General features: G+C 69.8%; 36 protein-coding genes and 1 pseudogene (1 of these 37 running past the window's edge). 16 read left to right on the top strand and 21 right to left on the bottom strand.

Translation table 11 applies throughout. From position 1 onward, the window contains the following. The 3 genes from ACFV9D_RS29645 to ACFV9D_RS29655 all read left to right on the top strand — a co-directional run. Positions 1 to 80, top strand: the 3' portion of a protein-coding gene (locus ACFV9D_RS29645) for a DUF4349 domain-containing protein (protein WP_385152820.1). Its footprint begins 901 nt before the window's first position; only the last 80 of its 981 coding nucleotides appear in the window; the start codon falls outside the window, past its left edge; its stop codon occupies positions 78 to 80. Between the two features lie 27 nt (positions 81 to 107). Beyond that, positions 108 to 1,481: an FAD-dependent oxidoreductase gene (locus ACFV9D_RS29650; protein WP_385152822.1), complete on the top strand. Its 1,374-nt coding sequence runs from the start codon at positions 108 to 110 to the stop codon at positions 1,479 to 1,481. 65 nt (positions 1,482 to 1,546) lie between these two features. Further along, positions 1,547 to 1,924 carry a hypothetical protein gene (locus ACFV9D_RS29655; RefSeq protein WP_385152825.1) on the top strand — a complete coding sequence of 126 codons (378 nt, stop codon included), beginning with the start codon at positions 1,547 to 1,549 and terminating at the stop codon, positions 1,922 to 1,924. Positions 1,925 to 1,997: 73 nt separating this feature from the next. On the opposite strand, the gene hemE is transcribed toward ACFV9D_RS29655, so the two are convergent. Further along, positions 1,998 to 3,074 carry a uroporphyrinogen decarboxylase gene (gene hemE, locus ACFV9D_RS29660; RefSeq protein WP_385152828.1) on the bottom strand — a complete coding sequence of 359 codons (1,077 nt, stop codon included), beginning with the start codon at positions 3,072 to 3,074 and terminating at the stop codon, positions 1,998 to 2,000. 91 nt (positions 3,075 to 3,165) lie between these two features. Here hemE and ACFV9D_RS29665 point away from each other — a divergent pair, with 91 nt between their 5' ends. The 3 genes from ACFV9D_RS29665 to ACFV9D_RS29675 all read left to right on the top strand — a co-directional run bounded on the left by ACFV9D_RS29665 (position 3,166) and on the right by ACFV9D_RS29675 (position 6,216). Then, on the top strand, positions 3,166 to 3,861 hold the full coding sequence (locus ACFV9D_RS29665) for a DUF3000 domain-containing protein (protein ID WP_385152830.1): 696 nt from the start codon (positions 3,166 to 3,168) through the stop codon (positions 3,859 to 3,861). A 210-nt stretch (positions 3,862 to 4,071) separates the two neighbouring features. Then, complete coding sequence (locus tag ACFV9D_RS29670) at positions 4,072 to 4,737, top strand: response regulator transcription factor (protein WP_015037008.1); 666 nt, start codon at positions 4,072 to 4,074, stop codon at positions 4,735 to 4,737. 192 nt (positions 4,738 to 4,929) lie between these two features. Next, the gene (locus ACFV9D_RS29675) at positions 4,930 to 6,216 is read left to right on the top strand and encodes an HRDC domain-containing protein (RefSeq protein WP_385152833.1); all 1,287 of its coding nucleotides are present in this window, start codon (positions 4,930 to 4,932) and stop codon (positions 6,214 to 6,216) included. Between the two features lie 56 nt (positions 6,217 to 6,272). On the opposite strand, the gene ACFV9D_RS29680 is transcribed toward ACFV9D_RS29675, so the two are convergent. Further along, the gene (locus tag ACFV9D_RS29680; protein WP_385152836.1) at positions 6,273 to 7,400 is read right to left on the bottom strand and encodes an alpha/beta fold hydrolase; all 1,128 of its coding nucleotides are present in this window, start codon (positions 7,398 to 7,400) and stop codon (positions 6,273 to 6,275) included. A 305-nt stretch (positions 7,401 to 7,705) separates the two neighbouring features. Between ACFV9D_RS29680 and ACFV9D_RS29685 the strand changes: the two genes are divergently transcribed. Beyond that, a complete protein-coding gene (locus ACFV9D_RS29685) occupies positions 7,706 to 8,920 on the top strand; it encodes a thiolase family protein (protein ID WP_385152838.1) in 1,215 nt (404 codons plus the stop codon). After that, positions 8,917 to 11,046, top strand: a complete 2,130-nt coding sequence (locus tag ACFV9D_RS29690; protein ID WP_385152841.1) for a 3-hydroxyacyl-CoA dehydrogenase NAD-binding domain-containing protein — start codon at positions 8,917 to 8,919, stop codon at positions 11,044 to 11,046. The genes ACFV9D_RS29685 and ACFV9D_RS29690 overlap by 4 nt, the downstream gene beginning before the upstream one ends. A gap of 71 nt (positions 11,047 to 11,117) precedes the next feature. On the opposite strand, the gene ACFV9D_RS29695 is transcribed toward ACFV9D_RS29690, so the two are convergent. The 6 genes from ACFV9D_RS29695 to ACFV9D_RS29720 all read right to left on the bottom strand — a co-directional run bounded on the left by ACFV9D_RS29695 (position 11,118) and on the right by ACFV9D_RS29720 (position 21,402). Further along, positions 11,118 to 12,392, bottom strand: coding sequence for a phosphodiester glycosidase family protein (locus ACFV9D_RS29695; RefSeq protein WP_385152844.1), 1,275 nt, complete (start codon positions 12,390 to 12,392; stop codon positions 11,118 to 11,120). Next, a complete protein-coding gene (locus ACFV9D_RS29700; protein ID WP_385152847.1) occupies positions 12,385 to 13,113 on the bottom strand; it encodes a hypothetical protein in 729 nt (242 codons plus the stop codon). Before ACFV9D_RS29700 ends, ACFV9D_RS29695 begins: the two co-directional genes overlap by 8 nt. Continuing rightward, positions 13,110 to 13,877 carry a rhamnogalacturonan acetylesterase gene (locus ACFV9D_RS29705; RefSeq protein ID WP_385152850.1) on the bottom strand — a complete coding sequence of 256 codons (768 nt, stop codon included), beginning with the start codon at positions 13,875 to 13,877 and terminating at the stop codon, positions 13,110 to 13,112. The genes ACFV9D_RS29700 and ACFV9D_RS29705 overlap by 4 nt, the downstream gene beginning before the upstream one ends. A 31-nt stretch (positions 13,878 to 13,908) precedes the next feature. Next, positions 13,909 to 18,345 carry a glycosyltransferase gene (locus ACFV9D_RS29710; protein WP_385152853.1) on the bottom strand — a complete coding sequence of 1,479 codons (4,437 nt, stop codon included), beginning with the start codon at positions 18,343 to 18,345 and terminating at the stop codon, positions 13,909 to 13,911. Continuing rightward, the gene (locus ACFV9D_RS29715) at positions 18,342 to 19,487 is read right to left on the bottom strand and encodes a CDP-alcohol phosphatidyltransferase family protein (protein WP_385152856.1); all 1,146 of its coding nucleotides are present in this window, start codon (positions 19,485 to 19,487) and stop codon (positions 18,342 to 18,344) included. The genes ACFV9D_RS29710 and ACFV9D_RS29715 overlap by 4 nt, the downstream gene beginning before the upstream one ends. Positions 19,488 to 19,794: 307 nt before the next feature. Then, the gene (locus ACFV9D_RS29720) at positions 19,795 to 21,402 is read right to left on the bottom strand and encodes a hypothetical protein (protein WP_385152859.1); all 1,608 of its coding nucleotides are present in this window, start codon (positions 21,400 to 21,402) and stop codon (positions 19,795 to 19,797) included. 313 nt (positions 21,403 to 21,715) lie between these two features. On the opposite strand from ACFV9D_RS29720, the gene ACFV9D_RS29725 reads away from it, so the two are divergent. After that, positions 21,716 to 22,801 carry an LCP family protein gene (locus ACFV9D_RS29725; RefSeq protein WP_385152862.1) on the top strand — a complete coding sequence of 362 codons (1,086 nt, stop codon included), beginning with the start codon at positions 21,716 to 21,718 and terminating at the stop codon, positions 22,799 to 22,801. A gap of 12 nt (positions 22,802 to 22,813) precedes the next feature. After that, the gene (locus tag ACFV9D_RS29730; protein ID WP_385152865.1) at positions 22,814 to 23,182 is read left to right on the top strand and encodes an NTP pyrophosphohydrolase; all 369 of its coding nucleotides are present in this window, start codon (positions 22,814 to 22,816) and stop codon (positions 23,180 to 23,182) included. Here ACFV9D_RS29730 and ACFV9D_RS29735 read toward each other — a convergent pair. From ACFV9D_RS29735 to ACFV9D_RS29760, 6 genes are all read right to left on the bottom strand, one after another. Then, positions 23,179 to 24,657, bottom strand: a complete 1,479-nt coding sequence (locus ACFV9D_RS29735; RefSeq protein ID WP_385152912.1) for an amino acid permease — start codon at positions 24,655 to 24,657, stop codon at positions 23,179 to 23,181. The two genes, ACFV9D_RS29730 and ACFV9D_RS29735, sit on opposite strands and share 4 nt — an antisense overlap. 196 nt (positions 24,658 to 24,853) lie before the next feature. Further along, the gene (gene dxs / locus ACFV9D_RS29740; protein ID WP_385152868.1) at positions 24,854 to 26,794 is read right to left on the bottom strand and encodes a 1-deoxy-D-xylulose-5-phosphate synthase; all 1,941 of its coding nucleotides are present in this window, start codon (positions 26,792 to 26,794) and stop codon (positions 24,854 to 24,856) included. Between the two features lie 206 nt (positions 26,795 to 27,000). Then, positions 27,001 to 28,368, bottom strand: a complete 1,368-nt coding sequence (locus tag ACFV9D_RS29745; RefSeq protein ID WP_385152870.1) for a sugar ABC transporter permease — start codon at positions 28,366 to 28,368, stop codon at positions 27,001 to 27,003. Continuing rightward, positions 28,365 to 29,171 carry an ATP-binding cassette domain-containing protein gene (locus ACFV9D_RS29750; RefSeq protein ID WP_362359365.1) on the bottom strand — a complete coding sequence of 269 codons (807 nt, stop codon included), beginning with the start codon at positions 29,169 to 29,171 and terminating at the stop codon, positions 28,365 to 28,367. The genes ACFV9D_RS29745 and ACFV9D_RS29750 overlap by 4 nt, the downstream gene beginning before the upstream one ends. A gap of 194 nt (positions 29,172 to 29,365) precedes the next feature. Beyond that, positions 29,366 to 30,466: a sugar ABC transporter substrate-binding protein gene (locus tag ACFV9D_RS29755; RefSeq protein ID WP_385152873.1), complete on the bottom strand. Its 1,101-nt coding sequence runs from the start codon at positions 30,464 to 30,466 to the stop codon at positions 29,366 to 29,368. A gap of 122 nt (positions 30,467 to 30,588) precedes the next feature. Continuing rightward, a complete protein-coding gene (locus tag ACFV9D_RS29760; RefSeq protein ID WP_385152876.1) occupies positions 30,589 to 31,812 on the bottom strand; it encodes an ROK family protein in 1,224 nt (407 codons plus the stop codon). 716 nt (positions 31,813 to 32,528) lie between these two features. Here ACFV9D_RS29760 and ACFV9D_RS29765 point away from each other — a divergent pair. Continuing rightward, positions 32,529 to 32,843 (top strand): cation-transporting P-type ATPase, encoded by a 315-nt coding sequence (locus ACFV9D_RS29765; protein WP_385152879.1) that lies wholly within the window; start codon positions 32,529 to 32,531, stop codon positions 32,841 to 32,843. On the opposite strand, the pseudogene ACFV9D_RS29770 reads toward ACFV9D_RS29765, so the two are convergent. Further along, positions 32,840 to 34,414, bottom strand: a pseudogene (locus tag ACFV9D_RS29770) (IS200/IS605 family accessory protein TnpB-related protein). The gene ACFV9D_RS29765 and the pseudogene ACFV9D_RS29770 sit on opposite strands and share 4 nt — an antisense overlap. A 159-nt stretch (positions 34,415 to 34,573) precedes the next feature. Between ACFV9D_RS29770 and ACFV9D_RS29775 the strand changes: the two are divergent. Beyond that, positions 34,574 to 34,840, top strand: coding sequence for a hypothetical protein (locus ACFV9D_RS29775; protein ID WP_385152882.1), 267 nt, complete (start codon positions 34,574 to 34,576; stop codon positions 34,838 to 34,840). A gap of 73 nt (positions 34,841 to 34,913) precedes the next feature. On the opposite strand, the gene ACFV9D_RS29780 is transcribed toward ACFV9D_RS29775, so the two are convergent. From ACFV9D_RS29780 to ngcE, 3 genes are all read right to left on the bottom strand, one after another. Continuing rightward, entirely contained in the window at positions 34,914 to 35,783 is an 870-nt protein-coding gene (locus tag ACFV9D_RS29780; protein ID WP_385152915.1) for a carbohydrate ABC transporter permease, read from the bottom strand. A 124-nt stretch (positions 35,784 to 35,907) separates the two neighbouring features. Beyond that, positions 35,908 to 36,837 (bottom strand): carbohydrate ABC transporter permease, encoded by a 930-nt coding sequence (locus ACFV9D_RS29785; RefSeq protein WP_385152885.1) that lies wholly within the window; start codon positions 36,835 to 36,837, stop codon positions 35,908 to 35,910. Positions 36,838 to 36,952: 115 nt separating this feature from the next. Further along, a complete protein-coding gene (ngcE, locus tag ACFV9D_RS29790; RefSeq protein WP_385152888.1) occupies positions 36,953 to 38,401 on the bottom strand; it encodes an N-acetylglucosamine/diacetylchitobiose ABC transporter substrate-binding protein in 1,449 nt (482 codons plus the stop codon). 381 nt (positions 38,402 to 38,782) lie between these two features. Between ngcE and ACFV9D_RS29795 the strand changes: the two genes are divergently transcribed. Then, a complete protein-coding gene (locus ACFV9D_RS29795) occupies positions 38,783 to 42,607 on the top strand; it encodes a GH92 family glycosyl hydrolase (RefSeq protein ID WP_385152891.1) in 3,825 nt (1,274 codons plus the stop codon). Positions 42,608 to 42,688: 81 nt separating this feature from the next. Here ACFV9D_RS29795 and acnA read toward each other — a convergent pair whose 3' ends face one another. Both acnA and ACFV9D_RS29805 read right to left on the bottom strand, forming a co-directional pair. After that, complete coding sequence (gene acnA, locus ACFV9D_RS29800; RefSeq protein WP_385152894.1) at positions 42,689 to 45,406, bottom strand: aconitate hydratase AcnA; 2,718 nt, start codon at positions 45,404 to 45,406, stop codon at positions 42,689 to 42,691. A gap of 243 nt (positions 45,407 to 45,649) precedes the next feature. Beyond that, entirely contained in the window at positions 45,650 to 46,525 is an 876-nt protein-coding gene (locus ACFV9D_RS29805; protein WP_385152897.1) for an NAD(P)H-binding protein, read from the bottom strand. 82 nt (positions 46,526 to 46,607) lie between these two features. Here ACFV9D_RS29805 and ACFV9D_RS29810 point away from each other — a divergent pair, with 82 nt between their 5' ends. From ACFV9D_RS29810 to ACFV9D_RS29820, 3 genes are all read left to right on the top strand, one after another. After that, positions 46,608 to 47,588, top strand: a complete 981-nt coding sequence (locus tag ACFV9D_RS29810; RefSeq protein WP_385152900.1) for a cupin domain-containing protein — start codon at positions 46,608 to 46,610, stop codon at positions 47,586 to 47,588. An 89-nt stretch (positions 47,589 to 47,677) separates the two neighbouring features. Continuing rightward, positions 47,678 to 48,034 carry a VOC family protein gene (locus ACFV9D_RS29815; RefSeq protein WP_385152903.1) on the top strand — a complete coding sequence of 119 codons (357 nt, stop codon included), beginning with the start codon at positions 47,678 to 47,680 and terminating at the stop codon, positions 48,032 to 48,034. Positions 48,035 to 48,084: 50 nt separating this feature from the next. Beyond that, positions 48,085 to 49,614, top strand: coding sequence for a helix-turn-helix domain-containing protein (locus ACFV9D_RS29820; RefSeq protein ID WP_385152906.1), 1,530 nt, complete (start codon positions 48,085 to 48,087; stop codon positions 49,612 to 49,614). 108 nt (positions 49,615 to 49,722) lie between these two features. Here the strand turns inward: ACFV9D_RS29820 and ACFV9D_RS29825 are convergent, their stop codons facing one another. Then, a complete protein-coding gene (locus tag ACFV9D_RS29825; protein WP_385152909.1) occupies positions 49,723 to 50,874 on the bottom strand; it encodes a S1 family peptidase in 1,152 nt (383 codons plus the stop codon). Positions 50,875 to 51,067 lie beyond the last annotated feature (193 nt).

Raw genomic sequence — 51,067 nt, forward strand, 5'->3', positions numbered from 1 at the left:
CGGCAGAGGCATCCGCGCCGGGATCCGCGCAGGGGTCCACGCCGGCGTCCGCGGAGGAACCTGACACATCCACGGACTGAACCACCGCGCCGACGTAGCGTGTTCGTATGAGCGAACGACTGGTGGTCATCGGCGGCGATGCGGCGGGCATGTCCGCCGCATCGCAGGCACGCAGGCTCAAGGACTCCAGGCAGCTGGAGATCGTCGCCTTCGAGCGGAGTCACTTCACCTCGTACTCGGCCTGCGGGATCCCGTACTGGGTCGGCGGCGACGTCTCCGCGCGCGACGAGCTGATCGCGCGCACCCCGCAGGAGCACCGGGCGCGGGACATCGATCTGCGGATGCGGACCGAGGTGACCGAACTGGACGTGCCGGGGCAGCGGGTGCGCACGCGGGACCTGGAGTCGGGTACGGAGGCGTGGACGGGCTTCGACAAGCTGGTGATCGCGACCGGCGCCCGGCCGCTGCGGCCGTCGCTGCCGGGGATCGACGCCCCCGGTGTGCACGGGGTGCAGACCCTGGACGACGGGCAGGCGCTGCTCGACTCGCTGGAGCGCTCGGAGGGCCGGCGGGCGGTTGTCGTGGGCGCCGGGTACATCGGTGTGGAGATGGCCGAGGCGCTGCTGAACCGGGGCTACGAGGTGACGGTGCTCAACCGGGGCGAGCAGCCGATGGCGACGCTCGACCCGGACATGGGCCGGCTGGTGCACCGGGTGATGGACGGTCTCGGCATCAGGACGGTCGGCTCCTCGCCGGTCACGAAGATCCTCACGGGTGAGGACGGTCGGGTCCGGGCGGTGGCCACGGACGACGCCGAGTACCCGGCGGACGTGGTGGTCCTCGGGATGGGTGTCGTCCCGGAGACGACCCTGGCGCGGGCGGCCGGGCTGCCGCTGGGGGTGTACGGCGGCCTGCTCACCGATCTCGCGATGCGGGTGCGGGGGCACGAGAACATCTGGGCGGGCGGCGACTGCGTCGAGGTCCTCGACCTGGTCTCGGGCCGCGAGCGGCACATCGCGCTGGGCACGCACGCCAACAAGCACGGGCAGGTCATCGGCTCGAACGTGGGCGGCGGCTACGCCACGTTCCCGGGCGTGGTCGGCACGGCGGTGTCGAAGGTGTGCGACCTCGAGATCGCGCGGACGGGCCTGCGCGAGAAGGAGGCCCGCGAGGTCGGGCTGCGGTACGTGACGGTGACGATCGAGTCGACCAGCCGGGCGGGCTACTACCCGGGCGCGGCCCCGATGACGGTGAAGATGCTGGCGGAGCGCCGTACGGGCCGGCTGCTCGGGGTGCAGATCGTGGGCCGTGAGGGCGCGGCGAAGCGGGTGGACATCGCGGCGGTGGCGCTGACGGCCGGGATGACGGTGGAGCAGATGACGGCCCTGGATCTCGGGTACGCGCCGCCGTTCTCGCCGGTGTGGGATCCGGTGCTGGTGGCAGCGCGCAAGGCGACGGCCGCCGTTCGGGCGGAAGACTGACTCGACCGGACCACGACGCGTGGTGACGCTTTGCGGCGACCCGTGCACCATGTGTCACTGGTCACATGATCAGACACGCCGCGCGAGCGCTCTGCGCCGCCTCACTCCTGATAGCCCCGCTCGCCCTGAGCACCCCCGCCCACGCCGTCGTGACCTGCACGGTCAACGGCTTCCCCCGAACCGCCACCAACGTGACCGGCACACCCGGCAGCGACTTCATCCGCTGCCCGTCCATCCCCACCGGCCACTCGGTGGACGGTGGCGGCGGCAGCGACTACATCGTCGTCGACGGCGACGTAGCCTCCGGCGCCGAGGTTCGCGGCAACATCGGCAACGACTACCTGCGGATCAGCGGCAACAACGCCGGCATCGTCAACGGCGGCCTCGGCCTCGACTACTGCCGGGTCGCCTCGGGCACCGCGCCGATCAACTGCGAGGGCTGACCCTTCACGGCCCCGGCCCGCCACCCCGAACGGGGGTGGTGGGCCGGGGCCGCGGCGTGTCGTGCGGGCGTCGTCAGACGGCCGTCCGCGTGTGGACGTACTCCACCAGGCGGGTCAGCGCGTCCGGGTCGGTCGTCGGCAGCACGCCGTGGCCCAGGTTGAAGACGTGCCCCTCCAGGTCCTTCGCGGCGGCCAGGACCTCGTCCGTCTTGGCCTCCACGGCCTCGCGGGTGGAGAACAGCACGGCCGGGTCCAGGTTGCCCTGGAGCGCCTTGCCGGGGCCGACGCGCCGGGCGGCCTCGTCCATCGGGACGCGCCAGTCGACGCCGACCACGTCGGCGCCGGCCTCGCCCATGAGGCCGAGCAGCTCGCCCGTACCGACACCGAAGTGGATGCGCGGGACGCCGTACGAGGCGACCGCGTCGAAGACCTTGGTGGAGGCGGGCATCACGGAGCGCCGGTAGTCGGCCGGCGCCAGGGCGCCCACCCAGGAGTCGAAGAGCTGCACGGCGGACGCGCCGGCCTCGATCTGGACCTTGAGGAAGGCCGAGGTGATCTCGGCGAGGCGGTCGAGCAGATCGGCCCACAGCTGCGGGTCGCCGTACATCAGCGCCTTGGTGTGCTCGTGGTTGCGGGACGGGCCGCCCTCCACGAGGTAGCTCGCGAGAGTGAATGGCGCGCCGGCGAATCCGATGAGCGGGGTGGATCCCAGCTCGCCGGTGAGCATCCCGATGGCCTCGGTGACGTAGTGGACGTCCTCGGGGGTCAGGTCGCGCAGCCGGTCCAGGTCGGCGCGGGTCCGGATCGGGTCGGCGACGACCGGGCCGACGCCCGGCTTGATGTCGAGGTCGATGCCGATGGCCTTGAGCGGGACGACGATGTCGCTGAAGTAGATCGCCGCGTCGACCTTGTGGCGGCGCACGGGCTGCAGCGTGATCTCGGTGACCAGCTCGGGCCGCATGCAGGACTCGAGCATCGGGATGCCCTCGCGGACCTTCAGGTACTCGGGCAGGGAGCGCCCGGCCTGCCGCATGAACCAGACGGGGGTGTGCGGTACGGGCTCGCGCCGGCACGCCTTGAGGAACGCGGAGTCGTGCGTCCGCGACTGCTGCTTCGTCTGCTGGCCCACGGGGCTGTCATTGGCACTCACGACCAGAATCTTCGCATGTGGCGGGAAGCCGCTCGCCCGGGCCGGGTGTCCCTCCCTGCGCGAGGCCCCCATTCCGCCTACTCTTCCCCGCATGGCTGCGGCTCAGGGACATTTTTCCGATCATTCCGACGGCGACGAAGGAGCGGGCGACACGGCGGGCACCACGGAGACGAACCCGGTGCCGCCCGCTTTCCGGCGGGCGGTCGAGGCACTGCGTTCGGCCCGGCTGCGGCCGGAGGTCGAGATCGACCCGACCCGGGCACCGCAGCGGCTCGCCCCGTACGCGTACGCGCTGGAGGCGGCCGTCGTGGACGGCGAGGAGGACCTGGCCGACGGGCGGCTCGTCCTGCTGCACGACCCGGACGGGCACGACACCTGGAAGGGCACGTTCCGGCTGGTGACGCTGGTACGGGCGGAGCTGGAGCCCGAGATGGCGGCGGACCCGCTGCTGCCGGAGGTCTGCTGGTCCTGGCTGACCGGTGCGCTGGAGGCGCGCGGCCTGGCGTACGGAGAGGCGAGCGGCACCGTCACGATGGCGGGCTCCCACTACTTCGGCGGGCTCGCGGAGCGCCGCCCCGCGACCCAGATCGAGATCCGGGCGTCCTGGACGCCGACCGAGGGTCTCGCGGGGGTGCCGGACACGGGGACGCACCTGGCGGCCTGGTGCGATCTGCTGTGCCAGATCGCGGGTCTGCCGCCGTCCTCCACGCCTGATCCCGGGGCGGGGACGACGTCGGGCGCGGGGGTCGTCTCGCTGCCCCAGCGCAGGGGTCCGCAGCAGCCCTAGCGGCGCCTCCGGGGTCGCCCGGACGGAGGCTCACTCATAGGATGATCGATCACGCGTCCGAATTGCCCGAATTGTTACTCACCAAATCGTGATCTTTCCCTAAAGGCGGGCGCCCGAGCTGCCGAAGGAGTCATTGACCCTTTCACCGCACGGGTCGCCCCCGGCTTCTTCCCCGAGCCGGCTCCGTCCCGCATCTCCCCAGGAGGCCGTGTGTCCGTTCTCCTCGAGCAGCCCGCAAGCCTGGTCGCCTACCGCCCGAACAAGCCGACCGCCATGGTCGTCGTGGCCGACCCGCGCGTCCGCTCCACCGTCACCCGCCACCTGTGGGCCCTTGGAGTACGAGACGTCATCGAGGCGTCGTCCATCGCAGAGGCCCGGCCCCGTGTCGGCAACCCCCGCGACATCTGCGTGGCCGACGTCCACCTCCCCGACGGCAGCGGCCTCACGCTGCTGTCCGAGACCCGCGCCGCGGGCTGGCCCAACGGCCTCGCCCTCTCCGCGGCCGACGACATCGGCGCCGTGCGCAACGCACTGGCCGGTGGCGTCAAGGGCTACGTCGTCACCGGTACGCGTACGAACATCGGGCACCCCACCCGCCCCGGCGCCGCCCCCATCGGCGCCGCGGCCGCCCGCCTCGGCCACCGCCGCCCCCCGGGTGCTCCGAGCCACCCTGGCGGCTACCGCGAGCTCTCCGGCCGCGAGGTCGAAGTGCTCCGGCTGGTCGCCGAGGGTCAGTCGAACAAGGCCATCGGCGTCTCGATGGGCCTGTCCGCGCTGACCGTGAAGAGCCACCTCGCCCGGATCGCGCGCAAGCTCGGCACCGGGGACCGGGCCGGCATGGTCGCGGTGGCCCTGCGCACCGGGATCATCCACTGACCAGGACGATCGAACCCGGGCCGGAATCGGACCGGAATCGGGCACCGGACGAGCCTCCCCCACAGCCTTCGGCGTGGGAGGTGCCCCCAGCGCCGGGCCCGGAGCGATCCCTGAACGGTTGACGAAAGATCGGCGCCTGTCGACGGAACGTTCCGTCGACAGGCGCTTGCCGTTCACAGATACCCTTGACACGTGACCGACGCCCAAGAGACCGCAGCAGACACAGCACTGCGAACCACCGGGGGCGCTCCCCCGGACGACGACGTCCCTGCGAACGGGCTGCCGATCCCCTTGCTGGAGCCCCGCGAGGGCATTCCGCCCGTCGTCGAGACGGACGAGGCCCTCGCCGAAGTGATCGCCGCGTTCGCCGCCGGCCGCGGCCCCGTCGCCGTCGACGCCGAGCGCGCCTCCGGCTACCGCTACGGCCAGCGCGCCTACCTCGTCCAGCTCCGCCGCGAGGGCGCGGGCACCGCGCTCATCGACCCCGTGGGCTGCCCCGACCTGTCCGGACTCGGCGAGGCGCTCGCCGGGACCGAGTGGATCCTGCACGCGGCGACCCAGGACCTGCCGTGCCTGCGCGACATAGGCATGGTGCCGACCCGGCTGTTCGACACCGAGCTGGCCGGCCGGCTCGCGGGCTTCCCGCGGGTCGGGCTCGGGGCGATGGTCGAGTCCGTCCTCGGCTACGCCCTGGAGAAGGGTCACTCCGCGGTGGACTGGTCCACCCGCCCGCTGCCCGAGCCCTGGCTCCGGTACGCCGCGCTGGACGTCGAGCTTCTCGTCGACCTGCGTGACGCACTGGAGAAGGAGCTCGACCGGCAGGGCAAGCTGGAGTGGGCCCACCAGGAGTTCGACGCGATCGCCTCGGCCCCGCCCGCGCCGCCTCGCAAGGACCCGTGGCGCCGGACCTCCGGGATGCACAAGGTGCGGCGCCGTCGCCAGATGGCGGTCGTACGGGAGATGTGGACCGCCCGTGACCGGATCGCCCAGCGGCGGGACGTCTCGCCGGGCAAGGTGCTGAGCGACACGGCGATCGTGGAGGCGGCGCTCGCCGTGCCCGCGAACGTCACCGCGCTGACCGCGCTGCCCGGCTTCGGGCACCGCATGGGCCGGCGCCAGCTCGAGCAGTGGCAGGCGGCCGTGGACCGCGCGAAGGCCCTCCCGGACAACGAGCTCCCCCAGCCCGGCCAGCCGGTCGCGGGCCCCCCGCCGCCGCGCGCCTGGGCGGACAAGGACCCGGCCGCGGCCGCCCGCCTGTCGGCGGCCCGCGCGGCGGTCTCGGCCCTCGCGGAGGAGCTGAACCTCCCGCAGGAGAACCTGATCACCCCGGACACGGTCCGCCGCGTCTGCTGGGAGCCACCGTCCGTCGTGACCGAGGCATCGGTCGCCGAGGCCCTCACGGGCTACGGCGCCCGGCCGTGGCAGGTCGACCTGGTGACCCCGCTGCTGGTGACGGCACTGATGAGCGCCGAGGGCTGACCTGACGACCCTGACCCTGGAGCCCCCGGCCGCGCACGGCCGGGGGCTCCGCCGCCCTAGACCGGGCTGAGGTCGCCGTTCGTGCTCATGTCGAACACGCCCTGGGTCTTGCCGTCGACCTTGAGGTGCTTGAGCCAGTGCTTCGAGAGGTTGTGCACGTTCTTGTGCTGCGTCTCCCACACCACCGTATGCCCCGCGCAGGCCAGCTTGACCATGAGCTTGTGGGTGCCCGTGATGGCGTCGTAGAGCGCGGGGACGGAGAAGTTGAGTTCCGGGTTGGAGCTGGGCGGTGACGTGTTCACCGTGGCGTCGTGCTCCCCGTACACGATCAGCACGGGCACGCTCCCGCCGAGGACACCGCCCTGCTTCGCCGTCGCCTTGTTCCAGCCCCACCGGACGAAGTTCCGGATTCGGTTGAGGCCCTCCGGCGGTCCCCATGTCGCGCCTACCGGGTCATTCTCCATCACCGCGGCCCAGGCCTTTTCGACGATGCCGAGTTCGCGCTGGCCCTCGCAGCCCAGTTCGTTGTTCCACCCCGACTCGAGACCCCATCTCGTGCCCAGGAACATCGGGAAGCCCGGCTGCGGAAGCGTGCTCGGCGGGGTCGACGTGCCGTCGGGCGGGAAGACCGGTGCCAGCAGGAACAGACTCTCCACCTTGGTGGGGTTGTTCACCGCGTACGGCCCCATGGTGATCGCTCCGGCGGAGTAGCCGACGAAGGCGATCTTGTCCACACCGCGCTCTTTGCGGATGTACTCCACGACGGTGTGCAGCTCGTCCCGGTCGCTGTTCGAGTTGTTCAGCTGGAACGCGTACTTCGGCGGGCCGGGGACGAATCCCGGCGGTCTCGGCTTCAGAAGGCTCTGGTTGGCGGGGTTGGCATTGCGTGGGTCGCCCATCTTGGGACGCGGCGACCGTCCGGAGCCCTGGAGGTCCATCACGAAGACGTCGTAGCCGGCCTTGGCCAGCTGCTCCGCCCAGCTGTAGGAGGTGTGCTGGAGATCGAAGGCCGCGAGCGCCGGAATGCTCCGGCCGTGCAGCATGAGAACGGCCTTGCGCTCCGGGAGATGCCCCAGGGGCGTGCCGTCCCGCTCCCGTACGAAGAGCTTGACCAATTCGTCCTTGTTCGCGGGAACGGTGGACTTGTGGGGCACCTCGTGGTCCTTGGTGATGATCGTCGCCATGGGAATCCGTTCTGTGCGTTCGGTCCGGGGCCTCGTGCCCGGCCGGGCCAGCCTCGGCTCGATGGCCACCCGGCGCCACGGCATGACCGCCGCCCTGAGCCCATCGGGTTGCGAGAGCCTCCGATCGGCCGGGCGCACTCAGGGGGCGCGCACAGGCCCCGATCGGCCGTCGCGGAGTGTGACCTTCGCCGCTCCCGCCCCAGGGGCTGGGCAGCATGGTTACCCGCAAGTAGCATGGGGGGAGCAAGCGCGCGCTTAGCCGCGTGCCGCAGCAGTGCCATCCCGCACCCTGGAGGAGAGCCATCGTGCCTCGTACCGTCAGGGACGTCGTCTTCGTCGACGGCGTCCGCACCCCGTTCGGCAAGGCGGGCCCGAAGGGCATCTACCACGAGACCCGCGCCGACGATCTCGTCGTGAAGGCCATCCGGGAGCTGCTGCGCCGCAACCCCGGCCTCGACCCCGCGAAGATCGACGAGGTCGCCATCGCCGCCACCACGCAGATCGGTGACCAGGGTCTGACCCTCGGCCGTACCGCCGGCATCCTCGCCGGTCTGCCGCAGTCCGTCCCGGGCTACTCCATCGACCGTATGTGCGCCGGCGCGCTGACCGCCGTCACCTCGGTCGCCGGCTCCATCGCGTTCGGCGCCTACGACGCCGTCATCGCCGGTGGCGTCGAGCACATGGGCCGCCACCCCATGGGCGAGGGCGTCGACCCGAACCCGCGGTTCGTGAGCGAGAAGCTGGTCGACGAGTCCGCCCTGTTCATGGGCATGACCGCCGAGAACCTGCACGACCGCTACCCGAGCATCACCAAGCAGCGCGCCGACGAGTACGCCGTGCGCTCGCAGGAGAAGGCCGCCAAGGCGTACGCCGACGGCAAGATCCAGCAGGACCTGGTGCCGATCTCGGTGCGCCGCACCAACGCCGAGGCCGGCGAGACCGGCTGGGGTCTGGTCACCGCCGACGAGCCGATGCGTCCGGGCACCACCCTGGAGTCGCTGGCGAACCTGAAGACGCCGTTCCGCGTCCACGGCAACGTCACCGCCGGTAACGCGGCCGGTCTCAACGACGGCGCCACCGCCTCGATCATCGCCTCCGAGGACTTCGCCCGGGAGAACAACCTCCCGGTGAAGATGCGCCTCGTCTCGTACGCCTTCGCCGGCGTCGAGCCCGAGGTCATGGGCTACGGCCCGATCCCGGCGACCGAGAAGGCGCTGGCCAAGGCCGGTCTCTCGATCGAGGACATCGACCTCTTCGAGATCAACGAGGCCTTCGCGGTCCAGGTCCTGGCGTTCCTCGAGCACTACGGGATCGCCGACGACGACGCCCGCGTCAACCAGTACGGCGGCGCGATCGCCTACGGTCACCCGCTCGCCTCCTCCGGCGTCCGTCTGATGACGCAGCTGGCCCGCCAGTTCGAGGAGAACCCGCAGGTCCGCTACGGCCTCAACACCATGTGCGTCGGCTTCGGCATGGGCGCCACGGTCATCTGGGAAAACCCCCACTGGGAGGGCAAGTGAGCACCACCGCCGAGCTTCTGAAGGGCGCCGCCGAGCTCTTCCCGGACGAGGTCGTCACCAGCGCCCACGTACGGCACTTCGACCTGCCCGCGGGTGCGGGCCGGTTCGCGCTGATCACGCTGGACAACGGCTTCGACCACACCAAGCCGACCACCTTCGGCCCGCAGTCGCTGGCGAACCTCAACGTCGCCCTCGACCAGGTCGAGAAGGAGGCCGCCGAGGGCTCCATCGTCGGCGTCGGCATCACCGGCAAGCCGTTCATCTTCGCGGTGGGCGCCGACCTCAAGGGCGTCGAGCTGCTCAAGCAGCACTCCGACGCGCTGGCCATCGGCAAGGGCGGCCACGACGTCTTCAAGCGTCTGTCCGCGCTGGCCGTGCCGACCTTCGCGTACTACAACGGCGCGGCGATGGGCGGCGGTGTCGAGGTCGGTCTGCACTGCACCTACCGCACCGTGTCGAAGGCCCTGCCGGCCTTCTCGCTGCCCGAGGTCTTCCTCGGTCTGGTCCCCGGCTGGGGCGGCTGCACGATCCTGCCGAACCTGATCGGTGCCGACAAGGCCGTCTCGGTCATCATCGAGAACTCGCTGAACCAGAACCGTCAGCTCAAGGGCAAGCAGGTCTTCGAGCTCGGCATCGCCGACGCGATCTTCGAGGGCGCGGACTTCCTGGAGCAGTCGCTGATCTGGACGGCCTCCGTCCTCAACGGCACGGTCACGGTGGAGCGTCCGGAGATCGACCGCGGTGAGGGCTGGGATCAGGCCGTCGCCAAGGGCCGGTTCATCGCCGACTCCAAGGTGCACGGTGCGGCCCCGGCCGCGTACCGCGCCCTGGACATCATCGAGGCGTCCAAGGACGGCGACCTGCAGAAGGGCTTCGACGCCGAGGACCAGGCCCTCGCGGACCTGATCATGGGCGGCGAGCTGCGCTCCGGCATCTACGCCTTCAACCTGGTGCAGAAGCGCGCCAAGCGGCCGGCGGGTGCCCCGGACAAGTCGCTGGCCCGCCCGGTCACCAAGGTCGGTGTCGTCGGCGCCGGTCTGATGGCCTCTCAGCTGGCCCTGCTCTTCCTGCGCCGCCTCGAGGTGCCGGTCGTCCTGACCGACATCGACCAGGAGCGCGTCGACAAGGGTGTGGGCTACGTCCACGCCGAGATCGAGAAGCTGCTCGGCAAGGGCCGCATCAACCAGGACAAGGCCAACCGTCTCAAGGGCCTGGTCTCCGGTGTCCTGGACAAGGCCGCGGGCTTCGCGGACGCGGACTTCATCATCGAGGCCGTGTTCGAGGAGATGTCGGTCAAGCAGAAGGTGTTCGCGGAGGTCGAGGCGGTCGCCCCGGCGCACGCGATCCTCGCCACCAACACCTCCTCGCTGTCGGTGTCGGAGATGGCCTCCAAGCTCCAGCACCCGGAGCGCGTGGTCGGCTTCCACTTCTTCAACCCGGTCGCGATCCTCCCGCTCCTGGAGATCGTGCGCGGCGAGCAGACGGACGACGCTTCCCTCGCCACCGCGTTCGGTGTCGCGAAGAAGCTGAAGAAGACCGCGGTCCTCACCAAGGACGCCCCGGCGTTCGTCGTGAACCGCATCCTGACCCGCTTCATGGGCGAGATCCAGAACGTCATCGACGAGGGCACCTCGGTCGAGACGGCGGAGAAGGCCATCGAGCCGCTCGGTCTGCCGATGTCCCCGCTGGTCCTCCTGGAGCTCGTCGGCCCGGCCATCGGTCTGCACGTCTCCGAGACCCTGAACCGCGCCTTCCCGGAGCGCTTCACCGTCTCCCCGAACCTGGCGGCCGTCGTCAAGGCCGGCAAGCGCGGCTTCTACGTCTACGACTCCGGCAAGCCGGAGCTGGACCCCGAGGTCGCCGCGCTCCTGAAGCAGGGCGACGTCGTCCTGACGGAGGAGCAGGTCCGCGACCGCGTCCTGGACGCGGTGGCGCAGGAGATCGGCCTGATGCTGGAGGAGGGTGTCGTCGCCGAGGCGCAGGACATCGACCTCTGCCTGATCACGGGCGCGGGCTGGCCCTTCCACCTGGGCGGCATCACGCCGTACCTGGACCGTGAGGGCGTCTCCCAGCGGGTGAACGGCAAGCCGTTCCTCGCACAGGGCGTGGCGAGCGTCCCGGCGTAACACCAGGGCTCGCGAGAACGCGAACGGCCCCGGCACCGCTTCCTGGTGCCGGGGCCGTTCGCGTATGCGGGTCAGTGCGGCAGAACGGCGATCGCCGTCGAGATCCGGCGCTCCTCGACGGGGTCGCCCCTGGACTCCCTCGGTCGGTTGCGAAGCCGGTCGTCCACGACCATCGTGGTCGAGCCCCCGCCGTCGAGGTTGACCCCGTCGGTGGCCCCCAGGGAGCGCAGCAGGTCGGCGGCCTCCGGGAGGGTCGCGCCCTCGCTCACTCCGGGCTCACGCCCGTCGAGCGTGACGAGCAGGACCGAGCCGTCCTTCGTGACGCCGGCGAGGGTACGCGGAGCGCGATCCGCGGTGACGGTCGCACGGCCCGGGATCGAGGTCCGGCCGTCCGTCAACAGCCGGGTACCGCCGCCGATGACCGAATCGACCGGTCCGGAGAGCCCCTGGCCGTCGGGGCCGTTCATCGGCATCGCGGCGGCCGGCCGCGTGCCGGCGCGCGCATGCTCCCGGAGCCAGTCGGCACCCTCACCGATGCCGTACAGCACGCGTGCCCGCCGAGGCACCGGGCCTCCGGCCGGGGAGCGGAGTCGCCGCACAGTGCCGTCCTCCGAGAGCACGGCCTCGACGCTGCCGCGCGCTCCGGACGGGGTGTCGACGCCCCATTGCGGGGTGAACGCCACGATCTCGTCGGGGACCGCGCACAGCCCGGTGCGGGGGTCGTTCATGACGTGGCGCCCGGCGGAGAAGAGGCGGTGGCCGTCGACTCCTCCGCAGGGGCGGAGCCGGCCGGCGAGCCGGTTCACCCCGTCGAGAGTGCGGGTCGCTCCGTCGTCGGCGGTGATCCGGCCGGGGGTGGACACCTCGGTGATCCGCGCGTCGAGACGGCCGTCGCGGTAGCCGAGCACCAGGGCGGCGCTGTCGTTGCGGGCCTCGCTGAGCACCTGGTCGCCCTCGGCGTACAGGCCCGTCGGGTCTCCCTCGTAGCCGCTGAAGCCCTTCCCGCCGCGGATGTCGAAGTACGAGCCGTTGACCGCGGCGAGGGCTCCGGTCTGCCGTGCGAGGTCCCGTACGGTCTGGGTGGTCGCCAGCTGCCGGCCGTGCACGCCGGCCAGGCGCACCTTCGCGTCGGGCGCGATGCGCAGCGCGGCGACCCGCACGGGGCCCGCCGGGCCGTCACTGGTGAACTCCTCGTAGACGACACCGGGGGCAAGGTGCCGCCCGCTCGGTGTGGCGGGCGCCCGGAGGGCCGGATGGTCCCCGCCCGAGCGCGTGCACGCCCCGGCGGTCAGCAGCAGCACCAGGGCGAGTGCCGTGGCGGAGCGTCGCCTCGGCGCGCTACGCATCCGTGCGCAGCGCGCCGGGAGAATGGCTCATGTCCCCGATGTGGAGGGTGATCTCCTGCCGGACGCGGTGCCCGCTCTCGTCCTCGAAGCAGCACGAGAAGCTGTCGTAGCCCAGGTGCTCGGGGTCGGCCTGGTAACTGAGGCCGCCGTCCGGGGTGTGGAACAGGGTCCCGTGGGAGGCGAACGTGGTGCCGGTGAACCGGAGTCCGTCGACGGGGGTGTAGCCGGCGGGGATGGTGAACCGGCCGCCGGGGTTCAGGACGATGGAGCGTCCGGGCAGCCAGTGCCGGCGGACCCGGAAGCCGACGTTGGACACCGACATCGAGGAGACGAGCCGCTCGTCCTCGGTGCGCTTGACGCCGACCACGATCCGCGGGAGCAGGTACGAGCCCTCGGGCGCGTCGTCCGCGATCTTGACGCGCATGGTCGCGGTACGCGGCTCGGCGCCCGAGGCGTACGTGGCGTAGCGCCCGTTGCCCAGCTTGCCGAGGCCCTTGTGGTTCACGACGCTCGTGACGCCCTCGAAGATGTCGCCGAGGAGGTAGCCGTACGTCCGGTACGGCGCGTCGCTCGGGGTGATCGACAGCGTCAGGGAGAACGTCTGCCCGGGTACGAGCGGCCGCTGCGGATCGACATCGGAGAAGAGCTCCAGATGACCGCCGTGCTGCGGGGTCTCCGGGTGGCTCACCCAGGACTGCACCAGCGAGTACCAGTCACTCATCGCACTACCTCACTGACACGGGCCTTGGTGAGCTGCTCGAAGACGTCGTCGGGAAGCCAGGTGATGTCGTGCTCCGACACGTGCGGGGAATCCAGGTTCCGGAAGTAGTCCGGGAGGAGCAGCCCCTGGGTGTACATCTCGCGCGCGATGAACCGGGCGCATTCCAGCGCTCCGTGCGGCCGTAGATGGGTGTTGTCCTCGACGCCGTCCGGGTAGTTGGGGCTCTCTCCCGGCTGGAGATAGACGAATACCTTCTTGCTGCCCTCGGCACCGAGCTGCTGCCACCAGGAACAGGAGAACTCGTGGAGATCGATGAGCGGCACGGAGGCCGCCAGCGCCAGCTCACGAATGGCCTGGGGGTAGACGCCGAGACTGCGCCGCATATTGCCGAAGGCGTCGAAGACACGGCGCTCCTGGCCGGGAACGAGAACCGGGTGCGCTCCCCGGGACCGAGCCCCGTCGACGTACTTCTTGAGGTAGAACTGGAATTCGGAGAAGGGCGCGCTGAAGCGGCCGTCCTCGGAGCGCATGTCGTTGTGCCCGAAGGAGATGAGCAGCAGGTCGCCGGGGGCGATGTTCTCCAGGATCCAGGCCAGGCGCCCACGCTCGTAGAAGCTGCGCGAACTCGCCCCGGCCCGGGCGGCGTTCACGACCTCGGCGCCCTGTACGAAGAGTGGGAGCGCCTGCCCCCAACCGGTCATCGGGGCCATGCTGATCTGCCGGGTGCAGACCGAGGACCCTCCCGCGAGGAAGATTCGTTTCATCTGACCGTTCATACCTGCCTGCCCTGCCACTTCATGGAATCTGCACCCCGCGATGGAGATCGTCGAAGGCGGGATCCGCCACGACGGAGGCGTCCAGCGTCTCGATGACCCGGTAGGCCCGCTCGCAGTTCGAGGTGTCGCGGAGAACGAAGAATTCCGCCGCGCGCCGCTGGTACTCGTCCTCGACCTCGAAGTTCCGTTCGATCGAGCGGATGATTTCGTCCACCGCCTTGTCGACGGTGCCACAGGCCGGTCCGAAGCCGTCCCTGCCGAGGTCGAAATAGCCGCGCTTGTAGTGCTTGCTGTAGAACTGCTCGTCGTCGAAATTCGTGTAGACGATGGGCTTTCCCATGTAGGCCACATCGAAGAACACCGACGAGTAGTCGGTCACGAGCATCGAGCACTCACGCATCGCGAGCTGCACGTCCCGGCCGGTCGTGGACACCGTGATCGACGGATGGTCGATCTTGAAGTGCTTGAGGTACGGCCGGATCTCGTAGTGCGGCATGAACTCCAGCTCGACGCCGTGCTGCTCCAGGGCACCGAGCAGCCGCTCGTTGCGCAGCAGGGAGGAGAAGAAGCGGTAGTACTCGGAGGCGGCGAAGGGGATCTCCGGCTTGGCCGCCCTGTTGTACGAGGGCGCGACGATCTCGCGGCGCCAGGTCGGCATGACCAGCACACGGCGCGGCCCGTTCACCCGCTTCAGCGCGTCGAAGCGCGGCAGACCGGTGGCCGCGACCCGGTCGTATCCGTATCCGCAGTGCTCGGCGAAGTACGCGCGCTCGCTGCGCCCCGTGGTGAGCACCATGTCGACGTTGGTGGCCTGGGCGTGGATCGAGGCGACCACGTCGTTGTAGACCACTCCGTGCTGCAGGAAGACCCGCTTGTAGCGCAGCAGATCGCCGTAGCCGCGCAGGAACGCGCGCTTGTTCAGCCCCGGGAAGCCGAGATACGCCTCCAGGTCGTAGGCGTTGATGAGCCGCTTCGCGTGCAGCAGGTAGGCGCGGTGCTTCCACGACAGCCGGTCGATGACCTGGCCGTGGCGGGCGACCTTGTCCCAGTCCGGCGAGTTCCCGTTGATGGAGAAGTAGATCTTGCGCTTGGGGTGGTTCTGCCGGATCCACTTGAACAGGTGGTAGCTGTTGTCCTGCGCGGTGTCCTCCCGCTCGCCGATGATCCAGATGCCACGGCGGTGCAGTACGGGATGGGTGAGCCAGTACAGCAGACGGGTACGCCAGCCGAGGCGGCCCGGCAGCGAGTTGCGGAACTCCCGCCCGAACCGGCTGAGCCTGTCCTTGGTGCGGGCGGCGGCGCCGCGCACCCAGCGGAGCGAGACCATCTCGTCGTCGTCGATGCTCAGCACGAAGCGCTGCCGTCCGCTGGTGTGCACTCCCTTGAAGCGGTGCAGCATCTGGCGGGTGGCCAGCGGAATGTCATGGTGCCGGTCGTTCGCGTGGATCCGGATCGCCAGCTTCAGGTCCGCGTTGGCCAGCGTGTCGAAGCTGCCCTCCCCGACCGTGGCACGCCAGCCGGAGTACCAGTCCTGGTCCTTGCGGGTGCGCCAGCGGTCCCGCCGGTAGACCTGCTCCACGGGAGCGGTCGCCTCCCGCTCCCCGTCCTTGAGCACCAGCTCGAGGCGGTTGGTGTACCGGACGTCGATGTCCGTCCCGGAGAAGACCAGGAGGCCCTCGAACTCGAACTCCCCGCCCGACCACTGGAACGTCTCGAGCACGGCGCCGGTGCGCGGGACGCGCAGCAGCGAGGTCTCCACCGCGTCGCCGGCCAGCCGGCGGAAGGGGCCCTCGTCGTCGATGTGGAGCGTCGGCAGGAAGTCCGGCTTGCTCAGCGGCTCCGCGAACAGCTCGAAGTTCCCGGTGACGACCGCGTGGTGCTGGAGCCTGGCCAGCGGATGCACGGCGTACTGAAGGATCAGGTCGTCGGGAATCTGCGCGTAGACGGAGTGGAGCTTGGGGAAGACCGCGGCGATCTCCGGCTTGCTCATGATCCGGTGCATGTTGCGTACGTACGGCTGCAGCGAGCGGACGACGAAGCGCTGCGCGAGGCGGACCGTGCGCTCGGGCGCGCCCTGGACGGCCTTCAGCACGTGCGCGCCGAGGCGTACCAGTTCCTGGGTCTTGACGGGGTCGTTCCAGGGGCGGTCGAAGAGCGAGTCCTGCTGCTGCTCGTCGCGCGCGTAGAAGCAGGCCCCCTTGGCGATCGCGATACGGCGGGAGCCCAGGACCGCGGGGACGGTGAACCAGTCGTCCTCGAAACCGGGTCCGTGGCCGGGGCGGAAGCGCCGGTCGCGTACGTACGAGGTCTTGAAGAGCTTTCCGCCGAGCGCGGTGGAGAAGACGAGGTACGGCGCGTCGTCGAGATGGCGCACCGGCACCGCCTCCTGGAAGTACCGCTTCCAGGGCTCGCCGTCGTTCCGTCGCGGCCCGGGGAAGTTGTCCGCCTCGCCCACCACGACGTCGAAGCCGCCCTGGACCTTGCGGGTCGCCGCCACCAGCCGCGCGAGCGCGGACTCACCGAGGATGTCCTGGGCGCGCGCGAACATGACGTAGGGCGCGGTGACGTACCGCAGGCCGTGGTCGAAGGCGGAGCGCATGCCGAGGGCGGCCTGGGTGACGACCTTCGTGTTGGGGTAGTACGCGGCGAACGCGGCCAGCTGCTGCGCGGTGGTGTCGCTCGAGCCGTCGTCGACGAGGACCACCTGGGTCTCCGCGAACCCGGTCTGGGCGAAGAGCGAGGGGAGGAACTCCCCCAGGTTGTACTCGTCGTTGTGGCAGTGCACGACGATCGCCGCCGACCAGCGCTGCGGCGGAGCCGCGGGTTCGGGCGCCTCGGCGCCCTGCCACCACAGCCAGGGGGTGCCGCGCGGGTTGGCCTTGGTCTGGGCCTCGCTGGTCTCGGGACGGAGCGCGAGGTTGCCGCTGACGGTCTCGTAGAGCTCGTGGACTCCGGCGTCGCCGGCGTACCGCAGCTGCTCGACGTCGACCCCGCTGATGTTCAGGGCGGTCGAGGCCCGCTCGCCGGCGTGGCGGAGCTGGACGAAGAAGTTCCAGGTGCCCGCGCGGTCGGCCCGGCCGAGGGTGTCGGCGAGGTCGAGGTTGGCGTGGTACCGGATCCAGTGCTCGTCGACCTCGACGCCCGAGACGGGGAAGTGGTGGTCGGCCTTGGTGCTGCGGCGGCGCAGCACGGCGATGAGCTCGATCTTGTCCTCGGGGTCGACCCGGCCGAGCTGGTTGCGTATCGCGCCCGCGATGTGCAACTGGTCGCCGCGGATCTCGACCCGCGAGGCCTCGTTGTACAGCCGTGCGTCGGCCAGCGGGGCGCCGGTCAGCTCCAGGTCGGTGACGTCGAGGAACTTCTCCGCGTCGGGCCGGCCGAGCAGCGAGCCGGACCAGAACACCCGGCCGTCGCGCTCGACGAGGTCGGAGCTGATCACACTGCGACGGGCCATGAAGTCGGCGGCGGAGACGGCGATGTCCACCCGGCCGTGCATCAGCCCGAAGGCGCGGACCCGCTCCATCGGGCCGCACAGCTCGTACGCCCCCTCGTCCAGGGAGCGCAGATAGGGGGCGACGGCTCGTACGAAGCCGTTGCGGTAGGTCTCGTCGCCGGTGCGCAGTTCGGGGGTGTAGAGCCGCAGGTCGTGGGAGAGGAACTTGGCGCCCTTGCGGGCGAGCAGATCCGGACGGCCGACGCCTGCCAGGAACCGGTCGGTGTACTGGTGGACCAGGACGCGGTCGCTGATGCTGCGCGGCTCGTGGCGCCTGTTGGTGATCGAGGGCTGGTCGGTCTCGCGTTCCCACATCCACCGGTAGACCGGAGTGGCCAGGAGGGTGAGGGAGCGCGCGTGGAAGTTGGCGACCGTGGAGAAGTAGGTGTCCTCGAAGAAGACGCCCTCGGGGAAGCGGATGCCGAAGTTGTCGAGGAAGTCGCGGCGGTAGAGCTTTCCGGCGGCGATCGGGTCGTCGAACAGCTCCGGCATGGCGCCGAGGCCACCGGTGTTCTGGTCGGTCTCGTAGAGCTGCGGCTGCCAGACGGTGATCTCGTCCTTGGCCGGGTTGATGCGCAGCACCCGGCCGGCGGTGACGTCGGAACCGGTGGTGAGGGCCGAGGAGAGCAGTTCCTCGACGGCCTTGAGCGGAAGCTCGTCGTCCGCGTCGAGGAACATGACGTACTGCCCGGCGGCGGCCTCGATGCCGTTGTTACGGGGCGCGCCGCAGCCGCCGCTGTTCTGCGGCCGCTCGATGACGCGGACGCGGGAGTCCATGGCGGCGAACTGACGGGCCACGAGGAGCGTGCCGTCGGCGGAGCAGTCGTCGACGACGAGCACCTCGACGCCACGGTGGGTCTGGGCGAGCACCGACTGCAGTGCGCGGGCGAGCGTGGCGCTCGCGTTGTACGCCGGGACGACGACGGTCACGAGGAACCGCGTGATGTCGAGCGGGTGGTTCATCTTCCGTGCGGCTCCGCTTCGACGAGGCCGTCGCGGAAGGCGGGCTGGCGCGGGATCTGGTGGAGCGGGATCTGGTGGAGCGGCATCGTGTCGAACGGGGCCCGCCCGTAGGTCTCGGCGTACGGGCGCGGGTAGGGCTGGAAGCCGGGGTCCTCGTCCGGCTCCGGAGCGGGGAAGCGCTGGTCGGCCAGGGCGGCGGCGGCCTCCTCGCGGGCGGCCGTGTCCCCCTGCTCCTGCCCGCGGCGGCGGTGCCGGCCGGCCTGCAGATGCGGGGAGATGGACCCGGCGCGGGTCGGCACGCTCTCAGGGGCGAGACGCTCCATGGTGCGGGTGAAGTCCCGGGTGGAGAGCCAGAACTTGAACATGATCACCAGCTCGAAGGCGCCCAGCAGGATGGCGGAGACGGCGGTGGTCAGCAGGACGTGGCCGATGAGCGGGCCGACGATGAAGATGAACATCTGGAACTCGATGCCGCTGATCAGGTGGGGCCTGATCCGGCTGCGCAGCAGGGCGTGACGGACCCTCGCGTACCAGGGGAAGCTCTTGCGGAACTGCTGGTGCAGGTCGATGACCTCGGTCTGCCCGGGCTGTGTGGCCGCCGCCCGCTGGACATCGGTCTCCATCAGCGGGTTCTCGCGCAGCAGGTCCTCCATGAAGACGACCTTCTGGTCCTCCTCGCGCACGCCCGCCTCGGCCTGCCGGGCGAGGGTGACGGCTTCGATCTTGGCACGCATGGACATGCGCATCTTGTAGATCTGGAGGGCGTCGACGTAACGGAGCATGTCGAGGAAGACGACGACGAGGGCGGCGAGGAGGTAGATCGACTCGTTCGTCCGGAGGAACTGGCCGCCCATGAGGGCGAGGGCGCAGAAGAGGACGCGGATGCGGTCGAAGACGTAGTCCAGCCAGCCGCCGAAGACGGAGCCGTTGCCCTTGAGACGGGCGAGCTTTCCGTCGATGCAGTCGAGGATGAAGCTGACGTGGTACAGGCCGGCCCCGATGGCCAGTGACGTGTAGTCACCCTTGAGGAAGAAGCCGGCCGAGCCGAGGCCCACGAAGAGGGCGGCCCAGGTGACCCGGTTGGGTGTGATGGAGTCGAACCGTGCGAACCAGCAGACCAGTCGGGTCGCGACGGGATCCACGAGGAGGACCGTCCACCAAGCGTCGCGCTTCTTGCACGTAAGCTTCTGGACGGCCCTGACTGACAGCTTCTGCATGGACCCTCGCGTTCGACACAGCGATACATCTGAAGCGGCAGGAGCCCCCTTGGCCTGCGCACCTGTGCCCGTCATCGAGGGGCCGCACACTTCATGCGCACAGAAGCTTCACCTGTGATTCACATAAAGGCACTGGAAAACCTTAGCAAACTTGATCCACGCTCAACAGTTCGACCCGTACCCCGGACGTGGCACCGCCGCAGGTCCGACCCGGTCCGTGGCCCTCGACTCCTCAGATCGCTTGCCAGGGCCCGAATTCCAGGCCCTGGACGTCCTGGCGCTGCCGCGCGACGAGCGGGGTCCCGTCGACTCTCTGAGTGGCGATCACCACACGGCCGAGGCCGTCGAGCGTCATGGCCGGCGGCACGAGGGACCGGTCACCGAGGGGTGACCACCACACCCCCAGGTCGGGCCGCCCGTCCGCATGGGCCCCGACCTCCGCGACCCCGCCACGTCCGCGCCGGGCCAGCACGGTGCAGCTCCAGCCCTGGATGCCGGCGCCCGCCACACCCGAGACGGGTCCGCTCCCCTCGACACCGCCCAGCCCGATCGGCGCGCCCGCGCCCGGCTGCCAGACACAGACCTCGCCGCTCGCCGCGTACCGGTAGCGCAGCGCCCCCGCCTCCGGCGCCGCGGTGAGGCTGCCCGGCACGGCGCTCACCGGGATCGCCCGGTTCTCCGTCCAGGTCCCGGACGTGAGGTCGTAGTGCCAGTGCGCCGCGTCGACACCGTCCCGGGCCCGGGCCACGAGTTCGACGCCCCCGTCCCAGCCGGGAAACGCGACCAGCTCGTCGGCGACCCGGCGGCCCCTGAGGTGCTGCCAGGACGACCATGCGCCGTCCGCGTCCTGACGCCTGGTGCTGATGCTCGCGCCGACGTTGCGTACGAACACATGGAGCGTGCCGTTGCCGTCGAACGCGGCCACCGGAAAGCCCAGCCGGCGCGCCTTCTGCCAGTCGCGCGCGTTGGGATTGCCGAGGCCGGCCCAGGGACCCAGCGCCCGGCCGGTCTGGTACTGGACGGCGGTGACGACCTCCAGCGCGCCTTCGTCCTCGTGCTCGCCCGGGGTGCGGCGCAGCCCGAAGAGCCGCACATAGCCGTCGGGCCCACGCAGCACGGTGAGCCCCGGCATGAGTTCGGGCGTCTCCAGGAGTTCGGGACCGGTCCACCGGGGACCGCCCACCGCCGCCTCGGTCCAGCGCAGCACTCCCGCCGCCGAGAGCAGGTGGAGGGACATCCGGCCGTCGGCGCCCGCGGTGAGCCAGTGGGCCGGGCGCGGGTAGCGGGAGGCGGCGTCGAGGGGCGCCCTCGGGTCGGTCGCGGCACGACGGCAGTCCACGAAGACCGGCGCTCCGGTACGGAGCTGGTACCAGCGGGCGGCACGCAGCGCGGCACGCGCCGCGAGGCCGCGCAGCGGCGGTTCGGTGACGGCGAACTTCCGCTCGTCCCCGTCGACGGCCACGCTCGCGGGATCGGGGTCCAGTGTGGCGACACGGGTGGGCGCCAGGTCGAGGAAGGCGTCACGGAGCATGTCGTCGTACCGGGCGCCGAGGATCCGGGGCTCACCGGCCACGCGATGCCCCTGCTGCCGCGCCGTGGACAGGACCCGACCCAGGGCCGCCAACTCCCCTGGCTCCCCCGGCTCCAGGCACATCACCGCGATCCGGGCGCCGGGAGGCTCGCTCGCGAGCAGCGGGAGCACGTCCGCGGGGGTGGCGACGACGAGGGCGAGGGTGCCCGGAGAGCCCGACGGGTGTTCCGTGTCGGCCCGAGCGTCGTCGGACCAAGGGTCGCCGACGGAACGTCCCGCCCTCGCGCGCCTGCCGGCTCCTCGCGCCATGCGCCAACCCCTCCCCTCGGATCACTTCGGACGATGGTTCGACTTCGGTTCACCTTCGGTTCAACCACGTTCGACCGAGTAGACGATAAGCGCTTCCTCATGCGACCAGAAAATCTACGCAAAGCGCAGAAATGCCACGGTTGAGGACGAGAACGGGCCCATGCACAGGGTGACATCACGGGCACTCTCGTACGTACGCGCGTTCGGATGCCTATACTGCACGCTCCGCAGGAGCTTGCGGATCCTGATGCCCCGGGGGGGTGCAGGGTGTTCGTCGCCCGCCGGGCCACCAGAACTCGAGGACTCAAGCAGGATGACCCAGGACATACGTACGCCGGAATCCGGGAACGGCTCCGGCCGCTCCTCCTCGCGCTCCCGCAAGGCGCCGAAGCGCAAGCGGCGGACCGGGCGGATCGTCCTGCTGACGCTCCTCGTGCTCGTCCTCGCCGCCGGCGGCACCGTGTACTGGATGTACTCCAGCATCGACGGCAACATCAAGGGTGTCGACGTCGAGAAGGCGCTCGGCGACGACCGGCCGCAGAAGCTGCCGACCACCGGGCAGAACCTGCTCGTGCTCGGTTCCGATTCGCGGGCCGGGGCCAACGCCGCGCTGGACGGCGGGAAGGTGAGCGGGGCCCGTTCGGACACCGCCCTCGTCGTCCACATACCCGAGGGGCGCACCCAGGCGGTCGCCATCAGCATCCCCCGCGACACCCTGGTGACCCGGCCCGAGTGCGTGAAGGAGGACGGCGGCACCGCGCCCTCCGCGCAGCGCGTGATGTTCAACTCCGTGTACGCGCAGCACGGACCGGCCTGTGTGATGAAGACCGTCGAGACCATGAGCGGCGTACGTCTCGACCACTACCTCGAGATCGACTTCGCGGGCTTCAAGGACCTGGTCGACGCGATAGGCGGCGTCACGGTCGACGTCGACGAGCCCATCAAGACCTCCGGTCTCGACCTGGACGCCGGTCCCCAGCGGCTCGACGGGACGCAATCCCTCGCCTTCGTACGCACACGGTACGGCGTCGGTGACGGCAGCGACCTCGGCCGGATCGGCAACCAGCAGAAGTTCCTGACCGCGCTCCTCACCGAGGTCAAGAAGCAGGACCTGCTGAGCAGCCCCACCAAGAGCTACAAGGTGGCCGACTCCGCCACCAAGGCGCTGACCACCGACTCCGAGCTGGCCTCCCTGAAGGCGCTCAGCGAGTTCGCGCAGTCCCTCAACGGGGTCGACCCCGGCAACATGGAAACGATCATGCTTCCGGTCGCGTACGACAAGCGGGACCCCAACCGCGTGGTCGCGGCCGAGCCGAACGCGTCGCAGCTGTGGAAGGCGATCCGGGAGGACTCCCGTATCCCCGAGTCGGCCAAGAAGTCCCCCGCGACCGGCGGCTGACATCCTGTCCGTATGGACCAGGAGCTGCCTCTGCTGATCGTCGACGGCGCCAACGTGGTGGGGTCGGTGCCGGACGGCTGGTGGCGGGACCGGCGGGCGGCCGCCGAGCGGCTGCGGGACCGGCTCGCGGCCGGGGGCGGGCCGGAGGGCGGCCCCTTCGAGATCGTGCTGGTCGTGGAGGGCCGGGCCCGCGGCGTGGAGTCCGTGCCCGGGGTACGGGTCGAGGAGGCGCCAGGCAGCGGTGACGACCTCATCGTGGACCTGGCCCGGAACGCGGCCGGTCGGCCGTGCCTGGTGGTCACGGCCGACCGTGAACTGCGGCGGCGGGTGGGCGAGCACGGGGCCCGGTGCGTGGGCCCGCGTGCGGTCCTGGACGGCTAGTACAGCGCGTCCCGGCCGGCCTTGCCGAGGCGGCTGTGGGAGCGGCCGTACAGGAAGTACACGACGATGCCGATAGCCATCCAGACCGCGAAGCGGAACCAGGTCTCGCCCGGCAGGTTGAGCATCAGCCAGAGCGACGCGGCGACGGAGAGGATCGGCAGCACCGGCACCCACGGCGTGCGGAACGCGCGGTGCAGGTCCGGCCGGGTGCGACGCAGGATGATCACACCGATGGCGACCATCACGAACGCGAAGAGCGTGCCGATGTTCACCAGGGTCGCGAGCTCGTTGATGCTGGTGAAGCCCGCGACGATGGCGATGATCACGCCGAGCAGGATCGTCGGGCGGTACGGCGTCCGGAAACGCGGGTGCGTCACGGAGAAGAAGCGCGGCAGCAGCCCGTCACGGCTCATCGCGAAGAACACCCGGGTCTGGCCGAGCAGCAGGATGAGGCAGACGGTGGTGAGGCCGACGGCCGCGCCGAAGCTGATCACGCCCGCGAACCAGGGGTGCCCGGTGGCCTTGAAGGCGTCCGCGAGCGGGGCGCTGACGGACAGTTCGGTGTAGTGCTGCATGCCGGTCACGACGAGTGCGACGGCGACGTAGAGCACCGTGCAGATGAGCAGCGAGCCCAGGATGCCCCGCGGCATGTCGCGCTGCGGGAGCTTGGTCTCCTCGGCGGCCGTGGCCACCACGTCGAAGCCGATGAAGGCGAAGAAGACGACGGAGGCGGCGGTGAAGATGCCCATGACGCCGAAGTTCGTCGGCTCGTAGTTGAAGATCGTCTCGACCAGCGGTGCGTCCCAGGCCGAGGCGCCGTCCGTCGGCGTCACCGCGTCCGGGATGAACGGGTCGTAGTTGTCGCCCACGATGAAGAACAGACCCGCGATGATCACGATCATGACCACCGTCACCTTGATGGCGACGACGAGCGCGGTGATGCGGGCGGAGAGCTTCATGCCGAGCACCAGGATCACGGTCAGCACCAGGACCAGCAGGAAGGCCAGGATGTCGAAGGTGCCGCCCGGGGCGTCGGGCCCTTCCAGGGCCGCCGGTAGATGCCAGTCCACGTTGTCCATCAGGGAGCGGACGTAGCCGGACCAGCCGACCGCGACCACCGCCGTGCCGAGCGCGAACTCGAGGACGAGGTCCCAGCCGATGATCCAGGCGGGCAGTTCGCCGATGGAGGCGTACGCGAAGGTGTACGCGGATCCGGCGACCGGGACCGTCGAGGCGAACTCGGCGTAGCAGAGGGCCGCGAGCGCGCAGACGATGCCGGCGGCGACGAACGCAAGCGCCGTGGCGGGTCCGGCGTTCTCCTTGGCCACCTTGCCCGTGAGCACGAAGATGCCGGTGCCGATGATGACGCCGACGCCGAAGACGGTCAGGTCCCAGGCGGACAGGGACTTCTTGAGCGCGTGCTCCGGTTCCTCCGTGTCACGGATCGACTGTTCGACCGTCTTGGTCCGGAACATCCCGGAGCGCGCCTGTGGCGGTTGCTGGTCCGTACTCACCGTCGTACCTCCGTACCGTCGGTCCCAGCACCCATGATCGAGACCCCGAAGGGATGTCGCCTGTCGAAGGAACGGGTTTCACACGAATGGGCCGGTCGGCCACCCCGTGGAGTGGTCCGACCGGCCCAATGGTGACGGTGTGTCGCCTGCGCCCGCGTCAGTCGCGGGCGGGCTCCACGGCCCGGCCGCTGTCCTCGGTCGGGGTCTCCTCCGCTCGGGGGAGGCCGTCGAGGCGCGAGACCAGGCCGGTGACCTGACGGGCGATGTCCGGCGCGGTCAGCCCGATCTCGGCCATGACCTCGGCACGGGAGGCGTGGTCGAGGAAGCGCGGCGGGATGCCGAAGTCGCGGAGCGGTACGTCCACATCGGCGTCGCGCAGGGCCTGGGCGACGGCCGAGCCGACACCGCCGACGCGGCTGTTGTCCTCGACCGTGACGACGACCCGGTGCTGCTCGGCGAGCGGGGCGAGCGCCTCGTCGACCGGCTTGACCCAGCGGGGGTCGACGACGGTGGTGGAGATGCCCTGCTTGTCGAGGAGATCGGCGATCTCCAGGCACATCGGCGCGAGCGCGCCGACGGAGACCAGGAGGACGTCGGGCCGGTTGCTGCCGGGCTCGCGCAGCACGTCCATGCCGCCGACGCGGCGCAGGGCCGGTACGGCGGGGCCGACGGCGCCCTTGGAGAAGCGGACGACGGTCGGCGCGTCGGTGACCTCGACGGCCTCGCGCAGCTGGGCGCGGACCTGCTCGGCGTCGCGCGGGGCGGCGAGCCGCAGGCTGGGGACGACCTGGAGGATCGACATGTCCCACATGCCGTTGTGGGAGGCGCCGTCGGTGCCGGTGACGCCGGCCCGGTCCAGGACGAAGGTGACACCGCACTTGTGCAGGGCCACGTCCATGAGGACCTGGTCGAAGGCGCGGTTGAGGAAGGTCGCGTAGACGGCGAAGACGGGGTGGAGTCCGCCGGTGGCGAGGCCGGCCGCGGAGACCGCGGCGTGCTGCTCGGCGATGCCGACGTCGTACACCCGCTCGGGGAATTCCTTGGCGAACTTGTCGAGGCCGACGGGCTGGAGCATGGCCGCGGTGATCGCGACGATGTCCTCGCGCTCCTTGCCGAGTTCGACCATCTCCTGCGCGAACACGCCGGTCCAGTCGGCGCCGGAGGAGGAGATCGGCAGGCCGGTGTCGGGGTGGATCTTGCCGACGGCGTGGAAGCGGTCGGCCTCGTCCTGGAGGGCGGGCTGGTAGCCGCGGCCCTTCTCGGTGAGGCAGTGGACGATCACCGGGCCGCCGAAGCGCTTGGCCCGCGTCAGGGCGGACTCCAGGGCCTCGATGTCGTGGCCGTCGATCGGACCGACGTACTTCAGACCCAGGTCCTCGAACATGCCCTGCGGGGCGATGAAGTCCTTCAGGCCCTTCTTGGCGCCGTGCAGGGTCTCGTAGAGCGGCTTCCCGACGACGGGGGTGCGCTCCAGGATGTCCTTGCCGCGGGCGAGGAAGCGCTCGTAGCCGTCGGTGGTACGGAGCGTGGCCAGGTGGTTGGCGAGGCCGCCGATCGTCGGGGCGTAGGAGCGCTCGTTGTCGTTGACGACGATGACCAGCGGGCGGTCCTTGGCGGCGGCGATGTTGTTCAGCGCCTCCCAGGCCATGCCGCCGGTGAGGGCTCCGTCGCCGATGACGGCGACGACGTGGTCGTCCTTCTTCAGGACCTCGTTGGCCTTGGCCAGGCCGTCGGCCCAGCCGAGGACGGTGGAGGCGTGCGAGTTCTCGATGACGTCGTGCTCGGACTCGGCCTGCGAGGGGTAGCCGGACAGGCCGCCCTTCATCTTGAGCTTCGAGAAGTCCTGGCGGCCGGTGAGCAGCTTGTGGACGTAGCTCTGGTGGCCGGTGTCGAAGAGGACCTTGTCCTTCGGGGAGTCGAAGACGCGGTGCAGGGCGATGGTCAGCTCGACCACGCCGAGGTTGGGGCCGAGGTGGCCACCGGTCTTGGAGACGGCGTCCACGAGAAACGTCCGGATCTCTTCGGCCAGCTGGTCCAGCTGTTCCGGGGAAAGCCGGTCCAGATCGCGCGGTCCCCTGATACGGGTCAGCAATGCCACCCGTGCCTCCTTGCCATTGAGCTGGTCGAGCTTGCCGATTGGTCGAGTCTAATGTTCCGCCCCCGACCGTGGTCATCGGGCGGCGGGGTGCGCGTCACACATGTGGCCGACACACCGCTGAGCGTACGGGCGCTGCACAGGGCCAGACGCAGCAGTGCCCGGCGCCGGTTCTCCGGCGCCGAGCACTGTGGAGTACGTAACAAAGGCTACGCGCGGCCCGCGGTCTTCTGCGTCCTGCGGGAGACCGAGTCGATCACGACGGCGGCGAGGAGCACCGCGCCGGTGATCATGTACTGGATCTCGTTGGCCATGCCGATCATGTTCAGGCCCTGCTGGATCGACTGGATCACGATCATTCCCAGGAGTGCCGACCAGACCTTGCCGCGGCCGCCGAAGAGGCTCGTGCCGCCGATCACGGCCGCCGCGATGACGAGCATCAGGGTGTTGCCACTGCCGAGGCTCTTGGTGGCGCCGCCCGAGAGGCTGGCCACGAAGAGTCCACCGAAGGCGGCGAGCATGCCCGAGACGCCGAAGACGACGATCCGGATCCGGTCGACGTTGATGCCGGCCCGGCGGGCGGCCTCGGCGTTGCCGCCGACCGCGAAGACCTTGCGGCCGAACAGGGTGCGGCGGGCGACGAAGTCGGCGATCACCAGGACGGCCAGGAAGAGGACCAGGGCGAGCGGCAGACCGCGCGCGCCCTCGGGCTCGTTCAGGACGTAGGCGACGACGAAGCAGAGGACGGCGACGACGGCGGTGCGCAGCACGATCTCACTGACCGGCCGGGACGGCAGGGCGGCGGCCTTGCGGCGCTTGGCGTCGAGCAGCAGGGAGCCCGCGTAAGCGAGGACCGCGACGAGGGCCAGGCCGTACGCGGCGGCCTTGTCCTCGAAGTAGTACGCCGTGAGGTTCTCCACGATCGAGCCGGAGGGGGCGTTGATCGAGCCCTCCTTGCCCATCAGCCAGATCTGGAGGCCGCTCCAGCCGAGGAAGCCGGCGAGGGTGACCACGAAGGCCGGGACGCCGATCTTGGCGAAGAAGAAGCCGTGCAGCAGGCCGATGAGGAGGCCGGAGGCAACGGCGATGACGACGGACAGCAGGTCGTTCATGCCGTTGGTGACGTTGAGCACCGCCCAGACGGCGGCGCCGACGCCCGCGACCGAACCCATCGACAGGTCGATCTCGCCCAGGATGAGGACGAAGACGATGCCGACGGCCATGATGCCGAGGCCGGAGGAGTAGACCGCGATGTTGGCGACGGAGCTCGCGGAGAGGAAGTTGCCGTTCTGGACCTGGAAGACGATCGCGATGACGATCAGGCCCAGGACGACGGGCAGGGAGCCGAGCTCGCCGCCGCGGATCTTGCGGGAGAACTCGGTCCAGTAGCCCTTGAGGCCCTCCTCGCGGACCAGCAGGCGCGGGTCGACGGCGGGGATCGGGGCGGCGGAGGCCTCGACGGGAGCGGCCTGGGCGGGCACGGCGGTCTCGGGCGTCGCGGTCTCGGGCGTCGCGGTCTCGGGCGTGGCGGTCCCCGTGCTCTCGGGCGTCTCGGGGGTCTTGGCGAGGTCGCTCACTTCGCGTCCTCCTTCGTGGCCGTGGCCGAGGCCGTACGGGCCTGCCGACGGGTCACGGCGTTGTCCGTGGCACCGGTGATGGCGGCGATGATCGTCTCGTGGCTGGTGTCCTTGACGTCGAAGACACCGTTGTTGCGGCCCAGGCGGAGGACCGCGACCTTGTCCGCGACGGCGCGGACGTCGGCCATGTTGTGGCTGATGAGGATGACGCCGTGACCGCGCTCGCGCAGCCGCTCCACCAGGTCGAGCACCTGTGCGGTCTGCTCGACGCCGAGGGCGGCGGTGGGCTCGTCCAGGATGACGATCTTGGGGTCGCCGATCAGGGCGCGGGCGATGGCCACGACCTGCCGCTGACCGCCGGAGAGCGCCGCGACCGGGATGCGGACCGACGGGATCCGGATGGACAGCGTGTCCAGGAGCTCCTTGGCGCGCTTCTCCATCGCGATCTCGTCGAGGACGGACGCGGAGCGCAGCTCGCTGCCGAGGAAGAGGTTGGCGACGACGTCGAGGTTGTCGCAGAGCGCCAGGTCCTGGTAGACGGTGGCGACTCCGAGGTTCTGGGCGTCGTGGGGCTTGGTGATCTGGACGGGGCTGCCGTCCCACTCGATCACGCCTTCGTCGATCGGGTGGACACCCGAGATCGTCTTGACGAGGGTCGACTTGCCGGCGCCGTTGTCGCCGACCAGGGCGACGACCTCACCGGCGTGGATCTCCAGTTCTACGTCGGTGAGCACCTGGACGGCGCCGAACCGCTTGGAGACTCCGCGCAACGCCAGCACGGGCGTAGCGGACACGTGAATCATCTCCTTCGCCGCCTGACCGGCGGGGATGGTGGTGCGAAGAGCACAGAGGGGGCTGTGACACGGGGGCTGTGAGAGGAGTCCGGCGCCCCGCCCCCGCTTGCGGGGCGTTGAACGGGGCGGGGTACGCCGGACCGGACCGGGGGCCGCTTCGGAGGAGGTCAGTGGGTCCGAAGGGCCGTACCGGCAGCGGGGTGTTACTTGATGCCCGCCGCCTCGCAGGCCGCCTTGTACTCGGCGGTGCAGATGTCGGCGGCCTTGTAGACGCCGTCCTTGATGATCGTGCCGGCGATGTCGTCCTTGGTGACGACCTGCGCGTCGTACAGCTTCGCCGGGATGTCCTTGAACTCACCGGTCAGGCTGGTGACCTTGGTGGGAACCAGGTCGTCGATCTTCTCGCCCTTGAGCAGACGGACGGCGATCTCGGCGGTGGTCTCGGCCTCCGGCTTGATCTGCTTGTAGATCGTGAAGGACTGGTCGCCCTTCAGGATCCGCTGCAGACCGGCGAGTTCGGCGTCCTGGCCGCCGACCGGGACCTTGATGCCCTGCTTGGAGAGGGCGGTGATGATGCCGCCGGCCATGCCGTCGTTGGCGGAGTAGACGCCCTGGAAGCCGTCCTTGCCCAGGGAGTCGATGGCGGCACCCATCTTCTTGTTGGCCTCGTCCGGGGACCAGTCCGGGATGTCCTGCTCGTAGACGACCTTCTTGACGCCGGTGTCGAGGACGCTGTGGGCGCCCTTCTTGAACAGCGGGGCGTTCGGGTCGGTCGGCGAGCCGTTGATCATGACAACGTTGGCGTCCTTGGCCTTGTCGCCGAGCGCCTTCACCAGGCCCTCGCCCTGCAGGCGGCCGATCTTCTCGTTGTCGTAGCTCACGTAGGCGGAGATCGGGCCCTCGGCCAGGCGGTCGTACGCGACGACCTTGACGCCCTTCTTCTCGGCCTGCTGGACCCAGGACTTGGTGGCCTTGTAGTCGACCGAGTCCAGGATGATGACCTTCACGCCCTGCGTGACCAGCGCGTCGAACTGCTTCTTCTGCGTCTCGGTGTCCTGCGCGGCGTTGTTGTACTTGACCTCGCAGTCCGAGCAGAGAGCCTTGATCTTCGCCTCGATGATCGGGCGGTCGAAGGTCTCGTAACGCGTGGTCTTGTTCTCCGGCAGCAGCAGACCGATGGTCTTGCCGTCGCCGCCGCTCCCGTTACCCGAGTCGCTGTCGCCCGCCTTGCCACAGGCGGCTACGGAGAGGGCCATGGAAACCGCGGCCGTGCCTATGACGATGCGACGCGTCACTGCGTTCATGTGGGGTTGCCTCCCTGACGAGGCCGCGACTTTGCGGCCGAGGTGGCTGGAAGTCAACTCGGCCGCAACCCCGACGTCAAGGAGTAAATCCTTAACGAGATGACAACGGTGCCATCCGTTATCTAAGTGAAGGCAGGAGTCGGGGAGGAAGCGGCCGCGGGCGCGGTACCCGGAAGGGCACCCTCAAGCAGGGTCGAATCGCCCATTTCGCTCAGCGCGAGGGCCAGCGCGCCCAGCACTTCGGCCCGGCCGCCCAGCGCCCCCGGCGCCAGCGAGAGTTGACGGGCGGCGCTGGGGATGGCGTAGCGCGAGACGGAGTCGCGGATCGGGGCGAGCACCAGCTCACCGGCCTCGGCGAGGTCGCCGCCGAGCACCACCCGGCTGGGGTTGAGCAGGTTGCAGAGGTTGGCGACACCGCTGCCGATGTGGCGGCCGACGTCGGCGATCACGCGCCGGCAGCCGGGGTCGCCCTCCCGCGCCAGCTGGACGACGCGCTCCATGGTCAGATCGGCGCCGTGGCCGGGCTGGAGCAGCGGCAGGACGTAGCGGGCGGCGGTGAAGGTCTCCAGGCAGCCGCGGTTGCCGCAGCGACAGACGGGGCCGGACTCGTCGATCGTGATGTGCCCGATCTCCCCCGCGGTGCCTCCGGGGCCGCGGTAGACCCGCCCGTCGATGACGAGGCCGGCGCCCACGCCGCTGGCGACCTTGATGTAGGCCAGGTCCTTGACCCCGCGGCCGCTGCCCCAGACGAGCTCGCCGAGCGCGCCGAGATTGGCGTCGTTGTCGACGTACACGGGCACGCCGAGTCGGCCGGAGAGTTCGTCGGCCGGGTTGATCCCGCTCCAGCCCGGCAGGATCGAGGTGGAGCCGAGGGTGCCGGAGGAGACGTCGATCGGTCCCGGTACGCCGAGACCGACGCCGACGACCTTGTCCCGGCCGATGCCGGTGGCCTGGATCAGCCGCGTGACCAGCCGTTCCGCCCGGTCGAAGCCCTCGGCGGAGGAGGCGTCGACGTCGAGCGGCTCGGACTCCTCGGCGAGGACCTGGTGGGCGAGGTTGCCGACGGCGACCCGCAGGTGGGTGTGGCCGAAGTCGACGCCGATGACGATGCCCGCGTCACCGGAGAGCGAGACGCTGCGGGCCCGGCGCCCGCCCGCGGAGGTGGGGGTGACCTCGACGGTCCCGCCGTCCTTCAGCTCCCGCACGATGTTGGAGACCGTGGCGGCGGACAGCCCGGTCGCCCGGGCGATCTCCGCCTGGGTGAGCGAGCCGGCCATGCGTACCGCACGGACGACCCGTTCGAGATTGGCCCTGTGCAGAGATGTCTGCGACCCCGGAGTCTCCATCGACTCATCCACTCCCGCCTGCGATGGGCGGTGCGTGCACCGTCCCCGGCTGGGGCCGCGCCTGTGAGACCCCAGCTTCTTCTCCAACTTGTGAACTCTAAGCTGAGCCTTTCGGGTTGTCCCCCGTCAAGACCTGAGCGCGGCCGGGCTCGAATGAGCCTGGGGGCGGAACCGCCGCCGCCGTCCCCAAAGGAGGGCAAAGAACGGCGTGCCCGCCCCTCCCCCGCCGCCGGCGCACACCAGCCTAATCCGCGCGCGAAAGCGCAGGTCAGAGCCGGTCCGGGTCGTCGGCACGGGACGTACGGCCCGGGCCTCGGCGGGACTTTCGGCCCGGGCGGGAGCGGGCCGGATCCGTGTTAGCTTCGAGACGTCGCCGTGACACCGGCTTGTCCGTCTTCGACCCGGTGCGGCGATCGTTTCTGTCGGCGCGATGCGAGGAGGTGTTCGGGATGAGTCCCGAAGGAAGTCCTCGCCGCCACGTTCCGGTCGGCTGACCCTTCCGTCTGCCGTCGACCGCTTCGCTGTTTCGGCGTTCCCCTTTTCACCGCACCCGGTAGGGCACCTCTGCGTGCCCGCATCCCTGCACGGCGCCTCTGTGCCCGCACCTCAGTAGGGCACCTCCGCGCCCGCACCGGCCTGCGGTTCTTTCACGCACATCCCTGACCACTCCGTGTGACGGCCCGGCTCCGCCGTGTCCACCGGAGGGAGGATTCGCCATGACCATGCTCACCCCGCGCACCCCCGAGAAGCTCGCTCCGCCGGGCCGGGGCACCCGCACCCGCACCCGCACCCGTCGCGAGCGCAAGGCGGCCGAGCTCGAGGCCCGCACCCGGCTCGCCGCAGACCGGCTCATCGAGGTCGGCGCCCGTCCCGGCGCCCAGGTCCTGGGGGACCTCGACGCCACCCGCGACGGCCTCACCCGCGTCGAGGCCGCCGCCCGACTGGAGCGCCACGGCGCCAACGTGGTGGCCCAGGAGCGCGCCCCGCGCTGGTACGCACAACTCGCGAAGGCGTACGCCAACCGTTCCTAGAGACTGAGCGGCAATGAGTCCTGTCGCCAGGACTCATGCCCAGCCGCGTGCCCCGAACGGTGTTGGGCACGCTGGTCGCCCGCTTTCGCTCCGCGTCCGGGCGGCACGCATCGTGTGCGCGGTCCGGGAACGCGGGGGCGGGGTTCCTCACGCCCGAGGGTGCCTGATGCGGCCTGGGCGGTCCGATGCCCACGACGATCACTCCGGTCGTCGTGGGGCGGTGCCGTCCGTCGCCGGATCGGGTGCCCTTGGGCGCGCCTGCCGATCGCCACGGCAGCCGTTTCGTGGCGAGTGGTCCTACGTGTCTTGCTGGTAAGGGGCTTCAGCCAGTGCTGCGCACCCCAGCGGCTGGTGTAGGCCGGGTCGACGGCGACGATGCTGATGCCGGTCTGGTCTGCCATGGAGGTGAGGCGGCCCCGGAGCTTGCCGGTGGGCATGCCGGAGATCAGCTGCCGGAAGCGTCGCTTACGGCCGTGCTTCTCGCGGGTCTTTTCCGCCGTGAAGTCCAGGTCCTCCACCGCGATGGCGGCTACTCCGCAGGTCTTCGCCCAATTCAGCAGCTGGGTGAGGGCGTGGCGGATCTGCGCGTCGCGATGGACGGCGCTGCCGGAAAGGTCGTACGAGAAACGGCGCGGGTTGCCAATGGGGTTGCCGTGGGTGTCGAGGCGCCAGGCGGCGAGGTGGTCGGCATTGGTGTCGACCCCGATCACCCCGTGCGCGAGGGCCGCCTCCAGCGGGACCACGGGTGCGGGTGGGATCTGCCAGGAGGCGGTCAGATACCAGCGCCCACGCCGGGTGTCGTAATGGATACGTTGGGCAACAGCCCGGTTGGCCTCGATACGGTCAGCCCACTCACAGCCCCGGTGCGCGAACCGCACCCGCGCGGCCAGGACATATCGGCCGTGCGGGGCGTTCGCCACCCCCGCCAGGGGCGTCGGCAGCTTAATCGACACCTCGCCGTCGGGGCTGACCCGGATGGTCTCGTTGCCGTACCGCTTCCCGGACTCCCCGTCGGCCGATAGGAACCAGCGCTCCCCCTCCCACCGCTCCCGCCACTGCGTCTCCGTGAGCTGAGCGTCTGTAAGGTGGCGGCGGGTGTTCAGCAGCCGCCGTCCGCCCCTGACAACCCGCACTCGACCCGTCCGCCAGTCGGTCATGGCGGCCGTGTGTCTGGCCTTCATGGAGGCCAGACGGCGGGACTTCGCATGCCACTCCCGCCGCGAACGGTAACCACCCGGCGCCCGCTTACTGCCCTTCGCGCCGATCGGCAGGGACAGCCGGTGCCGGAGCGTTTTGATCCCTGCCTCAAGCCCCTGGATGTGCATGGCCTGGCAGCGCCGGGCCAGCGCCCACTGGTCGTGCGAAGCCTTCGTCACCGACCCGGCCCACCGCGACGATGAGTGGGGCGTCAGCGCACGCTTGCGTAGCGCCCAAGACTCAGCAGAGTGCTCCAGGCCATCTGCGCAGCGCGCCACGAGATCCTTCGAAGCCAGGGAACCCATGTGCGCACCCGATAGCCGCAGAACCTTCTCGTCCTCGGCGGTGATGCCCTTGAGCCGATCACGCACCATGACACCCGACGGCCCTGGAACGACGAACGGCGCAGCAGGCACCCGCAGACCCGAAACCGACCGCACCCCACCCCCCGCTCAAAGGCCGGTAGCCCCTTCGTACCGGACTGGTCAACGAACCACGCCCGGAAGGGTCACCCGTTTCTTCCCCGCGACCTGGTGAGGCCGACGGCCGGCGACCTGATCCTGACCTACCTGCGGCTCGTCACCGCCAAGGACCTGATCGTCTGCCCGGCCGCGCTGTCGGGGGCGTCCCTCCCCGACGGAGAGCGGCACAGCGGGAACGGCCGACCCGGTCGAGGACGGCAAGCTCTGTCTGATGGGAGACCGGTGACATCCGGGACGGCCACGGGAGTCGTCGTCGCCACCGGCGAGGACGAGGACCAGCCGGCGGAGCCGCCCCGCAGGGCGTGGACCCGGAGGTAGCGGAACGCGGCCCGGTACGCGGCGAGGGCGGCCCCTGGCACAGGGGCCGCCCTCGCGCGTGTCCACAAAGCCGCTACTTCACCGCACCGGCCGTCAGTCCGGCGACCACCTGGCGCTGGAAGACGATGTACGCGGCGAGGACCGGGAGCATCGCCATGACCAGGCCCGCGAACAGGCCGGACCAGTCGCCCTTGTAGCCCTGGCTGACGGCGAGCTGGACCAGGCCCTGGGAGAGCACCTTCTTGTCCTGCTCGGTGTTGAGCACGGTGGGCAGGAGGTACTGGTTCCACTGGCCCAGGAAGTTGAAGATGCCCACGCTGATCAGGCCGGGCTTGGCCATCGGCAGCATCACCTGGAAGAAGGTCCGGGTGTGCGAGGCGCCGTCCATGAAGGCCGCTTCCGCCACCGAGGTCGGCAGGGTGCGGAAGAAGGCGGTGAGGAAGAAGACCGTGAACGGCAGCGAGTACGCGATGTAGACCAGGATCAGGCCGTGCAGCGTGTTGAGCAGGGCCATGTTCTGCAGCACGTAGAACAGCGGCACGAGCGCCAGGATGATCGGGAAGCTCATCCCGCCGATGAAGAGGAAGTAGATGAAGCGGTTGCCCGGGAACTCGAAGCGGGCGAGCACATAGGCCGCCATCGAGCCGAAGAGCAGCGTGCCGATCAGCGAACCACCCACCACCAGGATGGTGTTCAGGAAGTAGTCGCTCATGTGCGCCTCGGTCCAGGCGCGCGACCAGTTCTCGAAGTGCAGCTTGTCGGGCAGCGCCCAGGGCGAGGTGAAGATCGCCCGGTCGGTCTTGAACGAGGTCATGACCGCCCACAGCAGCGGCATCACCACCATGATCGCCCAGATGATCAGGATGCCGTGGGAGAAGACGTTGAGGGTCGCGCCCTCGCCCTTGCGGTCCTTACGGGGCGCGGGGGACTCGGTCTTCCGCACCTCCGTGCGGCCGGGCTCGGGCGGCTCGGGCAGCGCCGCGCCGGCGGGAGGGCTGTCAATGGCTTTCACCGGAGGTCACCTCGTGCTGTCGTGCCGGCCACCGCGACCAGGCTGCTTTTCTGCATCAGTACTCCAGCCGCTCGCGCCGGCCGAACCGCATCACGACCGCCGCGAAGAGCAGCGTGACGACGAGCAGCGCGACACCGATCGTCGTCGCGTAGGCGGCCTGACCGTCGCGGAAGGCCTTCTGGTACACGTACAGCGGCATCACGATGGTGGAGTAGTCCGGCCCGCCACCGTTGGGACCCACCGTCATGATCTGGACGACGGCGAAGGACTCGGCGCCCAGCGCCAGGATGCCCATGTAGATCCAGCCCGACTGCACCGTGTCCCAGAGCAGCGGCAGCGTGATCTTGAAGAAGGTGGTGAAGCGGTTCGCGCCGTCGAGCAGCGCCGCCTCGTAGAAGTCCTTGGGGATCGAGGCCATGCCCGCCGAGAAGAGGACCACGAAGAAGCCGACCGTGGACCAGACGAGGACGACCATCACACAGATGAGGGCCAGGTTCGGGTCGCCCAGCCAGTCGGGCTGGACGCTGCCCAGACCGACTCCCTTGAGTACGGAGTTGATGGCACCGCTGTTCGGGTTGTACGCGAACTGGAAGAGGAGCGCCACGATCGCGATCGACAGCACCTGCGGGAAGAAGTACACGATCTTGTAGAAGGAGGAGCCCCGCACACCGGCGACCGCCGCTCCCCGGCGGCGCCGACCACCGACATTGAGCATGAACGCGAAGAACAGCGCCAGGCCGACGGTCACCAGCGGCAGCACGACCGCGAAGGTGAGGCTGTGCTGGAGCGATTTCCAGAACACGTCGTCGTCGAGCATGCGGCTGTAGTTGTCGAACCCGACCATCCGGAACTCGGGGCTGAGTCCGCTCCAGTCCGTGAACGAGTAGTAGATGGACTGGATGAAGGGCCAGATGACGAACAACGCGTACATGGCCAGGGGGACCGCCAGGAACCCCACGATGAAACGGTACTTGCCGTGTTGCATTCCTACCGACCCCGATCTTCCCGCGGAGGTGCCGCTGGTGCCGTGCGTGGCGTGAGTGCCGTACGCAAGGAGCCGGGGCCCGCTCCCGGTCGGCGGGAAGGGGCCCCGGCACAGCTCACTGGTGCTTGTAGTGCTTGATGGAGGTGTCCTTGGCCGCCTCGTCGGCGAACTTCTGGATCTTCTTGATCGTCTCGGCCGGGGTCGCCCGGCCGGCCATCATCTCGCCGATGCCGGCGACACCGATCTTCTCCTTCTGCAGCGCCACGTACCAGTCCTGCAGACGCGGGTTGACGACGTTCTGGCCGGCCTTGTCGAGGGCGGCGACACCGGACTTCAGACCCGGGGTCAGCTCGATCCCGTCGGTGCCGCCGTTGAACGCGGTCAGCGACTTCACGGACTTGGTGAAGTTCTTCGAGGAGGCCTCGCTGAGCATGATGCGCAGCTGCTCCATGCCGCCCTCGGCGTTCTTCGCCTTGGCCGGGACGACGAAGGGCTCGCCGCCGGAGGCCCAGATGGTGCCGAACGGCATCTTGTCGGAGGAGTCGATGCCGGTCGGGGCCGAGACGGCGAGGTTGAAGTCCGCGGGCATGGTCTTCGCGGCCTCGTTCTCCACCCACGAACCGTTCGGGATGAAGAGCGCCTTGCCCTCGGTCCAGGCGGTCTGCGACTGGATGTGGTCGAGACCCGGGGTGCCCTGGAGGATGTAGCCCTTGCGCTGGAGCTCGTAGTACGCCTCGAAACAGGTCTTGACGGCGGGGTGCTCCCAGGCCTTCGGCTCCAGGTTGTCGATCGCGTCCAGGACCTCGCGGCCACCGACCTTGCCGATCATCGGGTACAGCGAGAAGGGGACGTAGTACGGGTGCTTGCCGGCGTACGTCCAGCCCGCGATGCCCTTCTTCTTGGCCTTCTCGCAGACGGCCAGCATCTCGTCCCAGGTCTCGGGGTACTTCGCGTCGAGCGAGTCCAGCAGCTTCTGGGAGTACCAGACGCCGTAGACGGTGTACGCGTAGTAGAGGATCCAGACCGGGGCGCCGTCGAACTGGCCCATCTCCACGATGCCCGGGCGAAGGGTGTCGCGGACCTTCTTGCTCGGGTCGTCGATCGAGGCGGCGTCGAGCAGCGCGGTGAGGTCGGTCAGCTGCTTCTGGCCGACCAGGACACCCATGTCCATCTGCTCGGCGCCCGAGTTGTCGATGAGGTCCGGCGGGTTGCCGCCGTTGAACCGCGGCTGCAGCTCGGTGGTGATCTTCTGGGTGGCGGTGAACTTGACCTTGGCCTTGGGGTAGGTGGTCTCGTAGACCTTCACCGCGTCCTTGGCGTACTGCTGGCCGAAGCCGCCGTCGAAGAGGACGAAGTCGAGCGGGGCCGACTCGTTCACGCCGAGCGGGTTCTTCTCGGACTTGGTGCCCTTCTCGACCTTGTCGCCGCCGGAGCTGTCGCCGCTGCTGGCACAGGCGGACAGGAAGCTCATCGTCGGCACCGAGATCAGACCGAGAGCGGCGGAGCGCTTGATCAGATCGCGGCGGCCGAGGCCTTCGTGGTTGTGCGCGGAGGTGGATCCCATGCTCAAGTCCTCGCCTTCATTCAGGACTCAGGCGGTGTACCGGTCGCCCGTTATCTGCTCGCCACAGGCGAAGGGCCCCGCCACCGCATTCGAATGCAGCTTGGGTCGTACAGGCGTCGTGCCGCCAGGTCAGTGGTACGACGGGTCGGACGCCGACAGGTATAGTCCACTTCCCTTCCACTGAGCAAGATCGAAACCAGGTTTGCGCGGCAGTCTTTCCCGAGTTGAGACCTCGGGGATAGCCCCGCTGTATCTGTACCGTTTCATCCCTCGACTTGTCGTCAACACCCTTGACACCGTCAGGAACTTGGCCCCCTACTGGATTCGCGTCATTGACATGACAACGTTGTCTAAATCCAGTGGCAGGAGTGGCGACACGGCATGGAGCCCAGAACTCGCACCAGATCACGGTCCCGGAACCCCCGCCTCACAGCCGCCGCCCTGGCGGCTTCGTCGGCCTTGGTACTGGGCTCGTTGCCCTCGGTGGCACAGGCACTTCCCGGCCAAAGGGACACCCCCTCACAGGAGTTCACCACCTCCTTCGAAAGCGACGAAACCCAGCCCACCTGGCGCAACACGGTGGAGGTCGGCGCGGACGGCACCAAGCGGACATCAGGGGTCGACGGCGCCTACGCCGCCGGAATACCGGGCAATGTCACCGACAAGGTGACGGAGCTGCGCGCGAGCGGCGAGCACGCGAGCGCGGGCGAGACCAAGGAGAACCTGGTCGACCTCCAGCCCGGCACGAAGTGGCTGGTCTTCGAGCCGACCGCCTGGATCGAGTTCGACCTCGACGCGCCGGTCAAGGTGGTGACCTACGCGCTGACTTCGGCGAACGACGCCGCCGAGCGCGACCCCCGCGACTGGACGCTCCAGGGCTCGGCGGACGGCAAGGAGTGGAAGGTCCTCGACACCCGGAAGGACCAGACCTTCGCCAAGCGCTTCGAGACCAGGACGTTCGACTTCGCGAACGACACGCCGTACGCCCACTACCGCCTGGAGATCACCAAGAACGGCGGCGCGGGTCTCACCCAGCTGGCCGACGTTCAGTTCTCGAACGGGGACACCTCGGCCCCCGTCCCCGAGGAGATGCGCAGCCATGTCGACCGCGGCCCGGGCGGCTCCCCGACCGCCAAGGCCAACGCCGGATTCACCGGCAAGCGGGCGCTGCGCTACGCCGGTACGCACAAGGCCGACGGCCGGGCGTACTCGTACAACAAGATCTTCGACGTGGACACCCGGATCGCCGGGGACACCGAACTGTCGTACCGCGTCTTCCCGTCCCTGCCCGAGACGGACCTCGCCTACCCCGCCACGAACGTGTCGGTGGACCTGGCCTTCACGGACGGCACCTATCTGAGTGATCTGCGGGCCACCGACTCCCACGGCGGGCTCCTGACCCCGCAGGGACAGGGCGCCGCCAAGCGGCTCTACGTCAACCAGTGGAACCAGGTGTCCTCCCGGATCGGCGCGGTCGCCGCCGGGAAGACCGTGGACCGGATCCTGGTGGCGTACGACTCCCCCAAGGGCCCGGCGAAGTTCCAGGGCTGGATCGACGACATCGCCCTGAAGTCCAAGGCCCCGGAGAAGCGTCTCGACCGGCTCTCCGACTACGCCTCCACGACCCGCGGCACGAACTCCAGCGGTTCGTTCTCCCGTGGCAACACCTTCCCCGCGACCGCCGTCCCGCACGGCTTCAACTTCTGGACGCCGGTCACGAACTCGGCCTCCAAGAGCTGGCTGTACGAGTACGCGCGCGGCAACAACGCGGACAACCTGCCCACCGTGCAGGCCTTCGCCGCGAGCCATGAGCCGAGTCCCTGGATGGGCGACCGGCAGACCTTCCAGGTGATGCCGTCGGCCGCCGCGGGCACCCCGGCGACCGGCCGGGTCGAGCGGGCGCTCGCCTTCCGCCACGAGAAGGAGACGGCGCGGCCGCATCTGTACGGCGTCACCTTCGAGAACGGCCTGAAGGCCGAGATCACCCCGACGGACCACGCGGCGATGATGCGCTTCACCTATCCGGGTGAGGACGCGAGCGTGATCTTCGACAACGTCACCGAGGAGGGCGGGCTGACCCTCGATCCGGCGACGAGCTCCTTCACCGGCTTCTCCGACGTCAAGAGCGGACTTTCGACCGGCGCCACCCGGATGTTCGTGTACGGCGTCTTCGACGCGCCGGTCACCGGCTCCGCCGCGCAGGGGGTCAAGGGCCACCTCCGCTTCGACGCGGGCACCGACCGCACGGTGACGCTGCGTCTTGCCACCTCACTGATCTCCGTCGACCAGGCGAAGGCCAACCTCGCCGACGAGATCCCGGCCGGCACCCGCTTCGAGACGGTGCGGGAGCGGGCGCAGGACGCCTGGGACGAGACCCTGGGCCGGGTGGAGGTCGAGGGCGCGAACCACGACCAGCTGGTCACGCTCTACTCCAGCCTCTACCGGCTCTACCTCTACCCCAACTCCGGTTTCGAGAAGGTCGGCGGGAAGAACCGGTACGCCAGCCCGTTCTCCCCCATGACCGGTCCGGACAGCCCCACCCACACCGGCGCGAAGATCGTCGACGGGAAGGTGTACGTCAACAACGGCTTCTGGGACACCTACCGCACGACCTGGCCCGCCTACTCCTTCCTCACCCCGAACAAGGCCGGTGAGCTGGTCGACGGCTTCGTGCAGCAGTACAAGGACGGCGGCTGGATCTCCCGCTGGTCCTCCCCCGGCTACGCCGACCTCATGACCGGGACCTCCTCGGACGTCGCGTTCGCCGACGCGTACGTCAAGGGCGTGGACTTCGACGCCGAGGCGGCGTACGAGGCGGCGCTCAAGAACGCGACGGTCGTGCCGCCGAGCCGGGGCGTGGGCCGCAAGGGCATGGAGACCTCCCCCTTCCTCGGCTACGCGTCGACCGAGACGCACGAGGGCCTGTCCTGGTCCCTGGAGGGCTACCTCAACGACTACGGCATCGCGAAGATGGCGCAGGCGCTGCACAAGAAGACCGGCAAGAAGCGGTACCAGGAGGAGGCCGCGTACTTCCTCTCCCGAGCACAGAGTTACGTCTCCCTCTTCGACGCGAAGGCCGGCTTCTTCCAGGGCCGTGACCTGAAGGGCGACTGGCGGGTGCCCTCGGCGCAGTACGACCCGAGGATCTGGGGCTACGACTACACCGAGACCAACGGCTGGGGCTATGCCTTCACGGCCCCGCAGGACTCGCGGGGACTGGCTCGGCTGTACGGCGGCCGGTCGAAGCTGGGCGAGAAGCTGGACACCTACTTCTCCACCCCGGAGACCGCGAGCCCGGAGTTCGTCGGCTCCTACGGCAGCGTCATCCACGAGATGACCGAGGCCCGGGACGTCCGGATGGGCATGTACGGGCACTCCAACCAGGTCGCCCACCACGTCCCGTACATGTACAACGCGGCCGGGCAGCCCTGGAAGACGCAGGAGAAGGTCCGGGAGGTGCTCTCCCGGCTGTACACCGGCAGCGAGATCGGTCAGGGCTACCACGGCGACGAGGACAACGGCGAGCAGTCCGCCTGGTACCTCTTCTCCGCGCTCGGCTTCTATCCGCTGGTGATGGGCAGCGGGGAGTACGCGATCGGCTCGCCGCTCTTCACCAAGGCGACGCTCCACCTGGACAACGGCCGCACGCTCGTCGTCGAGGCGCCCCGCAACAGCGCGAAGAACCTGTACGTGCAGGGCGTGAAGGTCAACGGCGTCCACTGGAACTCCACCGCGCTCCCGCACGACCTGCTGGCCAAGGGCGGCACGCTGAAGTTCGAGATGGGCCCGAGGCCCTCGGCGTGGGGCACGGGCGCGAAGGCCGGCCCGGTCTCCATCACCCCGGAGGGCGGGGCGCCGTCGCCGCGCACGGACGCGATCACCGGGACCGGCCCGCTCTTCGACGACACCTCGGCCACGTCGGCCGCGTTCACGTCGCTCGAGCTGCCGGTCGCAGCGAAGACGCGGGCGGTGCAGTACACGCTCACGTCGGACACGAAGGGCGCGGCCCCGGCCGGCTGGGTGCTCCAGGGTTCGGCGGACGGCACCACGTGGACCGATGTGGACCGGCGGTCGGGTGAGGCGTTCGCCTGGGACCGGCAGACCCGGGTGTTCACGGTGGCCGCACCGGGTGCGTACGCGAAGTACCGCCTGGTCGCCGCCGGTACGACGGGCGGCACGCTCGCCGAGGTCGAACTGCTCCGCTGACAAGGCGGCCGCGCATGCGGAAGGGCCCGCACCCCGTCCGGGGTGCGGGCCCTTCCGTTCGGCTGCTAGCCGCGACTGTGCTTAGCCACGAATGAGGTTCCGCAGCACGTACTGCATGATGCCGCCGTTGCGGTAGTAGTCCGCCTCACCGGGGGTGTCGATGCGGACGACCGCGTCGAACTCGACACCGGTGTCGGTGCTGACCTTGACCGTGCGCGGCGTGACGCCGTTGTTCAGCTCGGTCACGCCGGTGAAGGAGAAGGTCTCCTCGCCGGTCAGGCCGAGGGACGCGGCCGAGGCGCCCTCCGGGAACTGCAGGGGCAGGACGCCCATGCCGATGAGGTTCGAGCGGTGGATGCGCTCGTACGACTCGGCGATGACGGCCTTGACGCCGAGCAGCGCGGTGCCCTTGGCGGCCCAGTCGCGGGACGAGCCGGAGCCGTACTCCTTGCCCGCCAGGATCGCGAGCGGGGTGCCCTGCTCGATGTAGTTGCGGGAGGCGTCGTAGATGAACGACACCGGACCGCCGTCCTGGGTGAAGTCGCGGGTGTAGCCGCCCTCGGTGCCCGGCGCGATCTGGTTGCGCAGGCGGATGTTGGCGAACGTGCCGCGGATCATGACCTCGTGGTTGCCTCGGCGCGAGCCGTAGGAGTTGAAGTCACGACGCTCCACACCGTGCTCGGTGAGGTACTTGCCGGCCGGGGTGTCGGCCTTGATCGCACCGGCCGGGGAGATGTGGTCGGTGGTGACCGAGTCGCCCAGCTTGGCAAGGACGCGCGCGCCGACGATGTCGGTGACCGGGGTGGTCTCCATCGTCATGCCCTCGAAGTAAGGGGGCTTGCGGACGTAGGTGGACTCGGTGTCCCACTCGAAGGTGTTGCCGGTGGGGATCGGCAGCGCCTGCCACTGGGCGTCACCCGCGAAGACGTCCTGGTAGGACTTGTTGAACATGTCCTCGCCGATGGCGTTGGCGACGACGTCGTTCACCTCGGCCTCGGACGGCCAGATGTCCTTGAGGAAGACCGGGTTGCCCTCGGTGTCGATGCCGAGCGCGTCCTTGGTGATGTCCACCTTCATGGAGCCCGCGAGGGCGTACGCGACGACCAGCGGCGGGGAGGCCAGGTAGTTCATCTTGACGTCGGGGTTGATACGGCCCTCGAAGTTCCGGTTGCCGGAGAGGACCGAGGTGACCGCGAGGTCGTGCTCGTTGACGGCCTTGGAGACCTCCTCCGGCAGCGGGCCGGAGTTGCCGATGCAGGTGGTGCAGCCGTAGCCGACGAGGTTGAAGCCGACCTTGTCGAGGTACGGGGTCAGGCCCGCCTTGTCGAAGTAGTCGGTGACGACCTTCGAGCCCGGGGCGAGGGTGGTCTTGACCCACGGCTTGCGGGTCAGGCCCTTCTCCACGGCCTTCTTCGCGACGAGCGCGGCGGCGACCATCACGTACGGGTTCGAGGTGTTGGTGCAGGAGGTGATCGCGGCGACGGTGACGGCGCCGTGGTCGATCTCGTACGTCGAGCCGTCGGGGGCCGTGACGGTGACCGGCTTCGACGGGCCGCCGTTGGGGTGGTTCGCCGGGGCGTCGGAGGCCGGGAAGGACTCCTTGCCCGCCTCGTCCACCTCGTCCACGTAGTTGCGGACGTCCTGGGCGAACTGCTGGGCGGCGTTGGCCAGGACGATGCGGTCCTGCGGACGCTTCGGGCCGGCGATGGAGGGGACGACCGTGGAGAGGTCGAGCTCCAGCTTCTCGGAGAAGTCGGGCTCGGCGGACGGGTCCAGCCAGAGGCCCTGCTCCTTGGCGTACGCCTCGACGAGCGCGACCTGCTGCTCGGAGCGGCCGGTGAGCTTGAGGTACTTCAGGGTCTCGTCGTCGATCGGGAAGATCGCGGCGGTGGAGCCGAACTCCGGCGACATGTTGCCGATGGTGGCGCGGTTGGCGAGGGAGGTGGCGGCCACGCCCTCACCGTAGAACTCGACGAACTTGCCGACGACGCCGTGCTTGCGCAGCATCTCGGTGATCGTGAGGACGAGGTCGGTGGCGGTGGTGCCGGCCGGGAGCTCACCGGTCAGCTTGAAGCCGACGACGCGCGGGATGAGCATGGAGACCGGCTGGCCGAGCATCGCGGCCTCGGCCTCGATGCCGCCGACGCCCCAGCCGAGCACACCGAGGCCGTTGACCATGGTGGTGTGGGAGTCGGTGCCGACGAGGGTGTCGGGGTACGCCTGGCCACCCCGGACCATGACCGTACGGGCCAGGTGCTCGATGTTCACCTGGTGGACGATGCCGGTGCCGGGCGGGACGACCTTGAACTCGTCGAAGGCGGTCTGGCCCCAGCGCAGGAACTGGTAGCGCTCCTTGTTGCGGCCGTACTCCAGCTCGACGTTCTGGCCGAAGGCGTCCTTCGTACCGAACTTGTCGGCGATGACGGAGTGGTCGATGACCAGCTCGGCCGGGGCCAGCGGGTTGATCTTCGCCGGGTCGCCGCCGAGCTCCTTGACGGCCTCGCGCATGGTGGCGAGGTCGACGACGCAGGGCACACCGGTGAAGTCCTGCATGATCACGCGGGCCGGCGTGAACTGGATCTCCTGGCTCGGCTGAGCCTGCGAGTCCCAGTTGCCCAGGGCGCGGATGTGGTCGGCGGTGATGTTCGCGCCGTCCTCGGTACGGAGGAGGTTCTCCAGAAGGACCTTCAGGCTGTAGGGAAGGCGCGCGGAGCCCTCGACCTTGTCCAGCTTGAAGATCTCGTACGACTCGTCGCCCACGCGCAGCGTGCTGCGGGCGTCGAAGCTGTTCGCCGACACGACAGTCTCCTTCATCAATGTGCGCGATTACCGCGCAGCGACAATATGCGGCTGCCGCCGCGTGGTGCCGCCCGACTCCCCGCCGATCCGCTAAGGTAAGACTTAGTTAGGTAACCCTTACCGGGTGGGCGGCCGCGGTGCGCCGTAAGCAGTTATCTCGATGTCGAGATAACTCTAGTGCATCACCGCGGCTCGGTCATGCCCGGCATGGCTGTGACGGGCATCATCCTGATGACCGTCCGGTCAGCCCTGCCACACTCCCGTCGCGGCGGTTGTCCGCACATAGTCGGTGAAGTCGCGGGGTTCCCGGCCGAGCGCGCGCCGGACACCGTCGCCGAGCCGGGCGAAACGACCCTCCCGGATCCAGCCGTAGAGCATGTTCAGCAGCTCCACGTGCTCCTCCGACACCCCCTGCCGCGCGCCGTAGGCCGCGAAGTCGGCCGGCGAGACGGCGCGGTGGGCGATGTCGCGGCCCGTGGCGCGGGCGATCTCGTCGACCGCGTCGGCCATGCTCAGCAGCCGCGGCCCGGACAGCGCGTACGACTGCTCGTCATGGCCGTCCTCGGTCAGGGCCGCCACGGCGACATCGGCGATGTCCTCGACGTCGAGCCATGGCTCGACGCCCTCGCCTGTCGAGCTCACGACATCGCCGTCGAGGATCTGGCGGAGGAAGAAGGGGTCCTCGCTGAAGTTCTGCGAGAACCAGGCGGGCTTCAGGATCGTCCACCGCGCGCCGGACTCCCGCACCGCCCGCTCACAGGGAAGCTTCTCCTCCCCTTCCGGCGCCACCCAGTCGCTGTGGGACAGGAGCACCAGGCGCTCGACGCCCAGGGAGGCGGCGAGCTTCGCGAAGGCGCGCATCGACGTCCCGGCGTCGGCCTGCTGCGAGTCGACCAGGTAGGCGGCGCCGGCGCCGGCGAGGACCGGCTCCCAGGTGCTCTCATCGTTCCAGTCGAAGCGGATCGGCCCCTTGCGGGAGACGGCACGGACCTCGTGACCGCGCTGCCGGAGCCGGGGGGCGACGCGGCTCCCGGTCTTGCCGGTGCTGCCGAGGACCAGGATCGGCTTGGGCGTGTTCGTCGCCGTATTCGTCGTCGTATTCGTCGTCTTGATCGTCATGGGAACAGTCAAACCGTGAGCCGGTGAGGCGCGGAATGGCCTGTCCGCTCATTTCGATGTCTCAGCGTCTAATCTCGTTCCCATGGATGCATTGGGGAGCCTGCTGTACGAGGTGCGATCCGACGGAGCCCTGTTCAGCCGGAACATCCTGGCGCCGCCGTGGTCGGTCCGCTTCGCCGACCGCAGGCCGCTCAACCTGGTCACGTTGCTGCGCGGCTCGGGCTGGGTCGTGCCGGGCGGCACGGAAGCGCCGGTCGCGCTCGGCCCCGGCGATGTGGCCATCGTCGTCGGATCGGAGCCCTTCTCCGTCGCCGACACCGCCGAGGCGGAGACGCCGCCGCTGTACGTGCTGGAAGGCCCCTACCGCTGCACCACGGCCGACGGCGAGGAGATCAGCGAGGACATCGTGCTGGGCCTGCGCACCTGCGGGAACAGCCTGGACGGCCCGACCGTGCTGCTCACCGGCAGCTACCAGGTCGGCGGCCGCGTCTCCGAGCGTCTGCTGAGCGCGCTCCCCCGGGTGCTCGTGGTGCGCCAGGACGGGCAGCCCGGCCCGATCCTGGACCTCACCGCCGCGGAGGTCGGCCGGGACGACCCCGGACAGCAGGCCGTCCTGGACCGGCTTCTCGATCTGCTGCTGCTGTCGACGCTACGGGAGTGGTTCGCACGCCCGGAGGCCGATCCGCCCGGTTGGTACCGGGCGCTCGGCGACCCCGTCGCGGGCCGGGCGTTGCGACTGATCCACGACCGTCCCGCCCGCCCGTGGACCGTGACCGCGCTCGCCGAGGAGACCGGCGTGTCGCGGGCGACGTTCGCCCGCCGCTTCAGCGACCTGGTCGGCGAGCCGCCCATGACGTATCTGACCGGCTGGCGCCTCGCCCTCGCCGCCGACCTGCTGACGCGTACCGAGGCGACGGTGGAGTCGATCGCCCGACAGGTCGGCTACAGCAGCGCGTTCGGGCTGAGCGTGGCGTTCCACCGGGTGTACGGAACGCGCCCGAGTCAGCATCGCGCGGCGGCCAGAGCGGACGGACAGGGCCACATGACACCAAAGGCCCCATAGCGCCTATATGGGGCAAGACTTGGCAGTCGAGGCCCCCGTACGGCCGCGGACGAATGGCCGCGGCCGCACACCGGACCGAGGATCGAACCATGTTCAGCGGCGCGCATGTGATTCTCTACACCCCGGACGCGGACGCCGACCGGGCCTTCATGAAGGACATCGTGGGCTTCGACCACGTCGACGCGGGCGACGGCTGGCTCATCTTCGCGCTGCCACCGGCGGAGCTCGCCGTGCACCCCACCGCGGGCGAGCCGAAGCACGAGTTCTACCTGATGTGCGAGGACATCACCCGCACGCTGACCACCCTGGAGGATCGCGGGGCCGAGATCTCACGGCCCATCAGCGATCAGGGCTGGGGACTGCTGGCCGCCGTACGGATGCCGAGCGGGGCCGAACTGCCGCTCTATGAACCGCGTCACCCCACGGCGCACAGTCCGTCACCCTGACGGCCCACCCCCTCGCGAGCACCATCTCATATCTGAGATAACGTGACGCCATGGCAGACGACTACCTCGTACGCATCGGCAAGCTCATCCGTGACGCGCGCCAGCACCGCGGCTGGACCCAGACGCAGCTCGCGGAGGCCCTGGCCACCAGTCAGAGCGCCGTCAACCGGATCGAACGCGGCAACCAGAACATCAGCCTTGAGATGATCGCACGCATCGGCGAAGCACTCGACAGCGAAATCGTGTCTCTCGGTTACGCCGGCCCCATGCATCTGCGGGTCGTCGGCCGCCGTCGGCTCTCCGGGGCCATCGACGTCAAGACGAGCAAGAACGCCTGTGTCGCGCTGCTCTGCGCCACGCTCCTCAACAAGGGCCGCACGGTCCTGCGCCGGGTCGCCCGGATCGAGGAGGTCTTCCGCCTGCTCGAGGTGCTCAACTCCATCGGGGTGCGCACCCGCTGGATCAACGACGGCGTCGACCTGGAGATCGTGCCGCCGGCCGAGCTGGACGTGGACTCGATCGACGCCGAGGCGGCGATCCGGACGCGCTCGATCATCATGTTCCTCGGCCCGCTGCTGCACCGCCTCGACCGCTTCAAGCTCCCGTACGCCGGCGGCTGCGACCTCGGTACGCGCACGATCGAGCCGCACATGATCGCGCTGCGCCGCTTCGGCCTGGACATCACCGCCACCGAGGGCCTCTACCACGCGGTGGTCGAACCGTCCGTCGTCCCCGACCGCCCGATCGTGCTGACCGAGCGCGGCGACACCGTGACCGAGAACGCGCTGCTGGCCGCGGCCCGCCACGACGGCGTGACCGTCATCCGCAACGCCTCCTCCAACTACATGGTCCAGGACCTGTGCTTCTTCCTGGAGGCCCTGGGCGTACGGGTCGAAGGCGTCGGCACCACCACGCTGACGGTGCACGGCGTGCCGCAGATCGACGTGGACGTGGACTACTCCCCCTCCGAGGACCCGGTCGAGGCGATGAGCCTGCTGGCCGCGGCCGTGGTCACCGAGTCGGAGCTGACGATCCGCCGGGTCCCGATCGAGTTCATGGAGATCGAGCTCGCGGTCCTGGAAGAGATGGGCCTCGACCACGACCGCTCGCCGGAGTACGCGGCGGACAACGGCCGTACGCGCCTGGTCGACCTGACGGTCCGGCCCTCCAAGCTGGAGGCGCCGATCGACAAGATCCACCCGATGCCGTTCCCCGGCCTCAACATCGACAACGTGCCGTTCTTCGCGGCCATCGCGGCGACGGCCCAGGGCAAGACCCTGATCCACGACTGGGTCTACGACAACCGGGCGATCTACCTCACCGACCTCAACCGCCTCGGCGGCCGCCTCCAACTCCTCGACCCCCACCGCGTCCTGGTCGAGGGCCCGACCCGCTGGCGCGCCGCCGAAATGATGTGCCCGCCGGCCCTGCGCCCGGCCGTGGTCGTCCTCCTGGCGATGATGGCGGCGGAGGGCACGTCGGTCCTGCGGAACGTGTACGTCATCAACCGGGGGTACGAGGACCTCGCGGAGCGCCTGAACTCGGTGGGCGCGCAGATCGAGATCTTCCGCGACATCTGAGAGTCGGCCGCGCCCGCGGCGTGCGCGGGCGCGGCTTTTCGTCGTACGGGAGCCTGACGGGTCAGGCCGTGTGCGGATCGGCCCTGTGCGGGTCAGGCCCTGTGCGGGTCAGGCCGTGTGCAGGGTCAGGCCGTAGCGGCCCAGGATCTCGTTGACCGGCTGGAACCAGGTGTTGCCGCCCGAGGAGCAGTTGCCCCAGCCGCCCGAGGTCACGCCCTGGGCCTGGTCGCCGGTGATGAAGGAGCCGCCCGAGTCGCCTCCTTCGGCGCAGACGTCCGTCCTGGTCATCTGGTGCACCGCGCCCTGGCTGTAGTTGACGGTCTCGTTCTTGCCGAGCACCGTCCCGCAGTGCCAGTGCGTCGTGGAACCCGAGCGGCAGACGGAGGTGCCGACCGGGGCCTCCCAGGAGCCGCGGACCAGGCGGTCCGAGGTCTGCCCCCAGCCCAGCACGACCGGTACCGTCCACCAGCCGTGGCCGGTGCTCACCCAGGCCATGTCGTCCCCGGGGAACGACGAGCCCTGGAACGTGCCCATGTCGGATCCGTCCCAGCCACGCACGAAGGTGCCGGGTGTGCCGCAGTGGCCGGCGGTGACGAAGCCGCCGTGCACCGAGAAGCCGATGGAGCAGCGGTACTGGTGCGTGTAGTACGGGTCTCCGCCGACGGTCCCGGCGGCGAAGGTGGTCGGGGACGCGTCGACGGTGTCGACCCGTACGGGGCCGGCGGCGCGGGCGCGGGCGAGGAACGCCGTGACGTCGGCGGCGTCGAGCCGGTCGGCCGCGACCTGGACGACGACCTCGTTGGCCTTGACGTCGACGTGCCAACTCCCCACTGCGGCCGGGGCCTTCAGGCGGTCGATGCGCTGCTTGACCGCGTCGAGCCGGGCGGCGGAGTGGGTGACGACCCGGGTGGCGGCGCCGGTCGCGCGGACGGCGTCGGCCTTCTCGGGGCTGGTCACGGCGACGGTCAGCCGGCCGCTTTCCGCGTCGAACCAGGTCCCGGCGAAGGCGGCGCCGGCGGCGCGCTCCGCCCTGGGCTGGAGGCCGAACGCCGCCTTCTCCTGGGCGAGTCGTGTGCGTGCCTGCCGCTCCGTCAGGCCCAGGTCCCGCTGCATGGCGGCGATGAGGCCGGACGAGGCCTGTGGGTCGGGGTCGGTCGCCGCGGTGGCGGTCGACGGGGCGAGTGCGGCGCCGCCCCAGGTGGCGAGCAGGAGGAGGGCGGAGAGAGCGGTGCGTAATCCTGTTCTGCTGGTGCGTCTCACGGTCGTGAACCCTTCTGCTGTTCCTGTGGTGGAGGGGGAACATCAGGTGCGTGTGGTGCCTGCCGAGCAACGTACTGAGAGCGCTCTCAGAGCGTAGAGGTCGGAGCGACCGCTGCACAGGGGTCCGCTACGGGTTGATCCGGCCGACGGCCCACTCGGTCGTCGCCGAGCCGTCCCCCCGAGGGGGGACGGC

Source organism: Streptomyces sp. NPDC059875 (genome assembly GCF_042731085.1).
GTDB lineage: Bacteria > Actinomycetota > Actinomycetes > Streptomycetales > Streptomycetaceae > Streptomyces.

What these genes read in the sequence shown, in the direction of transcription:
- ACFV9D_RS29820 (WP_385152906.1), top strand. Translation starts at nt 48,085, where the DNA reads ATGGCAGACGACTACCTCGTACGCATCGGCAAGCTCATCCGTGACGCG.
- ACFV9D_RS29810 (WP_385152900.1), top strand. Translation starts at nt 46,608, where the DNA reads ATGGATGCATTGGGGAGCCTGCTGTACGAGGTGCGATCCGACGGAGCC.
- ACFV9D_RS29750 (WP_362359365.1), bottom strand. Translation starts at nt 29,171, where the DNA reads ATGATTCACGTGTCCGCTACGCCCGTGCTGGCGTTGCGCGGAGTCTCC.
- ngcE (WP_385152888.1), bottom strand. Translation starts at nt 38,401, where the DNA reads ATGGGATCCACCTCCGCGCACAACCACGAAGGCCTCGGCCGCCGCGAT.
- ACFV9D_RS29695 (WP_385152844.1), bottom strand. Translation starts at nt 12,392, where the DNA reads ATGCGTAGCGCGCCGAGGCGACGCTCCGCCACGGCACTCGCCCTGGTG.
- ACFV9D_RS29700 (WP_385152847.1), bottom strand. Translation starts at nt 13,113, where the DNA reads ATGAGTGACTGGTACTCGCTGGTGCAGTCCTGGGTGAGCCACCCGGAG.
- ACFV9D_RS29710 (WP_385152853.1), bottom strand. Translation starts at nt 18,345, where the DNA reads ATGAACCACCCGCTCGACATCACGCGGTTCCTCGTGACCGTCGTCGTC.
- ACFV9D_RS29795 (WP_385152891.1), top strand. Translation starts at nt 38,783, where the DNA reads ATGGAGCCCAGAACTCGCACCAGATCACGGTCCCGGAACCCCCGCCTC.
- ACFV9D_RS29650 (WP_385152822.1), top strand. Translation starts at nt 108, where the DNA reads ATGAGCGAACGACTGGTGGTCATCGGCGGCGATGCGGCGGGCATGTCC.
- ACFV9D_RS29730 (WP_385152865.1), top strand. Translation starts at nt 22,814, where the DNA reads ATGGACCAGGAGCTGCCTCTGCTGATCGTCGACGGCGCCAACGTGGTG.
- ACFV9D_RS29705 (WP_385152850.1), bottom strand. Translation starts at nt 13,877, where the DNA reads ATGAAACGAATCTTCCTCGCGGGAGGGTCCTCGGTCTGCACCCGGCAG.
- ACFV9D_RS29665 (WP_385152830.1), top strand. Translation starts at nt 3,166, where the DNA reads ATGGCTGCGGCTCAGGGACATTTTTCCGATCATTCCGACGGCGACGAA.
- ACFV9D_RS29680 (WP_385152836.1), bottom strand. Translation starts at nt 7,400, where the DNA reads ATGGCGACGATCATCACCAAGGACCACGAGGTGCCCCACAAGTCCACC.
- ACFV9D_RS29735 (WP_385152912.1), bottom strand. Translation starts at nt 24,657, where the DNA reads ATGTTCCGGACCAAGACGGTCGAACAGTCGATCCGTGACACGGAGGAA.
- ACFV9D_RS29765 (WP_385152879.1), top strand. Translation starts at nt 32,529, where the DNA reads ATGACCATGCTCACCCCGCGCACCCCCGAGAAGCTCGCTCCGCCGGGC.
- ACFV9D_RS29720 (WP_385152859.1), bottom strand. Translation starts at nt 21,402, where the DNA reads ATGGCGCGAGGAGCCGGCAGGCGCGCGAGGGCGGGACGTTCCGTCGGC.
- ACFV9D_RS29655 (WP_385152825.1), top strand. Translation starts at nt 1,547, where the DNA reads ATGATCAGACACGCCGCGCGAGCGCTCTGCGCCGCCTCACTCCTGATA.
- ACFV9D_RS29785 (WP_385152885.1), bottom strand. Translation starts at nt 36,837, where the DNA reads ATGCAACACGGCAAGTACCGTTTCATCGTGGGGTTCCTGGCGGTCCCC.
- ACFV9D_RS29805 (WP_385152897.1), bottom strand. Translation starts at nt 46,525, where the DNA reads ATGACGATCAAGACGACGAATACGACGACGAATACGGCGACGAACACG.
- ACFV9D_RS29760 (WP_385152876.1), bottom strand. Translation starts at nt 31,812, where the DNA reads ATGGAGACTCCGGGGTCGCAGACATCTCTGCACAGGGCCAATCTCGAA.
- ACFV9D_RS29815 (WP_385152903.1), top strand. Translation starts at nt 47,678, where the DNA reads ATGTTCAGCGGCGCGCATGTGATTCTCTACACCCCGGACGCGGACGCC.
- ACFV9D_RS29755 (WP_385152873.1), bottom strand. Translation starts at nt 30,466, where the DNA reads ATGAACGCAGTGACGCGTCGCATCGTCATAGGCACGGCCGCGGTTTCC.
- ACFV9D_RS29725 (WP_385152862.1), top strand. Translation starts at nt 21,716, where the DNA reads ATGACCCAGGACATACGTACGCCGGAATCCGGGAACGGCTCCGGCCGC.